Genomic DNA, 57,671 nt, shown 5'->3' with positions numbered 1-57,671 from the left:
GGTAGTGGTCGAGCGCGGGCCGCACGAGCCGGCTCGCGGACGCGCACTGCAGCAGGGCCAGGGCCACCAGCAGCCCGCCGAGCGCCAGCGGAACGGGCCGCCGTTCCAGCACGCCGACCAGCGGCAGCATCAGCCAGCCGAGCGGCATCACCCAGATGGTGGAGTGCCAGGTGAGCAGGCTCTGCAGTTCGACGCGCTCCGCCTTGCTGCGCTCCCGCCAGTGGGACTGGTGCCACCGCCGTATCCGCCCCACCATGTGCTCCCCCGTACTCAGCGCCGGGGTTCCCACCGGAACCACCGCCGTACAGCAAACACCGCCAGGGCGGTCCAGGCCAGCGCGCCGGCCACGGTGCCCAGCGTCTCGTATCCGCTCAGCCGGCCGGTCCAGCCGGCGGCGACCAGCCGGACCGCGGGGGAGAGCGGGAGCAGTTCGCAGATGCGGGCGATCCGGTCGGGCAGCACCTGGGCCGGGATCGCGATGCCCGAGCCGATCATCGACAGGAGAACCAGGGGCAGCGCGGTGATCTGCGCGCTCTCCGTGGTCCTGGTGACGGCCGAGGTGAGCGCGGCGAGCGCGGCGCACAGCACCAGGCCGGTCAGCAGTCCGAGCACGGTCAGATACGGCGCCTTGGGCGTCCCCGTGTCCAGGAGCACCGCGCAGCCAACGGAGAGGACCAGCGCCTGGGCGAGCCCGACGCACACGGCGGGCAGGCCGGTGCCGACGAGGATCTCCAGGTCGCCGAGTTCGCCGGTGCGCAGCCGCTTGAGGACGAGTTCCTCGCGGCGGGTCACGAAGGCGCTCACCAGGGAGGTGTAGACGGTGAAGAGGAAGGCGAAGCCGATCGCGGCGGTCAGCATGGCCGCGCCGACGGTCAGTCCCTCGGCCCTGAGGTCCAGCTGGTCGAGCGCGGGCCGGACGCTGAAGGGCAGCGAGAGCGGCACGAGCAGCGCGGTGACGACCGCGCCGCGGTTGCGGCCGAGCAGGGTGAGTTCGGCGCGGGCGAGCGCGCGCATCCGGGTCGCGGCGCTCATGCGGTGGCTCCTGCCGCGAGCTCCTGCTCCCGGGCGATCCCGAGGAACGCCTCCTCCAGTGTGGCCGACCGCACATCGAGGCCGCGCAGTTCGACCCCGGTCCGCTCCGCCCACACCAGCAGCCCGGTGGCCGTCCGCTGGAGTTCCCGGGTGCGCAGCCGTACGGTCCGGCCCGCCACCTCGTGTCCGCACACCCCGAGTTCCGCGAGCGGCGGCAGATCGCCGAGGAAGTGGCCATGGGGCAGCTCGAAGGAGATGCGGGAGGGCCGTCCCGCGGTCACCTCGGCGGGGGTCCCGTGGGCGGCGACGCGTCCCTGGTGCAGGATCGCGAGCCGGTCGGCGAGGTTCTCGGCCTCCTCCAGGTAGTGCGTGGTGAGCAGCACGGTGGTGCCGGTGTCGCGCAGCGTCCGTACCAACTGCCAGGTCTCCCGGCGGCCTTCGGCGTCGAGTCCGGTCGTCGGCTCGTCCAGGAACAGCACCTCGGGCTCGCCGAGCAGCGCGAGCGCGAGGTCCAGCCGCCGCCGCTCGCCCCCGGACAGCTGCTTGACGCGGACATCTGCCCTGCCGGTGAGCCCGACCCGGGCCAGCACCTCGCTCTCGGGCAGGGCTCCGCTGGTGCATCCCGCCCACATCCGGGCGGTCTCGGTCACGGTCAGCTCCGAGGGGAAGCCGCCCTCCTGGAGCATCACTCCGGTGCGCGGCCGTACGGCGGCCCGCTCCCGGTACGGGTCGTGGCCGAGGACCCGCACCCGGCCGCCGGCCGGGGCCGCGAGCCCCTCCAGGAGCTCGACCGTCGATGTCTTGCCGGCGCCGTTGGTGCCCAGCAGCGCGAAGATCTCGCCGCGGGCCACGGAGAAGCTGATCCCACGCACCGCCTCGAACCCGCCCCCGTAGACGCGCCGGAGGTCGGTGACCTCGATCACGTTCTCGTGTTCGTCGTTGTCCATGACTTCAGCGTCCCGGTGGCCGGGGCGGGAGGTCAGTGCGCGGTGTCATCACTCGGCATGACAAATGTCAGAAGCGCGGAGCACACGAAAAAACCCCGGTCACAGGGACCGGGGTTTCTCTGGAGCGGACGACGAGGCTCGAACTCGCGACCTCAACCTTGGCAAGGTTGCGCTCTACCAACTGAGCTACGTCCGCACTGCCCCCGACCGGCTCCCACCGATCGGTGCGGGCATCAGCCTACCGCAACCACAGCAGTGGTCGTGATGGCGATGCCAGAGCGGGTGACAGGAATTGCACACTGCGCCTTCCCCCTGGAAGGGGGACGTTCTACTACTGAACTACACCCGCGTGACTCCTTGGGCCTCGGCCTTCCGGCCTCGCCCCTCGGCGTGCTCCAGACATTAGCTGATCAGCAGGGGGGTAGCGCAAGTCGGTTGCCCTCAGGGTCCGGTGACGGACCCTGAAGGGGGGCGCCGCCGGGGTTCACTGGGCGGCGCTGAACGCCTCGTACACCTTCTTGGGGATGCGGCCCCGGGCCGGTACGTCCATCTTGTTCGCCTGGGCCCAGGCGCGGACGGCCGCCGGGTCGGGTGCGACCTCCGTCTGGCGGTAGGCCTTGCCCGACCTCGCCCGCTTGCGGCCGGCCGTGACGTACGGCTCCAGGGCCTTGCGCAGTTTCTTGGCGTTCGCTTTGTTCAGGTCGATCTCGTACGACTTGCCGTCGAGTCCGAAGGCGATCGTTTCCGCCGCTTCCGAGCCGTCGATGTCGTCAAAGAGAGTGACCACGACCTTCTGCGCCACGAATATCGGTCCCTTCGTGCGACACCTCCGTCGTATGACGTGCCTTGACGTCATGGAGATGTCGACTGTCCGCCTGATTATTGGGCAAAGTATCGGCTATTGCCAATTCATTTGTACAGTGCCCGCCAATGGAAAGTGAAGCCCGACTAAATCCGTCCGCGTGTCCCGGCGCAATAGCTGCCGCGGGTGGATCGCCGAACTTTCCCAGATTTTTTGGTGAAGGCACCCGTTCGGCACCGGATTCGACACCTGATCGTGACGGCCATCACGTAGGTTCCTACAACGCTACCCGCGTAGAAATTTTGTACGGGTAGTCTGAAGGAACCTGCTCAGCACCACACACCGGGAGTGCCAGTGGCACGCGTCGTAGTCGACGTCATGCTCAAGCCGGAGATCCTCGACCCCCAGGGCCAGGCGGTGCAGCGCGCACTGCCGCGGCTGGGTTTCGAGGGGATCTCGGACGTACGTCAGGGAAAGCGATTCGAACTGGAAGTTGACGGTCCGGTCGACGAGGCCGCGCTCGCCCGCATCCACGACCTCGCGGAATCCTTCCTCGCCAACACCGTGATCGAGGACTTCACCGTCAAGGTGGAGGAAGTCGCGGAGGCCGCGAAGTGACCGCTCGTATTGGCGTCGTCACTTTCCCGGGGAGTCTCGACGACCGCGACACACAGCGGGCGATCCGGCTCGCGGGCGCCGAACCGGTCGCGCTCTGGCACAAGGACAAGGACCTGAAGCAGGTCGACGCCGTGGTGCTGCCCGGCGGATTCTCCTACGGCGACTATCTGCGGGCCGGTGCCATCTCCCGCTTCTCGCCGGTGATGGAGACCGTCATCGAGCAGGCGAAGGCCGGGCTCCCGGTTCTCGGCATCTGCAACGGCTTCCAGATCCTCACCGAGGCCCATCTCCTCCCGGGCGGGATGCTCGGCAACAACCACCTCCACTTCATCTGCCGCGACCAGAAGCTGCGGGTGGAGAACGCGGGCACCGCCTGGACCGGCGACTACAGCCAGGGCCAGGAGATCCACATCCCGCTGAAGAACATGGACGGCCGGTACGTCGCCGACGAGTACACGCTCGACCAGCTCGAAGCCGAGGGCCGGGTCGTCTTCCGGTACCTGGACTTCAACCCGAACGGCTCGCTGCGCGACATCGCCGGCATCACCAACGAGGCGGGCAACGTCGTCGGCCTCATGCCGCACCCCGAGCACGCCGTCGAGCCGCTGATCGGCACCGGCCGCACCGACGGCCTCCCGTTCTTCACCTCGATCCTCAAGAAGCTGGTCAACGCATGAGCCGGACGCCTCTGGACACGGTCGAACACGCGGCCGCGACCCCCGACGTCGAGCTGCCCTGGGCCGAACTCGGCCTGAAGAAGGACGAGTACGAGCGGGTCGTGGAGATCCTCGGCCGCCGCCCGACCGGCGCCGAACTCGCCATGTACTCGGTCATGTGGTCCGAGCACTGCTCGTACAAGTCCTCCAAGGTCCATCTGCGTCAGTTCGGCGAGAAGGCCCCGCAGTCCGACGCCCTGCTCGTCGGCATCGGCGAGAACGCGGGCGTGGTGGACGTCGGCCAGGGCTACGCGGTCACCTTCAAGGTCGAGTCGCACAACCACCCCTCCTACGTCGAGCCCTACCAGGGCGCGGCCACCGGCGTCGGCGGCATCGTGCGCGACATCATCGCGATGGGCGCCCGGCCGGTGGCGGTGGTGGACCCGCTGCGCTTCGGCGCGGCCGACCACCCCGACACCAAGCGGGTGCTGCCCGGCGTGGTCGCGGGCATCGGCGGCTACGGCAACTGCCTGGGCCTGCCCAACATCGGCGGCGAGGTCGTCTTCGACGCCTGCTACCAGGGCAACCCGCTGGTCAACGCCGGTGCCATCGGCGTCATGCGGCACGAGGACATCCACCTCGCCAAGGCGTCCGGCGCGGGCAACCTGGTCGTCCTGTACGGCGCCCGCACCGGCGGCGACGGCATCGGCGGCGCCTCGATCCTCGCGTCCGAGACCTTCGACGACGCCAAGCCCTCCAAGCGGCCGGCCGTCCAGGTCGGCGACCCCTTCCAGGAGAAGCTCCTCATCGAGTGCACCCTGGAGGCGTTCCGGGAGAAGCTGGTCGTCGGCATCCAGGACCTCGGCGCGGCGGGTCTGTCCTGCGCCACCTCCGAGCTGGCCTCCAACGGCTCCGGCGGTATGCGCGTCACCCTGGACGACGTACCGCTGCGCGACTCCACGCTCTCGCCCGAGGAGATCCTCATGAGCGAGTCGCAGGAGCGCATGTGCGCGGTCGTGGAGCCGGAGAAGGTCGAGCGCTTCCTGGAGATCTGCGCCAAGTGGGACGTCATCGCCACGGTGATCGGTGAGGTGACCGACGGCGACCGACTGGAGATCTTCTGGCACGGCGGGAAGATCGTGGACGTCGACCCGCGCACGGTGGCCCACGACGGCCCAGTGTACGAGCGCCCGTACGCCCGCCCGCACTGGCAGGACGCCCTCCAGGCCGACGACGCCGGCAGGCTGCCGCGCCCGGCGACCTCCGAGGAGCTGAGGGACCAGGTCCTGAAGCTGGTCGCGTCGCCCAACCAGGCGTCGAAGAAGTGGATCACCTCGCAGTACGACCACTTCGTGCAGGGCAACACCGTCCTCGCCCAGCCCGAGGACTCCGGCATGATCCGGATCGACGAGGAGACCGGCCTCGGCGTGGCCATCGCCACGGACGGCAACGGCCGCTTCGCCAAGCTGGACCCCTACGCGGGCGCTCAGCTGGCACTCGCCGAGGCCTACCGCAACGTGGCGACGACCGGCGCCAAGCCCCTCGCCGTCTCCGACTGCCTGAACTTCGGCTCGCCCGAGGACCCGGCGGTGATGTGGCAGTTCGCGGAGGCCGTGCGCGGTCTCGCGGACGCCTGCCAGCAGCTCGGCACCCCCGTGACCGGCGGCAACGTCTCGCTCTACAACCAGACCGGCGAGGTGGCCATCCACCCGACTCCGGTGGTGGCCGTGCTCGGTGTCATCGACGACGTCGCGCGCCGCACGCCGGTCGCCTTCCAGGAGGAGGGCCAGCTGCTCTACCTCCTCGGCGACACGCGTGCGGAGTTCAGCGGCTCGGCCTGGTCGCAGGTCGTTCACGACCATCTCGGCGGACTGCCCCCCAAGGTCGACCTGGAGCGCGAGCGGCTGCTCGGCGAGATCCTGATCTCCGCCTCCCGCGACGGCATGATCGACTCCGCGCACGACCTGTCCGACGGCGGTCTCGTCCAGGCGGTCGTGGAATCGGCGCTGCTCGGCGGCAAGGGCGCGCGTCTGGTCGTACCGGACGGGCTCGACGCGTTCACCTTCCTGTTCTCCGAGTCGGCGGGACGCGCGGTCGTCGCCGTGCCGCGCTCGGAGGAACTCCGCTTCAACGACATGTGCGGAGCCCGGGGCCTCCCGGTCACCCGCATCGGTGTCGTGGACGGCGACGCGGTGGACGTCCAGGGCGAGTTCACGCTCCCGCTGGCGGAGCTGCGCGAGGCGCACGAGGGGACCATCCCGGCGCTGCTCGCGTAGGCGCTCGTACGGCGTGCTCCGACGAGCGCGTACGACGTGCTTGTACGACGTGAAGGCCCCGCCCGTTCCGACGGGCGGGGCTCGAACGCATAGGGTCTCCGTCATGCCCACGGCCAGGAAGCGCGCCCGCACCTACGACCCCGTAAAGACCCGCCGGGCGGTGCTCGCCCAGCTCGGCAACGTGCGGGAGGCCGTCCGCGCCCTCGAGCCCGGGCAACTCGCCCTTCCCACCCGGCTCGGCGAGTGGACCGTGGGGGACCTCGTCACGCACATCGGAACAACGGTCACCGCCGTGCACCGTGCCCTCGACCTGCCGCGGCCCGCGAAACAGGACACCCTGCTCGTGGACTGGCCCCTCGCGACCGCCGCCGTCTCCCCGGCCGCCGCGGACCTCACCGCCGGGCTCGCACCGGAACACCAGGACCTCGACGCCTACCTCACCGACGTCGACCGCGGCCTCCGTCTGCTCCTCGAAGAGCACCCCGGCACCCGGCTCCTGGCGACCGACGCGGGCGCCCTGCCGCTGGACGACTACCTGGTCACCCGGGCCGTCGTACTCGTCGTCCACACCGACGACCTGAACGCCGCCCTGCCGGGCATCGAGGTGCCGTACGACCGTCAGGCCCTCGCCGCCGCCACCCGCATCCTCGCCGACGCGCTCGCCGCCAAGGCCCCCGGTGGAGCCACCGAGGTGCGGATCCCGCCGTACGCCGTCGTGCAGTGCGTCGAAGGGCCCCGGCACACCCGGGGCACCCCGCCGAACGTGGTCGAGACCGACCCGCTCACCTGGCTCCGGCTCGCCACCGGACGGCTTGACTGGACGGAGGCGCTCGCGGCGGCGAAGGTCGGCGCGAGCGGGGAACGGGCGGACCTCGGGGACCTGCTGCCGCTGATGCCGTAGCGGGAATCAGGGGGAATCAGCGGGAAGGGGGGAACCGGTCGTGCCTGCCGTTCCGTCCAACCCGCATGGACAGGCAGCACAGGCACATTCAGCGACTGACCGTCGCCGCCGCCGTCGCGCTCGTCCCCCTCGCGACGGCCTGCGGCACCGAACCCGCGGACGGCGGATCCGCCGGAGCCCCGCCCGGCGTCCACCGCAGCGCCGGCGGTGTCACGGCGGACGGTGACGTCCCGCTCCGCGGCACCCGCTGGACCGTCACGGCACTCGGCGCCCACGGCACCGCCACCGCGCCACCGGCGAACGCCGACGCGCATCTCACCTTCGACCGGAGGACCGGCAAGGTCGTCGGCCGTCTCGGCTGCAACCATGTGTCCGCGCGGGCCACGGTGCGCGACGCCCGTATTACCCTGGGCTCCGCTCTCACGACCCGAATGATGTGCGACGCCTCACTCATGCACACCGAAAAGAGCCTGCTGCGCTTCTTCGGCGGCACCGTCAGCTATCGCATCGATCAACGCACCCTCACGCTGACCAGCCAAAACGGTGAGACCGTGACAGCCGAGGCGAAGATGTGAGCACAGCGGACCGCACGGTTTTGGACCATTGGCCAATTCGGACCAGTGGTCGATCTCGCCTACACTCGGTGCCGTGCCACGTGGTGACGGTCGACTCAATCACGATCTGCTCCCCGGTGAGAAAGGCCCCCAGGACGCTTGTGGCGTCTTCGGTGTCTGGGCTCCGGGCGAAGAGGTCGCAAAGCTCACGTACTTCGGGCTCTACGCCCTCCAGCACCGGGGCCAGGAATCCGCGGGAATCGCGGTCAGCAACGGCTCCCAGATCCTCGTCTTCAAGGACATGGGCCTTGTCTCCCAGGTCTTCGACGAAACCTCGCTCGGTTCGCTCCAGGGTCATATCGCGGTCGGTCACGCCCGCTACTCGACCACCGGCGCCTCCGTGTGGGAGAACGCCCAGCCGACGTTCCGGGCCACCGCGCACGGTTCCATCGCGCTGGGTCACAACGGCAACCTGGTCAACACGGCGCGACTCGCCGAGATGGTCGCCGACCTCCCCAAGGACACCAACGGCCGGTCCACCCGGGTCGCCGCCACCAACGACACCGACCTGCTCACCGCGCTGCTCGCGGCCCAGGTCGACGAGGACGGCAAGCCGCTGACCATCGAGGAGGCCGCGCACGCGATCCTCCCGCAGGTCAAGGGCGCCTTCTCGCTCGTCTTCATGGACGAGCACACCCTCTACGCGGCCCGCGACCCGCAGGGCATCCGCCCGCTGGTCCTCGGCCGGCTGGAGCGCGGCTGGGTGGTCGCCTCCGAGAGCGCCGCCCTCGACATCTGCGGTGCCAGTTTCGTCCGCGAGATCGAGCCGGGCGAGTTCGTCGCCGTCGACGAGAACGGCCTGCGTACTTCACGGTTCGCGGAAGCGAAGCCCAAGGGCTGTGTCTTCGAGTACGTGTACCTGGCCCGCCCCGACACCGACATCGCCGGGCGCAACGTCCACCTCTCCCGTGTCGAGATGGGCCGCCGCCTCGCCAAGGAGGCCCCCGTCGAGGCCGACCTGGTGATAGCGACCCCGGAATCGGGCACTCCGGCCGCCATCGGCTACGCCGAGGCCTCGGGCATCCCGTTCGGCGCCGGACTGGTCAAGAACGCGTATGTCGGCCGGACCTTCATCCAGCCCTCACAGACCATCCGTCAGCTCGGCATCAGGCTGAAGCTGAACCCGCTCAAGGAAGTCATCAAGGGCAAGCGCCTGGTCGTCGTGGACGACTCGATCGTGCGCGGCAACACCCAGCGCGCGCTGGTGCGCATGCTCCGCGAGGCGGGCGCGGCCGAGGTCCACATCCGGATCTCCTCGCCGCCCGTGAAGTGGCCGTGCTTCTTCGGCATCGACTTCGCCACCCGTGCCGAACTGATCGCCAACGGCATGAGCATCGAGGAGATCGGCACCTCGCTCGGCGCCGACTCGCTGGCCTACATCTCCATCGACGGCATGATCGAGGCGACTGCCATCGCCAAGCCGAACCTGTGCCGTGCCTGCTTCGACGGCGAGTACCCGATGGAACTCCCGGACCCCGAACTGCTCGGCAAGCAGCTTCTGGAGACCGAACTGGCCGCGGGTCCCGCCGCCACGGCTGCGGCCGACGCCATCCGTCGCCCGTAATACCTGTAGTACGACACGAAAGTTCTCACATCCCATGACTGAGACCACGGGTGCCAGCTACGCGGGCGCGGGCGTCGACATCGAGGCGGGCGACCGCGCGGTTGAGCTGATGAAGGAGTGGGTGAAGAAGACCCGGCGTCCCGAGGTCCTCGGCGGCCTCGGCGGATTCGCCGGTCTCTTCGACGCCTCCGCCCTCAAGCGGTACGAGCGCCCGCTGCTCGCCTCCGCCACGGACGGTGTCGGCACCAAGGTCGACATCGCCCGGCAGCTGGGCGTGTACGACACGATCGGCCACGACCTGGTCGCCATGGTCATGGACGACATCGTGGTGTGCGGCGCCGAGCCGCTGTTCATGACCGACTACATCTGCGTCGGCAAGGTCCACCCCGAGCGGGTCGCCGCCATCGTCAAGGGCATCGCCGAAGGCTGTGTGCTGGCCGGCTGCGCCCTGGTGGGCGGCGAGACGGCCGAGCACCCGGGTCTGCTGGGCGCGGACGACTTCGACGTCGCCGGCGCGGGTACGGGCGTCGTGGAGGCCGACCGGCTGCTCGGCGCGGATCGTATCCGTACGGGTGACGCGGTGATCGCCATGGCGTCCTCCGGGCTTCACTCGAACGGGTACTCCCTGGTTCGGCATGTCCTGCTGAACCGGGCGGGCATGTCGCTGGACGCGCGCGTGGAGGAACTCGGCCGCACCCTGGGCGAGGAGCTCCTGGAGCCGACCAAGATCTACTCGCTGGACTGCCTGGCCCTCATGCGCACCGCCGAGGTGCACGCCTTCAGCCATGTCACCGGGGGCGGGCTCGCCGCCAACCTGGCCCGGGTCGTCCCGGACGGGCTGCACGCGGTCGTCGACCGGTCCACCTGGACCCCGGGCGCGATCTTCGACCTTGTCGGCAGGACCGGTGACGTCGAGCGCCTGGAGCTGGAGAAGACCCTCAACATGGGCGTCGGCATGATCGCCGTCGTGCCGGGCGAGTCGGTGGACGTGGCCCTCGCCACGCTGGCCGACCGCGGGGTCGACGCGTGGGTCGCGGGCGAGATCACCGAGCGGGGCGATCACACGACCGGCGCCGAGCTGGTCGGCGACTACGCCTGACCGGTCGGCGACCACACCCGACTGGTCGGCGATCACAACCGACCGTCCCGGGCCTGCCCCTGTCCTTCCTGGGGCAGGCAGCCCCGGAAACGGCGGCGTCTTCTGCCTGCGCAGGCAGCACGAAACCCGGTCCGAGCTGAAGGCCCGGACCGGGTGAGTGCAGAGGTTACGGAGCTTTGATCACCGTCACCGAACCGCGAAGTGTGCCGCGTCAAGCACCGCGACGTTGCGACGCGGGACCGGACTCGCCGTCCTCGTCGTCCTCATCGTCGTTGTACAAATCCGCGTACTGGGCGTACGGGTCGTCTTCGTCGTCGTCGTCCTCGAACGGCTCGCCGTTCGGCGGCTGGTTCGAAGTCGAAGCGCCCAGCTCGTTGGCCAGACGCGACAGGTCAGTCCCGCCGCTGTTGTACTTCAGCTGGCGGGCGACCTTCGTCTGCTTGGCCTTGGCCCGGCCGCGCCCCATGGCTCGACCCCCTCGGTGACGGGGCTCGACGGCCCCAGAGTCTTGACACGCGTTCATGATCTGGAACGGGCTCTCCAGGGAGAGACCGGTCCGTAGGGCTTCCACGGTACCTGAGCCCGCGCCCATACGGTACGTCGCCCGCAGCACGTGCCTCGGCACACAACCCGCGAGGCGCCCTGTCCTCGCTGGTCAACCGCGATTTTAACCACTTATTGGCGTCCGACCCGCCGACGAACGTGAGAGTTCTCTCGAACCGCCCGCCGACGGGTACCGGAAGAGCCGCGCGCGGAAGGTCAGCGCCCGCGCGCGGCGGCGGCCTCGTACATCAGCTGCTCGGCGATGCGGTCGGCGGCCGCGGCCGGCGGAATCCCGTCCTCCTTCGCGCGTGCGAAGATCGAAAGCGTGGTGTCGAAGATCTTCGCCGCCTTGGCCTTGCACCGGTCGAAGTCGAACCCGTGCAGTTCGTCGGCGACCTGGATGACACCGCCGGCGTTCACCACGTAGTCCGGCGCGTAGAGGATCCCGCGGTCGGCGAGGTCCTTCTCCACCCCCGGGTGGGCCAGCTGGTTGTTGGCGGCGCCGCACACCACGCCGGCGGTGAGCACCGGCACGGAGTCGTCGTTCAGGGCCCCGCCGAGCGCACACGGCGCGTAGATGTCGAGCCCCTCGACCCGGATCAGGGCCTCGGTGTCGGCGACCGCCGTCACACCCTGCGTGTACTGGCCGAGGACCCGCCGCACGGCGTCCGCGCGCACGTCCGTGATCACGACCTCCGCGCCCTCGTCCCGCAGGTGCCGCACGAGGTGGTGGCCGACCTTGCCGACGCCCGCGATGCCGACCCTGCGGCCGCGCAGCGAGGGGTCGCCCCACAGGTGCTGCGCGCTGGCGCGCATGCCCTGGTAGACGCCGAAGGCGGTGAGGACGGAGGAGTCGCCCGCGCCGCCGTTCTCCGGGGAGCGTCCGGTGGTCCAGCGGCACTCACGGGCCACCACGTCCATGTCGGCGACGTACGTGCCGACGTCGCACGCGGTGACGTAGCGCCCGCCGAGCGAGGCGACCATGCGCCCGTAGGCGAGCAGGAGTTCCTCGGTCTTGTCCCGCTCGGGGTCGCCGATGATGACGGCCTTGCCGCCGCCGTGGCCGAGACCGGCCATGGCGTTCTTGTACGACATTCCGCGCGCGAGGTTGAGGGCGTCGGCGACGGCCTCCGCCTCGGTCGCGTACGGGTAGAAACGCGTACCGCCGAGCGCGGGGCCCAGGGCGGTGGAGTGGATGGCGATGACGGCCTTGAGTCCGCTGGCGCGGTCCTGACAGAGCACTACTTGCTCATGACCCCCCTGCTCCGACCGGAACAGGGTGTGCAGTACATCAGCAGGTGCGCCAATTACGTCGGTCACTGTGGTGACTCCCAGGTAAGTAGCGACGGTCGAGAGACCAGCTCCCGTGCGGGTGGCGGGTGCTGTGGCATGAGCGTAGAGCCTGTGCCCGCCCACCATCCCGGCAGTGTTCAGGATCACTCTCTCGCGGCTTACGCGCACGCGTGCGCGTGGCACGATCGGCAGTGTTTCCCGCGGGTTCCGGTGGGGAGGGAGCAGGCGTGCCCAAGGTGTCCTCCGTGATCGTCCCCTACGCGGCGTACCTGCGTGTGTACGAGCCGTTGGCCGCCTTCCCGGAGCCGGAGCGCGGACACTGGGCGCGCTACGCCCTCCGCACCGAGCGCCCCTCCTGTCAGGACGAATTGCGCCGCTCCCTTGCCGATCTGCTGCCCACCCCGCCGGTGGCGGTCCCGGTGCACGAGAGCGGCGACGCCTTCGTGCTGGACGTCGACGGGGTGGTCTGTGTCTGCCCCTGGCGCACCCGGCTGCGCGGCTGGCAGGCCCTCGACGAGCTGTCCGGGGAGTTCCCGCCCGCGGTCCTGGACGCGGTGCTCCCCGAGGTGGTGCGCCGGCAGGCCGCCCAGGACTACGAGCGCTGGCTGGCCCGCAACCCCGACGCCCGCCCCTGGATCCGCACCGCGACCTGGCAGGTGCCGCTGAACTGGTTCGTGCTGGTCTCGGACGAGGAGCGGGAGTACACGAAGGGGACCGCCGAGGAGGCCCCCGTGCTGCGCTACCGCACGCCGATGGTGCAGGCCAGGCGGCGGGTGGCGCGCGGGCTGCGCACCCTCAGGGACGCCATCGAGGAGGGGCCGCTGATCGACGGCCTGGTGGAGGTCGGGCGGTGGCTGGAGGAGTTCCACCCGCGCTCGCTGGTCGAGCTGGACTACGGCGGCCTGGTGCACCTGGTGCCCGCCGCCGAGTTGGAGGGCGACCACTCGGCGGCCGACGTGACCGAGGCCGTGGACGCCCTGCGCCGCGAGGACGGGGCGGCCGCGGGGGAGGCCTACGGGCGGCTGGTGGAACGGTGGCGGACGGTGCGCGACCGGCGCTCCGCGAACTAGCGCCGGGCCACCGGCGGACGTGAGTGACGCACCTCACGCAACCGAACGGCTCGGAAGCACGTACGGTTTACGGCACTTAGAACACCTGACGGGACGTTGGGGCTCTGATCCGGTCTTATACGTCAAGGGTGACGGACCGCACTTACACGGCTCTTGCGTCCCTTGCCACTCCTCGTGCCAAAATAGGACAAGGAGTCCGGGGAAGACTCCTTCCGCCCAACTATGCTCCGCTCTGGGTGGAATCCCTGCATTGCACGCTTTGGGGGGTCTGGTGCCTCCTGCATGCCAGTGTGACTGATCGTCACAGTGGCGTGACTGTCCGCTATGGCATGGTCCATCGGCTTCCGTCGCTGATGAACACCTGGAGGGGCAATTCCATCGGTTTGGCCGACGCGGCTGGACAGATGGTGTAGTTGTAGTGCCGAGGACAAGCCGTTCGTCCTATAACCGACTCGACTCGCGTCCGCCATTTCGGGCAACGCGGGTCAAGGTGCAGAATTTAGAGGAAAGAACCGAGAAGGTTCGGTTCTCCCGAGGAGGCCGCTCATGACCGCTCGCACCCCTGATGCCGAGCCGCTGCTGACCCCCGCCGAGGTCGCCACGATGTTCCGCGTCGACCCCAAGACCGTCACGCGGTGGGCGAAGGCCGGCAAGCTCACGTCGATCCGCACGCTCGGCGGCCACCGCCGCTACCGCGAGGCGGAGGTCCGTGCGCTGCTGGCGGGTATTCCGCAGCAGCGCAGCGAGGCCTGAACAACTCCATAGCCGGGCAGAACGGCTGGTCCCCCAGCCCGCCGAGATGCCCGGAACCCTAAGCTCCAAGCGACACGGGACCTGCCCCAACGGGCCCCGTCAGTCGTGGATCGCGCTGGACTCCGCCGGGTCCAGCGCGATCTTTTTTTGTGCGCCGTGACCCCGGTGAGCGGAAGTCCCGTGAGTGGGGCTGGGGATGGGGGCTGCCGAGTGGGCTTGTGGGTGGGCTTGTCGGAGTCTGAGGGGTGGTGTCCCGGGGGGTGGTGCAATTGCACATATTAAATTGACGTCTTGTAAGGCAGGGGTAAGTTCCGCAGTCCTGAAAACCTATGCGGTGACACCCGTCACATACCAAGCGGCTTGTTGACAATGCCTCGCGTGCGATAGTGGAGCCGCCTGTTCCAGCCGTCCTCGACGGCAAGGCTGTTGACACCGGGATCGCGCATCACGCGCCCGGCACGCTCTCGTCCTCCACGGCGCCCTCCGGAACCTCCGCCCCGCCCGGCCCCGAAGCCATCGCCAGCCGCAGCAGGCGGTGGCAGATCGGGCAGTGCCGGGTCGCATGCCCGTAGGAGGAAGCGGCGGACAGGTGTGCGCGGAGCAACGCCCGCGTCTCGTGCCTGACGGATGCCGCCATACGCCACCTCCAAGGCCGCACAAGGGAACGGGCCCTGTCTTCTGGGTACCGACGGAATGTGACGCCGTCAAGAGTGCGGAGGCCCGGCGGGGCTGCCGCGCGGGGGAGCCGGCCGGACGGCGACGGAAACGACCGAGGCCCGCACCCTGATCGGATGCGGGCCTCAGCCACTGTGCGGTGGAAACGACCGAGGCCCGCACCCTGATCGGATGCGGGCCCCACTCAACATGCGGTCCTGACGGGATTTGCTGTGCCCGATTGCGGCTCCGCCGCGGGCGCGGCGTTCGGGTGTGGTTCGGGAAACGACTGAGGCCCGCACCTTGATCGGATGCGGGCCCCACTCAATATGCGGTCCTGACGGGATTTGAACCCGCGGCCTCCACCTTGACAGGGTGGCGAGCACTCCAAACTGCTCCACAGGACCAGGTTTCGCGGCGCTTTCCTTTCGGCGTTGCGCTGCGAAAAGAGACTGTACAGGAGGGTGGGCCCACGGTCGAACTCACTCTGCGCGCACGCTCGACTACGGGCCGGGGGCCTACGGGACGGCCGCGTCGATCGCCTTGACGATCCGCTTGTCCGACACCGGGTACGCCGTGCCGAGCGCGTGGGCGAAGTAGCTGACCCGCAGTTCCTCGATCATCCACCGGATGTCCAGCACCGCGGCCGGCACCGGCCGCCCCTGCGGCAACTGCTCCAGCAGCCAGGCGTACTCGTCGCGCATCTCGTGGACCTTCTCCATGCGCGTGGTGTCCCGCTGGACCCCCGTCGGCATCTGCTGCAGGCGCCGGTCCACGGCGACCAGATAACGCATCAGGTCTCCCAGCCGACCCACCCCCGCCCACGTCACGAAGCCGGGCTTCACGAGGTCATCCAGCTGCGTCCGAACGTCCGTCAGATTCGCCAGCAGCACGGGGCTCCGTACCGTCTTCAGGCGACGCTCACAGGCCTGCCAGGCAGCCAGTACCTGCTGCACCTGGGCGACCGTACGGACCGTCGTGTCGACGATCTCCGCACGCACCCTCTCGTACAGCTTCCGGAACGACTCCTCGTCCCACACCGGCCCCCCGAACTCCCTGATCAGCTTGTCCGCCGCCGCCATCGCGCAGTCGTCGAACAGTGCCTGTATCGAACCGTGCGGATTGGCGGACAGCGCCAGTTTCTGCGCGTTCGACAGATGCTCGCTCGCGAACTTCGCCGGATTCACCGGAATGTTCCGCAGGATCAGCCGCCGGGTGCCCTTCCACATCGCCTCGGCCTGCTCGGCCTCCGTGTCGAACAGCCGCACCGAGACCGTGTCCCCGTCGTCGACCAGCGCCGGATACGCCTTCACCGGCTGCCCCGCCCGCCGGGTCTCGAAGACCTGTGTGAGGGTTCCGATGCTCCAGTCCGTCAGCCCGGCCCGCTCCAGCGACTCCCCGCCCCGCCGCTCGGCCGTCGCCGCCGCGGCCTGCGAGAGCGCCTGGCGCGCCTTCGGCTTCAGCCGCAGCTTCAGCGCCTCCAGGTCCTTGTCCTCGGCCAGCTTGCGCCGCCGCTCGTCCACGATTCGGAACGTGACCCGCAGATGGTCGGGAATCCTCGCCAGGTCGAAGTCCTCGGCCGTGAACGGCACCCCCACCATGCGCTTCAGCTCACGCGCCATGACCGCCGTGAGCGGCTCCTCACGCGCGGAGCCCGCCTTCTCCAGGAACGCCTTCGCGTAGTTCGGAGCGGGCACGTAGTGACGGCGGATCGGCTTCGGCAGGGACCGGATCAGCTCCGTCACCAACTCCTCCCGAAGCCCCGGGATCTGCCAGTCGAAGCCCTCGTCCGTCACCTGGTTGAGGACCTGGAGCGGAATGTGGACGGTCACACCGTCCGCGTCCGCCCCGGGCTCGAACTGGTACGTCACCCGGAACTTGAGCTGCCCCTGACGCCACGAGTCGGGATAGTCCGACTTCGTGACCGCCTCCGCCGACTCCCGGATGAGCATCTCCCGCTCGAAGTCCAGGAACTCCGGCTGCTCCTGCCGCTTCCGCTTCCACCAGGAGTCGAAGTGCGCGCCGGAGACCACATGCTCCGGAACCCGCTGGTCGTAGAAGTCGAACAGCGTCTCGTCGTCCACCACGATGTTCCGGCGCCGGGCACGGTGCTCCAGCTCCTCGACCTCGCTCAGCAGCCGACGGTTGTCGGCGAAGAACTTGTGATGCGTGCGCCAGTCGCCTTCGACCAGGGCGTTGCGGACGAAAAGCTCGCGGGAGACCTCCGGATCGATACGGCCGTAGTTGACCTTCCGCTGGGCGACGATCGGCACGCCGTACAGCGTGACCTTCTCGTACGCCATCACCGCCGCCTGGTCCTTCTCCCAGTGCGGTTCGCTGTACGTCCGCTTCAGCAGGTGCCCGGCGAGCGGCTCGATCCACTCCGGCTCGATCTTCGCGTTGACCCGCGCCCACAGCCGCGACGTCTCCACCAGCTCCGCCGACATCAGGAAACGCGGCGCCTTCTTGAAGAGCGCCGAGCCCGGGAAGATCGCGAACTTGGCGTTCCGCGCGCCCAGGTACTCGTTCCTGGCGGTGCTCTTGCCGCCGTCCCCCGCGGCGTTCTTCACGTCCTTCATGCCGATGTGCGACAGCAGACCGGCCAGCAGGGACACATGGACGCGCTCGTCGGGCGCGTCCTGCTCGCTCAGGTGGATGCCCATCTGCTTCGCGACCGTGCGCAGCTGGCTGTAGATGTCCTGCCATTCGCGGATGCGCAGGAAGTTCAGGTACTCCTGCTTGCACATGCGCCGGAACGCGGACGAGCCCCGCTCCTTCTGCTGTTCGCGGATGTAACGCCACAGGTTCAGATAGGCGAGGAAGTCACTCGTCTCGTCCTTGAACCGGGCGTGCTGCTGATCGGCCTGCGCCTGCTTGTCGGCCGGGCGTTCGCGCGGGTCCTGGATGGACAGGGCGGCGGCGATGACCATGACCTCGCGGACACAGTCGTTCCTGTCGGCCTCCAGCACCATCCGGGCCAGCCGGGGGTCGACGGGCAGCTGGGCGAGTTTGCGCCCGGTGTCCGTGAGCCGCTTGCGGGCGTCCTTCTGCGCCGGGTCCAGAGCCCCCAGCTCCTGCAACAGCTGCACACCGTCACGGATGTTGCGGTGGTCCGGCGGGTCGATGAACGGGAACTTCTCGATGTCCCCGAGCCCGGCCGCCGTCATCTGGAGGATGACGGACGCCAGATTCGTACGGAGGATCTCCGCGTCCGTGAACTCGGGCCGCGCGTTGAAGTCCTCCTCGCTGTACAGCCGTACGCAGATACCGTCCGACGTACGGCCACAGCGGCCCTTGCGCTGGTTGGCGCTGGCCTGGGAGACCGCCTCGATGGGCAGCCGCTGCACCTTGGTCCGGTGGCTGTAGCGGGAGATGCGGGCGAAACCCGGGTCGATGACGTACTTGATGCCCGGGACGGTCAGCGAGGTCTCGGCGACGTTGGTGGCGAGCACGATCCGGCGGCCGGTGTGCTGCTGGAAGACCCGGTGCTGCTCGGCGTGCGAGAGCCGCGCGTACAACGGCAGCACCTCGGTGAACCGGTAGCGCTTCTTCTCCAGGGCGTCGGCCGTGTCCCGGATCTCCCGCTCACCGGAGAGGAAGACGAGGATGTCGCCCTTGCCCTCCGCCATCAGCTCCTCGACGGCGTCGGTGATCGCGGTGATCTGGTCCCGGTCGGCGTCCTCGGAGTCCTCCTCCAGGAGCGGCCGGTACCGCACCTCCACCGGATACGTCCGTCCGCTGACCTCCACGATCGGCGCGTCGCCGAAGTGCCGGGAGAACCGCTCGGGATCGATGGTCGCCGAGGTGATGACGACCTTCAGATCCGGGCGCTTCGGCAGCAGCTGGGCCAGATAGCCGAGCAGGAAGTCGATGTTCAGGGACCGCTCGTGGGCCTCGTCGATGATGATCGTGTCGTAGGCGCGCAGCTCGCGGTCGGTCTGGACCTCCGCGAGCAGAATGCCGTCCGTCATCAGTTTGATGAAGGTGGCGTCCGGGTTGACCTGGTCCGTGAACCGCACCTTCCAGCCGACCGCCTCGCCCAGCGGGGTGTCCAGCTCCTCGGCCACCCGCTCGGCGACGGTCCGGGCCGCGATACGGCGCGGCTGGGTGTGCCCGATCATGCCCCGGACACCGCGCCCCAGCTCCAGACAGATCTTCGGGATCTGGGTGGTCTTGCCGGAGCCGGTCTCACCGGCGACGATGACGACCTGGTGATCGCGGATGGCCGCCGCGATCTCGTCCTTCTTCTGGCTGACCGGCAGCTGCTCGGGATAGCCGACCGCCGGCACCAGGGCACGCCGCTCGCCCATCCGTGCCTCGGCCCGGCCGACCTCGGTCTCGATCTCGGCGAGAACGGCGGCACGGGCCTCGGGCTTACGGATCTTGCGCGCACCCTCCAGCCTGCGCCCGAGCCGCTGCGCATCGCGCAGCGACAATTCGGTCAGACGGGAGGCGAGGGCGCCGAGGGCGGGGGCAGGATGCGTAGACATACGCGGTCCAGGATCTCACCTCGGAGAAATCCGTGGCGAACGCTTTTGCCCCCGGCCGGGTCACTGCCCCCGCTGTGCGGGCGGCGCCGCCGACGGCTCACGCCCGCGCGACACGTCCCCGAGGGCTATCGCCCGGGCCGTGTTGGACACCGCCTTGATGCCGAGATAGGCCGTGGTCATTCCGCTGACCGCCGTGAACGCGGCCGTCAGCACACCGACGATCACCGACCTGTCACCGTCGAGCCGCCACACCCCGAAGATCGCGACCCCCGCGATCGCCAGATTGCTGACCACCACCGCGAGCAGCCCGTACCGCGCCCGGTCCTTCTCCAGTTCGCTGTCCTGAACGGCCCTCGACTCGTCCCGACCCATCGTCCCCCGCCCCCTGAACTCGTGACCGACCAGGCAGAACGTAGCGCCGGACGACAGTCGTGCCAAGCCACGTGCACAGCCACGAAAAAGGCCCCGATCCGGAGATCGGGGCCTTTTTCGTGGCTGTGGCTGGGGCCGGGGTCGAACCGGCGACCTATCGCTTTTCAGGCGATCGCTCGTACCAACTGAGCTACCCAGCCGCCAAGACCTGTTGAAAGGTCTTAGCGGTCCTGACGGGATTTGAACCCGCGGCCTCCACCTTGACAGGGTGGCGAGCACTCCAAACTGCTCCACAGGACCAGGCTTTGTGTACGACAGTGTCGCACACGATCTTGCGTGCCCCCAACGGGATTCGAACCCGTGCTACCGCCTTGAAAGGGCGGCGTCCTAGGCCGCTAGACGATGAGGGCTATCGGCCCGCCTGGGCGCTTCTCAGCGCGTCGGGGACGTGAGAAGCATATGGGATGGCGGGGAGGATCGCCAAAACGGTTTACGAGCCGGTGGGCGACGGTCCTCCCCGTGGGGTGCGAGAGGGCGTCGGGGGCGGCGTCGCGCCTGGCTTGTTCTCCTCCGCCAGGTGACGGCTGACCTCGGCGGTCGTGAGGCCCAGACCGCCCAGCCTGATCTCGTCCCAGGCCTGGAGGCGCCGGGTGTCCCGGTCGAAGTACAGGATGGACGCCTCGACGGGGTCGGGGTAGCGGCCCTCCACCGCGCGCAGCCCGCTGCCGCCGGTGGAGCCTTCCACGCGCAGCCGGGTGCCGTGCTTCATGACCTCGGTCTGTTCACGGTGCAGGTGCCCGGCCAGCACGAGCGGCACCTCGCCGTCCGTCTCGCGGGCGGCGGCGGGTTCGTGGGCCACGGCCACGTCGACGGGGGTACCCGCGGCCCGCTGGTCGCGCAGCGCGGCCGCCAGCCGTCGGCCGGCCGGGAGTTCCGCCGTGTCGCCGCCGGGCCGGGCGGAGCGGTCGGGGGTGTACTGGGGGTCGCCGATGCCCGCGAACCGCAGGCCCGCGACGGTCCGGGCCCGGCCGTCGTCCAGTACGCGCACGTTCTTCATGCGCCCCAGGTAGCGCTGGGTCAGCGCCGAGTCGTGGTTGCCGCGCACCCAGACGTACGGCACGCCGAGGTCCGCGACCGGGTCGAGGAAGCCGTTCTCCGCCGCGGTGCCGTGGTCCATGGTGTCGCCGGAGTCGACGATCACGTTCACCCTGTACTCGGTCACCAGCGAGGTGATGATCTTCCAGCTCGCCGGGTTGAGGTGGATGTCGGAGACGTGCAGGACCCGGATGGTGGTCGGGTCGGGCCGGTAGGCGGGGAGCGTGGACGTGACGTCGTACAGCCGGGTCACGTTGGTCACCAGACGCGCCAACTCCTTCTGGTAGACGTCGAATTCCGTGACGATGCTGCGCGCGTTGCCGACCAGGGCGGGTGCGGAGGACAGCAGGCCCGAGTACTTCGGTTCCAGGACGGACTTCGGGTTCCAGGTGGCGTACGCGCTCGCCCCGGAGGCGGCCAGCAGGGTGAGGGCGAGGCCGCCGGCGGCGAGGGCGGGGCGGGGGCGGCGGTAGACGGCGAGGCCGAGGGCGGTGGCGCCGGTGACCACGGCGACGCAGGAGCGGACGGCGAGGTCGAGCGTGCCGTTCTGGATGTCCCGGGCGACCTCGTCCTGAAGACCGGCGAGGCGTTCGGGGTGGTCGACCAGGGCCTGGGCGCGGACGGGGTCGAGTTGGTCGACGTTGACGTCGAGGCGGGCGGGTGCGACATGACTGTCGAGGGTGAGCGCGCCCAGCGGCGAGACGTTGATCTTCGTGCCGCCGCTGAGGGAGGGGCGCAGGGCCATGGTGGTGTTCATCGGCCCGATCTGGGTGCGTACGTCGCCCACGACGAGCAGGCCGAGCCAGGCGCCGACGAGGACGATGCCGGCCATGCCGAGAGCGCGGGTCCAGGGGTGCGGTCGGGAGGCGGTGAGGGCGCGGACCATTGGTGCCGTATGCCCGGCCGCGGGGGCGCGTATGCGGGGCGCGTGTGCGGCGGGCGGCGGGGCTCGACGTGGCCGGTGTCGCACGGAGGCCGTACGGCGGTCCGGTGCCGGACAATGGGTCTGTGCTGGAGATGACGCGCGAGGCGTTCGAGGAGCTGGTGGCCGAGGCGTTGGACCGGATCCCGCCGGAGCTGACGCGGCTGATGGACAACGTGGCGGTGTTCGTCGAGGACGAGCCGTCCGCCGAGGATCCCGAACTGCTCGGCCTCTACGAGGGGACGCCGCTGACGGACCGCGGCGAGTGGTACGCGGGTGTGCTGCCGGACCGGATCACGATCTACCGGGGGCCGACGCTGCGGATGTGCGAGACGCGGGAGGACGTGGTCGCGGAGACCGAGGTGACCGTGGTGCACGAAATCGCCCACCATTTCGGGATCGATGACGAACGGCTGCACGCACTCGGCTACGGGTGAGCGTTGGGGCGCGTGTCCTTGTGCGGGGGACGGGAGTTGGGCACGGCGACTCCTTCACCCTCCACCGGAGGTGGCTGCCGTGCGCCCCTTGTACGTACCTGTCCGTCTGGCCGCCTCGATGCTGGCCGTGGCGGCCGCCGCCGGCTGTGTGAACGTGGGTGAGGACGGCGGCCGGGCCACCCCCACGCATTCGACGGGACGGCATGGCGGTGCGGCACCCGACGCCGGGTCGGGGGGCTCGCAGGGCGGTGTCGGCCACCGGGGGAAGCCGGGTGACGGCAAGCACGGTCACGGCGGGAAGAAGAAACCGAGCCGGTCCGCGTCGGCATCGGCCGAGCCGTCCAGGGCGGGCAGCACCGCCACGGCCCCGGCCGGGCCGGGGAACAGCCAGAAACCGGTGGACCCGGCGCCGCCCCAGGAGGATCCGGCTCCGACCTCGGCGCCGCCGGTGCCGGACCCGCCCGTGACGTCCGCACCGCCGCCCGTGACGGACCCGCCACCGGCCGAGCCCTCGTCGTCGGCGCACGAGGAGACCGGGCCGCAGCTGGTGCAGCGGGAACCGGCCCCGGAGGCGGGGCTGCCGGTGTAGGCACGGAGACCGTGACGGCGAGAGACGACGAACGTGACGGGCGAACGTGACGGGCGTCTCCCGGGCCGAGTTTGCGCTGGGGGCCGGTGGGTGCGTATGGTGGTAGATCGTTTGATCCCATTTGCCCGGCGCCAACGCAGAGCGCGCCGTGTGGCGCGTTCTCTCCCTTGCCGTGGCTGACCGCATAGAGGCGGTCGTATTGCGAAACACGGAGTTGACGGGCGCGTGCCGAACAGACTCCGGAAGGTTTCGCATTCGCATGTCCGTTTCCAGCACTGATCACATCGTCGTGTCCGAGGACGAGTTCCCGGACCGCGAGTCGGCCCACGACACGTCGGCCGAGATCACCGAGTCGGCCGACACCGCCGACGCCGCTGACATCGACACCCCTGAAATCACGTTCGCCGACCTCGGGCTGCCCGAGGGCGTGGTGCGCAAGCTCGCGCAGAACGGCGTGACCGTCCCGTTCCCGATCCAGGCCGCGACCATCCCGGACGCCCTGCTCGGCAAGGACATCCTCGGCCGTGGCCGCACCGGCTCCGGCAAGACCCTCTCCTTCGGCCTGCCGACCCTGGCCATGCTGGCCGGCGGCCGCACCGAGAAGAAGCGCCCGCGCGCCGTCATCCTCACGCCGACCCGTGAGCTGGCCATGCAGGTGGCGGACGCCCTCCAGCCCTACGGCGACGTCCTCGGCCTGAAGATGAAGGTCGTCTGCGGCGGTACGTCGATGGGCAACCAGATCTACGCCCTGGAGCGCGGCGTCGACATCCTCGTCGCGACCCCGGGCCGACTGCGCGACATCATCAACCGCGGCGCCTGCTCCCTGGAGGACGTGCGGATCGCCGTCCTGGACGAGGCCGACCAGATGTCCGACCTGGGCTTCATGCCCGAGGTCACCGAGCTGCTCGACCAGGTTCCGTCGGGCGGCCAGCGGATGCTGTTCTCCGCGACCATGGAGAACGAGATCAAGACCCTCGTCGACCGCTACCTCACCTCGCCGGTCTCGCACGAGGTGGACGCGGCGCAGGGCGCGGTCACGACGATGTCCCACCACATCCTGATCGTGAAGCCCAAGGACAAGGCGCCGGTCACTGCCGCGATCGCCTCCCGCAAGGGCCGCACCATCATCTTCGTCCGCACCCAGCTGGGCGCCGACCGTGTCGCCGAGCAGCTGCGCGACGCGGGCGTGAAGGCCGACGCGCTGCACGGCGGCATGACCCAGGGCGCGCGCACCCGCACCCTGGCCGACTTCAAGGACGGCTACGTCAACGTCCTGGTCGCCACCGACGTCGCCGCGCGCGGTATCCACGTCGACGGCATCGACCTGGTCCTGAACGTGGACCCGGCGGGCGACCACAAGGACTACCTGCACCGCGCCGGCCGTACGGCCCGCGCCGGCCGCACCGGCACGGTCGTCTCGCTCTCCCTCCCGCACCAGCGCCGCCAGATCTTCCGGCTGATGGAGGACGCGGGCGTCGACGCCGGGCGTCACATCATCCAGGGCGGCGCCGCCTTCGACCCGGAGGTCGCCGAGATCACCGGTGCCCGGTCGATGACCGAGGTCCAGGCGGAGTCCGCCGGGAACGCGGCTCAGCAGGCCGAGCGTGAGGTCTCCCACCTCACCAAGGAGCTGGAGCGTGCGCAGCGCCGTGCGTCCGAGCTGCGCGAGGAGGCCGACCGGCTGGTGGCCCGCGTCGCGCGTGAGCGTGGCGAGGACCCGGAGGCCGCGGTGGCCGAGGCCCAGGCGGCGGCCGTACTTGAGGCCTCCGTGCCCGAGCAGCCGGCCGCCCAGGACGTGGACCGCGCCGAGCGCCCGGCGGCGCAGGCACCGTACGAGCGGCGCGAGCGCCGTGACGACCGCAACTTCGAGCGTCGTGACGACCGTGGCGGGCGGGGCTTCGAGCGCCGTGACGACCGTGGTGGCCGTGGCTTCGAGCGTCGTGACGACCGTCGCGACGACCGCCGCCCCTTCGACCGCGACCGTGACCGCGACCGCGGTGGCCGCAACTTCGAGCGTCGTGACGACCGTGGCGGGCGGGGCTTCGAGCGTCGTGACGACCGTGGTGGCCGTGGCTTCGAGCGTCGTGACGACCGTCGCGACGACCGCCGCCCCTTCGACCGCGACCGTGACCGCGACCGCGGTGGCCGCAACTTCGAGGACCGTGACCGCGGCAGCCGTAACTTCGAGCGTCGTGACGACCGCCCCGGCTTCCGCCGTGACGACCGCGCCGCCGGACACCGTGGCAGCGACCGCCCGTTCAACCGCGACCGTCGCGACGACCGCCCCGGCTTCCGCTCCGGCGGCCACGACCGCCCGCACGCCCGCCGCGACGACCACCGTGGCACCGGCTCGTTCGGCCGCCGTGACGACAAGCCGCGCTGGAAGCGCAACGGCTGACACCATGTGATCTGACGCCCGACTCGGCCGTGTCCCGGATACCCGATCGGAGACACGGCCCGGTCGGGCTATGCTCGGGTAGGCAACATCGCCTGGGCCCTTAGCTCAATTGGCAGAGCAGTGGACTTTTAATCCATTGGTTGTGGGTTCGAGTCCCACAGGGCCTACGGCTGCGGGGGAGGGGCTGTCCCCTCTGACCTGCTACGCGGCGCCCGGGTCGGCTTCGGCTGACCCGGGCGCCGCCTTGTTTTCGGAGCCGGAGCAGGCCGAAGCAGGCCGCCTCAGACGAACGGCGCCCGCGCCGGCAGCTCGCCGACCGCGATGCGGTCGTACATGTACTGCCGGCGCGGGCGCCGTCCGGAGAATCAGTGGGTCACTCAGGCACTGTGCCGGCCGGGGAAGTTGGTGATGAGCCGGCCGCGGCCCCGGGGCCGCCGCGTCCACTTCCTGCGGGCGCGGCGGCGGAACGGGGGAGGTCAGGGCAGCAGGACGGCCTTGCCCCGGTTGCGGTGGGCTTCCAGGTCGGCGTGCGCGGTGGCGGCCTGTTCGAGCGGGTAGGTCCGCCAGACGGGCAGGGTGAGCATGCCGGCGGCGGCCAACCGGACCAGCTGCGGCAGGGAGTCCTCGGCCTGGTCGTCACCACCGGCACTGAAACGGACGCCGTGCTGCGCGGCCGACATGTCGGCGATGGTGATGACGTGCGCGCTCTCGCCGGTCAGGGCGACGGAGTCGGCGAGTACACCGGCGCCGGAGGCGTCGAAGACGGAGTCGACCCCCTGCGGCGCCGCGCTCTTCACCCGCTGCACCCAGCCGTCGCCGTAGCGGACGGTGGTGGCTCCGAGCGCGGTGATCCGCTCGTCGTCGTGCTCGCCGGCCGTCGCGACGACGGTGATGCCGCGGGCGACGGCCAGCTGCACCGCGACGGTGCCCACGCTGCCGCCGGCCCCGTGGACGAGCAGGGTCTGCCCCTCGCGCACACCCAGCTGTCCGAGGACGCGGAACGCGGTCCGGGCCACCGTCACCAGCGATGCGGCGACCTCCCACGACAGCGCCGCGGGCTTGTCGACCGGCCGCTCCAGCAGCGCGTACTCGCTGTAGCCGCCGCCCACGGTGGCGCCGAGGACCTCGTCGCCCACGGCCGCGTCGGCTCCCTCGCCGACGGCGTCGACGACACCGGCCGCGTCCAGGCCGGGGATCACGGGGAAGCGGGCGGGGACGGCGGCGGCCATCAGGCCGGAGCGGATCTTCATGTCGAGGGGATTCACGGAGGCGGCTCGGACCCGGATCCGGACCTGGCCCGGTCCGGGCTCCGGCGGGGTGACCTCCGACAGCCGGAGCACCTCGGGCGTGCCGTATTCGGAGAAGGTGATCGCTTTGGACATCAGGAACTCCCAGGTAGGGGCCGCGTCGACGGGGTTGCCGCTCAGGCGGTGAGGGTGGGGTAGTCGGTGTAGCCGCGGTGGTCGCCGCCGTAGAAGGTGGACTGGTCCGGGGCGTTGAACGGGCCGCCGACCGCCAGACGCCGGGGCAGGTCGGGGTTGGCGAGGAACAGCGCCCCGTAGGCCACCATGTCCGCGCTTCCGTCCTCGATCAGCCCGAGCGCGTCCGGGCCGGTGACCTCGGGGTGGGTGAACGGGTTGAGGACGAACGTGCCGGGCCACTCCTTGCGCAGCTGCGAGGTCAGCGCGGAGTCAGGGCCCTCCATGAGGTGCAGATAGGCGAGATCGAGAACGGCGAGCCGCTCCAGCAGTGCCCCGTAGACCTCGCCCGGGTTGTCCTCGACGATGTCGTTGAACCGGTTCCCGGGCGAGATCCGCAGACCGACCCGCTGGGCGCCGATCGCCTCGGTCACGGCCGTGACGACCTCGACGGCGAAGCGGATCCGGCCCTCGGTGGTGCCGCCCCAGGCGTCGGTGCGGTGGTTGGTGTTGTCCGCGAGGAACTGGTGGACCAGATAGCCGTTGGCGCCGTGGATCTCCACCCCGTCGAACCCGGCCTCGACGGCGTTGCGTGCCGCGGTCGTGAAGTCGGCGACGGTCTGCCGGATCTCCGCCTCGCTCAGCTCCTTCGGCGTGACGAATCCGAGCGGCCCCTGGTGGGTGTAGACCCGGCCCTGGGCGGCCACGGCCGACGGGCCCACCGGCGTCAGGCCGTCGGGCAGCAGGCTCGGGTGACCGATCCGGCCGGTGTGCATCAGCTGCGCGAAGATCACCCCTCCCTCGCGGTGCACGGCGTCGGTCACGGTCCGCCAGGCCCGCACCTGACCCGGCGTGTGCAGGCCGGGGGTGTCGGGGTAGCCCTGGCCGACGGCCGAGGGCTGGATGCCCTCGGTGACGACCAGACCGGCGCCGGCTCGCTGCGCGTAGTACGTCGCCATCAGCTCCGTCGGCTCCGCGCCCGGGCCGTAGGCACGGCTGCGGGTCATCGGTGCCATCACGACGCGGTTCGCGAGGCGGGTGCCGCCGAGGACGATCGGATCGAATGCGGTGGTCATGGAGGTCCTCCTTCTTTACTGTCTGAACAAGTAAATCACTTGTCCGGACAGTAAACGCCATCGATCCGCTCGCCGAGCTCAAAAGTGAAGCAAGTAACACGGGCGCAGCTGGCCCTGCGCGCCACTGGACAGGTGGGGCGACCACGGGGGACCTCGGCGGAAGGTAGAGTCCTCCTGCTCAAACAGGAAAGTGGGGAAGAGATGGCCGAGTCCATGCCTGAAGCCGGGCCGGGTCCCGAGCTGACGGAACAGGAAGCCACCGTGCCGGTCCCCGGCGCGGCCGGCAGCGGACCGATCAGTCACGCGATCTTCCGGCTGGCCCGCCTGCATCGCATGTTCGCGGGGCAGCTACTACGCCGCATCGGCCTGCACCCGGGCCAGGAGCTGGTCATGATGCACCTCTGGGAACTCGGCCCCCAGCGCCAGATCGACCTGGTGCGCCTGCTGGACTCCGACGCCGCCACGATGACCCGCACCGTCCGCCGCCTCGAACAGGCCGGTTTCGTCCGCCGCCGCCCCTCGCCCACCGACCGGCGCGCCTCGCTCATCGAACCGACGGCGGCCAGCCACGCCCTGCGCCGGGAGGTGGAGCGGGTCTGGAGCCAACTCGAGGACATCTCGACCACCGGCCTCTCGGACGGCGAGTGCGCCGACGCTCTCGCCACCCTGGAACGCCTGGAGCAGAACCTCGTACGAGCCGCCGCCCGGTCCGCGGAGCCGGACGCCCAGTAGCGGGGCATTCCGTCGAACGTGCAGGTCCCCCCGCTGGACAATCACACGAACAGCTGGAAAGCGGGGCCCTTCGACGTGGGTGATCGCGGTCCTGGGCAGGCATATGTCGCACAACGAAAGCGTGACGGCCGCCGCGAGAGGCGACACGCAGGCGCATACTGGTGCTAATGACGAAGCCAGCCGCGCCGAAGCGCTATTTGCCCACCAGCCCCTTCAAGGCCCCGGTCGCGCCGCCCCGCAAGCATTTCGCGGTGGGCGACCAGGTCACCCACGACATGTACGGCCTGGGCCGAGTGATCGGCATCGAGGATGGAATCGCAGCGCTTGTCGATTTCGGTTCGGTGCGAGAGCGGATCCTGAGCCCGTACTCCAAGATGAGCAAGCTGTAGAACCACGGTGCCCGGTTACGGCACGACGGCTCTCCTCATGGCCCTGTAACGAATGGAAGACCTCTCATCGACCTGACCTCACCGTTCTCCGCTCCGGAAGGGATGCCGCGCCACGCCGCCGCGGTATCGCCGCCTCCGACGACGAACCCCTTCCAGGCCCCCGACTTCGGGGAGAACGCGACCTTCCCGATCGAGGATGCGCAGTCATCCGCCCCGGACCCGGGCACCGATCGCCGCAAGGCAAGCTAGCTCCGAGCAGCACACCGCTTCGGCAGCCGCTTCGAAGGACCCCAGCTCACCGCAGACCGAGCCGGGGTCCTTTTGCGTGCGCGTGATGTCCCGCTGAAGAGTGAATGGGGTCGACTCCCCAGTGGCCGGATCGAGTCTGCCGACTTTCCGTGGAGAGTCGGTTCGCGTGGCGGCCCAACGTTCCGCCACCTGTCGCCGGTGTGCCCGTCGGCTGTGCGTGCGTCGGATTTCGGCCACTCGCCGGAATTACCCTGACATGCGGTGTCTGACACCTTGTCGCCAGCGGCGAGCTGTGGACGCGCGCCATGAACACGGGGAAAGAGCGAGTGAAGAGGACTCTGCTGACCAGCGGGCTTGTCGTGGTTCTGCTGACCGGGACGGCTGCTCCGGCGACGGCCCTGTCCGACACCGGATCGACGCCGCTGCCCGGCACGGGCGCGACGGTCCAGGTCAACGCCTGGCAGTGCAACGCCTACGCCGACAAGTGCTCCTTCAAGACGTCCACCAAGGCCATGAAGGGTGGCGCGAAATACAAGGTCAGCAAGATCACCAATGTGGCGACCGTGAAGGCCAGCGGCTGGCAGGCCACGCTCTCCCTGAGCCCGAGCGGTACGTACGTGAGTGAGAACACCCGCCAGGTCAGCTGGACCAACGAGAACACCTGGATCGCCGACATCAGCGGAATCGCCGATCCCGGCGGCTCGCTCAACACGAGCATCATCACCTGTTCCGACGGCGGTGCCTTCAAGTCCGGTGTCAAGGCGTTCGCTTCTGCCTGCGCGAACGACTGACGATCCGCATGAGGAACAGCTTCCTCCAGGAGGGCGCGGGGCGGCGCGGCCGTATGCTCGCCCTCGCCGCGGCGGCCGTCGCCACAGCGGCCCTGGGCGTCTCGATGGTCGGCGGCGGGACGGTGGACCGGCCAGCCCCGCCCGGTGGTGGCCTGGCCGAGCAGCTCGGAGCCCTACGCGGGGCGAATGATCTCGTACGGGCGGGGCGGGCGGATGTGGGGCGGGATCCCGCGCTGTATCCGACCGCGTACGGGCGCCGGGAGGCCGCACTGCCCACAGGCCACCGGCCCGGCGAGCCGGTACCCGGGATCCGTCCGGATGCCCTGGCGGATCTCGTCCGTTCCGAGATCCTGGATACCCCAGCCTGGCGGGCGCACTACGTGTGCCTGGCGCTGGCGGGACCCGAGGAGCCAGAGGGACCCGATGCGGCCGGCGCGGCCGGTGCGGCCACGATCCTGGAACGGGCCGGTATCCGCCGCGAGGCGGAGAGCGAGGCGCTCGCGTATCTGCGCGCACCGGACAAAGAGGATGACGCCCTCACCTCGCTCGCCACGCGAGCCGCCTTTTTGCAGGTCTTGACGTGCCTGGGCCACGCCGACGAGATGCCCCGCACCGCCTTGGCCCGTCTCGTGGCCGACACCGCGCGCACAGCCGAACCCCTCCCGGTCCTCTACGCCGTCGAGGCGTTGCGAGCGGTCGGGGTGCGGGCCCCTGCCACGCGGGCCCTGAGGGGCTCCGATGAGCTCATGACGGCCGGCTGCGGTGGGTCCGACCCGATCCAGCGGGCGGCGTCGGCCCTGCTGCGCGGGCAGTTGACGCGGCAGACGCGGGCCTGTCTGCTGCCCTCCCTGCGGGACTCCGACACCCAGACGCGCTGGGTGGTCCGGCGTGCGCTCACCATCGGCGCCGCCCGGTCGTCGGAGGCGCTGCCCGCCCCGGTGGGGAGCATCCGGCCCGACGGTCTGGTCGCCAAGTCCCCGGCCCAGCTGGGCACGCTCACCGCCACCTACAACGCCGCGCGGGCCCTTACCGCCGCTGCCCAGCAGAAGCACGCGCCGGACTGGCTGAAGAAGCGCCTGAAGCAGCTCGGTTCGGATCCGGGACTCGATCCCTCCGACCGGGCCCTGCTCGCCATGACGTGCCACCGGCTGACTCTGGCCTGCGGACCGCAGGCCGACAAGAGCGCCAAGGAGGCGGCCGGGCTGAAGGTACCGGGCCGCCTCACGACGGAGAACCAGCATGGCTGGTACGGCGCCATGGCAGCGCGTGCCGAGTTCGGCCTGGGCTGTCCGCGCACCTCCGTCGAGCTACCCGAAGGGAAAGGGGAGGTCGACAGGCTCTCTTCCCGCTCTCTGCGTATCGCGGTGGTCCTCGCCGACGCGGGGTGTGAGGCGCAGGCGAAACAGCTCACCAGGGGAGTCGATCTCGTGGCACGGGCCCGCCAGGCGCTGCGGACAGGGGACCTGCTGACCGCCTCCGATCTCGTGCAGGCCGCCCTCGCCTGTGACCGGGACGTTCCGCAGTCGTTGTGGGACGAGATTCCCGGCCTGCTGAAGCGCTATCGCGACGCGAGCCACCCGGACCTGTACGCCCCCTCACCGGGCGGTGCCGCCTCCGCGGATGCCACCAGAGCCGCCTACTACCTGCTCGCCTGAATCGCTCCGGCCCTTACCGCGGAAGGACCCCCGCCCCATGAACACCGCCTCCCCGCCCGCCGTCGTGGCCGAGGGCCTGGCCTTCGGTTACGCCTCCGGCGATGGCCTGACCTGCGCGGACCTCACCCTCGAAGCGGGTGAGACGGCCGCCGTCGAGGGACCTTCGGGCTCGGGCAAGAGCACGCTGCTGGCCGTACTCGGGCTGATCCTTTCGCCGACCGCCGGTTCCCTGAGCATCGTGGGCGTGGACACCCGCTCCCTGTCCCAGGCCGAGCGGGACCAGCTGCGCCGACGCTCCATCGGCATCGTCCTGCAGGACCTGGGCCTGCTGGCCTTCCTCAACGCCTGGGAGAACGTCGCCGCCGCCTTCGGCCCCCGTCTCGCCCGCCACCGCACCGCGGCCCGTGACCTGCTCGGGGCCCTCGGCATGGGCGACCTTGCCGACCGCCCGGTGACCGAACTCTCCGGAGGTCAGCGGCAACGGATCGCCGTGGCCCGCGCTGCGGTGAAGCAGCCGGTGCTCGTCCTGGCCGACGAGCCGACCTCCGGCCTCGACCCGAGGACCGCGGACTCCGTGCTGAAATCCCTGCGCGCCTGTGCCGAACAGGGCGCGGCCGTACTGCTCGTCACCCACGACCCCACGGTCGCCGGGGCCTGCGACCGGCGCCATGTGCTCGACGGGGGAGTGCTGTCCGCCACCGCCAGGGAGAACGCCGGTGGGCCAGGTAACGCGGGCAACCCCGGTAAGGAGAAGCTGGGATGAGCCGCTGGAGCCTCTACACCTGGCGGCGCGACGGACGTTCCTTGCGCAGGGCCCTGCCCACCCTCACCGTTCTGGCCGCGCTGCTGACCACCTCCGCCGGTGCGGCGGCCGGTGCCGCCGGGGCCGTCGAGCGGGACGTCCTGGGCTCGGGCGGGCTCACCCAGATCGAGCTCTCCTCGTTCGAGGGCGACGCGTCGGTCCGTCCGCTGACCACCTCGGCGCTGCGGGACGCGGCGCATGTGCCGGGTGTCCGGCGGGTGGTCGCCGACTACTCCTCGGTGCTGTACGCCGAGGAGGACGGGACGTACGACCTGACCAGCCGCACTCTGACACCGGGCGACGAACTGCCCGTCACCGGGGGCGGGATCCCCGCGCGGCTCGGGCCGGGCGAGGTCGTGGTCCCCGCGGCCGCGCAGGGCACCGACTTCGCCCCGCTGCTCGGCCGGACCGTCGCCTTCGGGTACACCAGGGCGACCGGGGGCGCGTCCGGTACCACCGCCGTGATCAAGTTGAAGATCGTCGCCCTGTACGACCCGGCGTGGCAGGTCGACGGACCGGGGGTCGCCTATCTCTCGGAGGACACCGCCGCGTTGCTCGCCGCGGCACGTGCCGGCCAGGACCCCGGGGTCTTCCGGGACAGAGAGGGCGCGCAGTCCGCTGTCGTAGTGGTCGGGCACCAGCGGCAGGTGGCCGCCGTCACCAGGTCACTGCAGGCCGCCGGGTTCTCGGCGTCTCCGGTCTCCGACCGGGTCCGCAACCTTCCCGGTCTGTTCGGTGTGGCGGATCTCGCCATGCGCGCGGGGGTTCTCGTTCTGGCCCTGGCCGCCATCGGGCTCGGTGCCGTCCGGGCCGCGGACAGCGCGCGTGCACGGCTCGGTCAGTTCGCCGTCCTGCGGATTCTGGGGTCCGGCCGTCCCGAGCTGCGCCGGATCCTGCTCGGTGAGGCCGTTCTCTCCGGTGGTGTGGCGGGTGTGGTCGGTGCGGTCGTCGGCACCGGTCTCTCGGTGCTTCTGGCCGGTCCGCTCAGCGCCGTGCTCGGGCTGCCGATCGGCCTCACGGACGCCCTGCCCGGGCCTGCCTGGGCGGCTGCGGCGGTTGTGCTGCCCGCGCTCGGTCTGGCGGTCGGCACCCTGCTCGGCAGCCGTGAAGTCCTGCGCAGCGACCCCTACCTCACGGCACGGGCGCACGGCTGAGCCGCGGCTGCCGGCCGGCTCAGCCCGCGTTCCGCTCCGTCAGTTCCGCCATTTCCGTGAGCTCGCCCAGTGGCAGCGTGTGCTGTGTCTGGAGGACCTTTGCGCGGAGGTAGCGGACGTTGTGGGGGGTGGTGAAGACGCCGGTCGGGACGCGGTCGCGTACGGAGACGCCGAGGGTGCGGAGTTGTTCCGCCTTGTCGGGGTTGTTGGAGAGGAGGTCCAGTTCCGCGATGCCGAGGGCGTGGAGCATCTGGGCGGCGGCGGTGTAGTCGCGGGCGTCCTCGGGGAGGCCGAGGGCGGCGTTGGCCTCGTAGGTGTCCAGGCCCTGGTCCTGGAGGGCGTAGGCGTCCAGCTTGTTGTAGAGGCCGATGCCGCGGCCCTCCTGGCGGAGGTAGAGCAGGACGCCGCCGTGCTCGGCGATGCGTTCCACGGCTTCGCGGAGCTGGGGGCCGCAGTCGCAGCGGGCCGAGCCGAGGACGTCTCCGGTCAGGCACTCGGAGTGCAGCCGGACCAGTGGGACGGGCCCGGGGTCGCCGAGGACGATGGCGAGGTGTTCCTGGCCGTCCGTCAGTCCGTGGAAGGTGACGAGGTCGGCGTCGACGCGGTAACCGTCGTGGAAGCGCAGCGGTACCCGGACGCGGGCGCGCGGCGTGGCGGCGGGGGTGTCGGGCATGCGGGGTCTCCGGGGTCCAGGAGTTTCAGATTTGAAGCAGTTCCAGTGGATGCCGGGAACCCTACCTCTGCTTTAAATTTGAAGCAACGGAGATCAGGGCTTCGGTGAGCGCCGCCGCCACGGCACGTCGTCCTGGGCGCTCCGCGCGTCGTCCGCCTGGAGGGCGTCGGCGATCCCGCCGAAGATCTCCTCCAGCTGCCGTACCTGCTCGGGGGTGAGGCGGTCGAACAGGGCGGCGCGTACGGTCGCCACATGGCCCGGTGCCGCGCGCTCCAGGACGGCCATCCCCTGCTCGGTGAGGACCGCGATGCTGCCCCGCTTGTCCGACGGGCATCCCTCGCGCCGCACGAGGCCGTCCTTCTCCAGCCGGCCCACGGCGTATGTCAGCCGGCTCCGGGTGATCTTCGACTGCTCGGCGAGTTCGGTCATGCGCAGTCCGCCCTCCGGTGCCTCGGAGAGGTTGGCCAGGATGGAGTAGTACAGGTGTGGCATGCCGGTGTCCTGCTGGAGGTTCCGGTCGATGGTGTCCTCCAGCAGCAGACTGCCGGCGATGTACGCGCGCCAGGCGCGTTGTTCCTCGGGGGTGAGCCAGCGGGTCGTCATGTCGCCAGTGTAAGTTTGTTTCAAACTTGAACCAAGGAGGGTGCTCGATGTCGTACCCGTACGTCCTGCTGTCCGCCGCCGTCTCCCTCGACGGCTACCTGGACGACACCGGCCCCGAGCGGCTCCTGCTGTCCTCCCCGGCCGACTTCGACCGGGTCGACGAGGTACGGGCGTCGGTCGACGCCATCCTGATCGGCGCCGGCACCGTTCGCGCCGACAACCCGCGGCTCCTCGTCTACTCGCCCGAGCGGCGCTCCGCCCGGGTGGCCGCGGGCCGGGCCGAGTACCCGCTCAAGGTCACCGTCAGCGCCTCCGGCGAACTCGACCCGAACGCGAAGTTCTGGCACACCGGCGGCGAGAAGGTCCTCTACACGACGGACAAGGGTGCCGACCGGGCACGGGAACTCGCTCTCGCCACCGACGTCGTTCCGCTCGGAGCCGATCTCGACTGGCGGGCGCTGCTCACCCACCTGTCCGAGGAGCGCGGGGTGCGGCGGCTGATGGTCGAGGGCGGCGGCACCATTCACACCCAGCTGCTCCGTGCGGGCCTCGCCGACGAACTCCAGCTGGTGCTCGCCCCGCTGCTCGTGGGGGAACCGGCGGCGCCCCGGCTGTTCGGGCCCGGCGGCTACCAGGGCGGCCGGCTCCGGCTCGTGGAGACCCGCCGTATCGAGGACGTCGTCCTCATGCGGTACGAGCCGACCGCGCCCGGCGCCGGGCGGTCCGTCACCGCGGCCGACCGGCACTGGACGCGGATCGCCTGCGAGCTGGCCGCACTGTGCCCGCCCTCGGACACGGCGTTCAGTGTGGGCGCGGTCGTGGTGGCCGCGGACGGGACCGAACTGGCCCGGGGCCACTCGCGGGAGGGCGGAGACCCGCACGCGCACGCCGAGGAGGCGGCGCTCGCCAAGATCGACCCCGCCGATCCGAGGCTGGCGGCCGCCACCGTGTACTCCAGCCTGGAGCCCTGCGCCCGGCGGTCGTCCCGGCCCGCTCCCTGCGCGCGGCTGATCCTCGCGGCGGGAGTACGGCGCGTGGTCACGGCCTGGCGCGAGCCGGACACGTTCGTGACGGATGCCGACGGGAGCGGGCTGCTGGCGGGCGAGGGCGTGGACGTGGTCGTGCTGCCCGAGTACGCGGAGGCGGCCCAGGAGCCGAACCGGCACCTGCTCGGATAAGCCCTGGATAAACCCGTGTGCTCGGCACTCCGAACATGGCGTATGCTTGAGGAACAACGACGCGGGGTGGAGCAGCTCGGTAGCTCGCTGGGCTCATAACCCAGAGGTCGCAGGTTCAAATCCTGTCCCCGCTACTGAAGGCTCAGGGCCGGAATCCATTGAATGGGTTCCGGCCCTGAGTGTTTCCCGGGGTCCGACAGTTTCCGGCTTCCGGGGTGGGATAGCTCGCCCGGTTTTAACCGGTCCTGACCCCTAACTTCCGTCAGGGAAACGGTAATGATCAAGCCGAACGGCTTGGAATCCAGCCTCGGGGTCTATTAACGTTCGATAACGCAGCGCGGTCGTCCCAGCCGTCAGCCAAGGCGGCTCCGTGCGCACGCGCCGAATCCCGCAAGGGAACCGGGGAACCACCACTTTGGGGTGAATCACGCGGATGTCGCCGTATTCGTACGGCCGGTATACGCGCGTAGGAGACCTTCCTGCTCCGAACCCGTCAGCTAACCCGGTAGGCGGCGGAAGGAAAGGAGTGCGCCCGCGTGGCGTCCAACCGGCCTGCCCCTGAAGCCCCGTACGAGCCGAGTCGGCATCCCGAGACCTTCGGCTACGGCGACTTCCGCGCCGACGAGGGCCCCTGGGAGGAGTGGAATCCCACCGAGGATTCCCTTCAGCAGGTACGCGGCCGGCACCGCGTCGCCAAGCAGCGCGGCGGCGGACTCGCCCGCAGCTCCACGGTTCTCGGCGTCGGCGTCATAGCCGCCGTCGGCGCGGGTGGCATGGCCAGCGCCAACACCGGGAAGCCGCCGGTGTCCATCGCCATGCCCGACCTGCCCTCCGTGGATTCCCTGCTCGGCAACGGCTCCCAGGAGACCCCCGCGGGCTCCGGCACCGCGCTCAGCGCTCTCGGTGTGTCCTCCGACGACAGCGCCCAGGGCGCCGACGACGCCGGTGAGGCGCTGCGCAACCGCATCATGGCGCAGGCCGAACGGCAGCAGGGTCAGGCCGAGAACAAGGCCACCGCCGCCGCCGACCAGCGCATCCTCGCCGCGGCCGCCCAGGCGGAGAAGGTGGCGGCGACCCAGGCGGCCGACGCCAAGGAGAAGGCGGCCGCCGAGGTCAAGAAGCAGGCCGAGGCCGAGCGTCTCGCCAAGCTGGCCAAGCAGTACACGCTGCCGACCTCCTCGTACACGATCACCTCGACGTTCGGCCAGGCCGGCGCCATGTGGTCGTCCGGCTATCACACCGGCCTCGACTTCGCCGCCCCCACGGGCACCCTCATCAAGGCCATCCACAGCGGCACGATCACCGAGGCGGGCTGGGCCGGCTCCTACGGCTACCGCACGATCCTCACCCTCAACGACGGCACCGAGCTGTGGTTCTGCCACCAGTCCTCGATCAGCGTCAAGACCGGCCAGAAGGTCGCCACGGGCGAGATCATCGGCCGCGTCGGCGCCACCGGCAACGTCACCGGCCCGCATCTCCACCTGGAGGTCCACCCCGGCGGCCAGGCCACCGGCATCGACCCCATGACCTGGCTGCGGGGCAAGGGCCTCAACCCCTGAGTCCCCAGGCCTGAAGGCCCGAGGCCCGAGACGTCAGGGGTGGTACGGGTGGTGGACGGGGTGCGGCGACTGCTGCTGCGCCGGATGCGGCGGCCCCGCCTGGCCGTACACGCCCTGGCCGCCGTACCCGCCCGGTGCGCCGTACATCCCTTGAACCCCCTGCGTCCCGTACGACGGCCAGGGCACCGCCACCGGCATCCGCACCGGTGCCGAGGCCCGCGCCGCGTACTCCATCGCGGGCCGGGCGACATGCCGCAGCTTCCACAGTTCCGCGAGCAGTTCGCGCTCCCGCACGGCGAAGTCGGGGTTGGCCTGCCCGCGCCGTCCCCGGCGCCGCAGAAGAGCCAGTGACGTCGCGTTCTTCTCGTAGTGTCCGACGGCCCGCGCGGCCGGCTTGCCCAGGTGGTGGCCGGCGTAGTCGCGGGCCAGCTGCCGGGCCCGCATCGAGCCCAGGGCGAACGGCTCCGCGAGCCCCAGCCAGCCGGCCAGGACGTACACCGGGAGTTCCTCGCGCACGGTCCGCAACTCGTTCTGCCGGGTCCAGATCGCCAGCCAGATCAGCAGCCCGAACACGGGCACCATGAACCCCGCGTACACGGCGAGGAAGCCGTACGGGCCGAAGGTCGAGGAGCCGTTCCAGAACGCGTGCATGCCCATCGCGAGCAGCAGTCCGCCGATCGGCACCAGTACGCGCCGGGCGCGCCGGTGCTGGGCGGTGAGCGCGGAGAGGCCGAAGCCGATGCCGGTGAGCACGGTGAACAGGGGGTGCGCGAACGGGGACATGATGATGCGCACGAAGAAGGTGCCGACGGTGACGGAGGCGGCGCCGTGGCCGCCGGTGATCTGGTCGGTGCCGAACGCGGTGCCGAGATAGAGGATGTTCTCGGTGAAGGCGAAGCCGGTGGCGGTGACCCCCGCCACCACCATGCCGTCCACGATCCCGGTGAAGTCCCGCCTGCGGAAGAGGAAGATGAGGAGGACGGCCGCGGCCTTGGCGGACTCCTCGACGACGGGCGCTATGACGATGGCGCCCAGGGTGTCCGCGCCCGCCGGGTCGGCGGTGGTGGTGGCTATCCACTTGGTCGCGAAACTGTTGGCCACGATGGCTATCAGGGCGGCCGCGCAGGCGCCCCACGCGAACGCGAAGACCAGGTTCCGCCAGGGTCCGGGTTCCACCCGGTCCAGCCAGCGGAAGGCGGTGACGAGCATCGGCACGGGCAGTACGGCGAGACAGATCCCGACCAGGAACCCTTGCGTGCCGGTCTGTTCACGGACGAGCGCGAGGATGACCAGCCCGGAGAGCGCGAGCAGCGTGATCAGCGCGCCGTACCGCACCCCCGTGCGCTGCCACCAGCGTGGATGCCGGAGTACGACGTGGGCCGGACCGGTGGGCGGTATCGGATAGGCGTCTATCGGATACGCGGGGAAGGTGGGCACGGCACCGACCCTAACGCCGCCGCGGTTCGGGGTGCCGCGCCCGGCGGAACAGCAGGTCGCTCACCGTGTGCCCCTTGTCCAGGCCCTGTCCTTCGAAGCGGGTCAGCGGCCGGAAGGCGGGACGCGGGGCGAAGCCGCCGTCGGGCTGGGTGTTCTCGAAGTCCGGGTGCGCGGTCAGCACCTCCAGCATCTGCTCCGCGTACGGCTGCCAGTCCGTCGCGCAGTGCACGAGCGCGTCCGGCCCCAGGCGGGTGGCGGCGAGGTCGAGGAACTCGGGCTGGATCAGTCGCCGCTTGTGGTGCCGCTTCTTCGGCCAGGGGTCGGGGAAGTAGACGCGCAGCCCGTCGAGCGAGTCGGGCGTGAGCATCTCGCGCAGCAGGATGATGGCGTCCCCGTTGCCCACCCGCACATTGGACAGGCCGCCGCGGTCGGCGAGGTTGAGCAGGTTGCCCTGGCCCGGGGTGTGTACGTCGACGGCGAGGATGTTGAGGCCCGGGTCCTGGGCGGCCATCTGCGCCGTGGCCTCGCCCATGCCGAACCCGATCTCCAGCACCACGGGGTTGTCGTTCCCGAACAGCTCGCCGAGATCGATGGTCTGCTGCCCGTCGATGTCGAGCCCCCACTTGGGCCACAGCCGCTGCAACGCGTCCGCCTGTCCCGTGGTCACCCGGCTGCGGCGCGGCTGGAAGCTGCGGATCCGCCGCTCGAAGTGCGAGCCGGCCGGATCGGCCTGCGGGCCGTCGGGGAACCGCGGCTCCCCCTTGGTGCGGGAGTGCCGGACGGGGACGCCGGGGGCGTGCCGGTGGGGTTCGGGGGTGTTCAGCGAGTCAGCCACAGTGGGGACGATTTTACTGGCCGCTTCAACGGTCACGCGGACCCCAGTACGGCCAGCGCCCGACGCGCCACCTCCCGTCCGATGGGCAGGGACGCCGTGGCCGCCGGTGACGGGGCGTTCAGCACGTGCACGGCCCGTGGCCCCTCGCGGATCAGGAAGTCGTCGACGAGTGTGCCGTCCCGCAGGACGGCCTGCGCCCGCACCCCTGGCGTCGCCCGCACCAGGTCCGACGCCGTGACGGCCGGGAGCAGTCTTCGCACCGCGCGCGTGAACGCGGGCTTCGACACCGAGCGGTGCAGCTCTCCGGCCCCGTATCTCCAGTGCCGCCGGGCCAGCGTCCATGAGCCGGGCCAGGCGAGGGTGCCTGCCAGCTCGCGCGGCCGCACCACTCCCCAGCCGTATCCCTCGCGGGCCAGGGCGGGGACCGCGTTGGGGCCGACGTGCACACCGCCGTCGATCCCGCGGGTGAGATGTACGCCGAGGAACGGGAACGCCGGGTCCGGGACCGGGTACACCAGTCCCCGCACGAGGTCGGGGCGGGCCAGCTCCCAGTACTCCCCGCGGAACGGCACGATCCGCATCTCGGGCTCGTCCCCGGTGAGCCGGGCGACCTCGTCGCAGTACAGTCCGGCGCAGTTCACCAGGACCCGGGCGCGCACGACGTCCCCCGTCGCGGTGCGCACGGCGACACCGAGCCGGGGGCGGCGGTCCACCTGGACGACTCGCGCGCCGTACCGGATCTCCGCTCCCGACACCTCGGCGAGCCGCTGTGCGACCCCGGCGAAATCGGCCACGCCGGTCGTGCCGACGTGGATCGCGGCCAGACCGGTCACCTCCGGCTCGTACTCGGCTATCTGTGCGGCGCCCAGCTCCCGCACCGGGATTCCGTTCTCCCGGCCGCGCTGCACGAGGGCGTGCAGGCGGGGCAGCTCGGACCGGTCGGTGGCGACGATCAGCTTGCCGGTGACGGCGTGCGCGATGCCGTACTCGGCGCAGAACTTCAGCATCTCGGTGGCGCCCCGCACCGCGTACTTCGCCTTGAGCGAGTCCGGCCGGTAGTAGATCCCGCTGTGGATGACGCCGCTGTTGCGGCCCGTCTGGTGCCGGGCGGGGCCCGGCTCCTTCTCCAGCACCGTCACCCGGGTGCCCGGCGCGGTACGCGTGATCGCATACGCCGTCGACAGGCCGACGATCCCTCCGCCGATCACCAGCACGTCGCAGTCGTATGCGGCCTCCCGCACCTGCACCACCTCCTGGGTTGATAGTGCACCGCCCCACTGACAATGCCTTCCCGTGCCGCCTTCGGGCCAGGTGGTGCCGGTCACGCTCAGGCCGGGGCCATCAGCAGCGGGCGCGCGCGCTCCCGCAGCTCGACCACGCGTGGCTCGTCGCCGTACGGCTCCAGCCGGTGCAGGAGGTCCTTCACGTACTCGGTGGTGCGTGCCGACGATATGCGCCCGGCGACCTCCACCGCCCGCACTCCCTGTTCGCAGGCCGCGTCCAGGTTGCCGGACTCCAGCTCGGCGACCGCGGAGACGACCAGCCGCAGCCCGTGCGAGCGCACGAACTCCTCGGTCGGCTTCGACAGGGCCTGCTCGGTGAAGCGGCGGACCTGGCGGGGTGCCTTCAGATCGCGGTAGCACTCGGCGGCGTCGGCGCAGAAGCGGTCGTAGCCGTAGAAACCGAGCCAGGACGGATCGCTGTCCCCGTCGCGGCTGCGCTCCAGCCAGCCCTCGGCCGCCTTCAGTGCCGTACCCGCCGCCTGGGCGTCACTGGCGCGGGCGTGCGCGCGTGCCTCGACCAGCCGGAAGAAGCTCATGGTGCGGGCGGTGGCCAGGCCCCGGTTGCGCTCCACCGCGGCCTGCGCGAGGTCGACGCCCTCGTCGCCGAAGCCCCGGTAGGTCGCCTGGAGCGACATCGACGCGAGGACGTATCCCCCGAGGGGGACGTCCGCGGCCGCGCGCGCGAGGCGCAGCGCCTGGATGTAGTAGCGCTGGGCGGCCTCCTGCTGGCCGGTGTCGAAGGCCATCCAGCCGGCGAGCCGGGTGAGTTCGGCGGTGGCCCCGAACAGGGCGCGGCCCACCCCGTCGGAGTAGGAGCCGAGCAGCAGCGGCGCGGCCTCCACCCGCAGGCACTCCGGCACCATGGAGGAACGCCAGTCGCCGCCGCCGTACTTGGAGTCCCAGCGGCGCGCGTCCTCGGCGGCCTCCCGGAGTTTGCGCACATCGCTGTGGCCGACTTTGATCGGTGAGCCGGATCCCTCGGCGGGGCCCGCCTCGCGTGCGACCGAGCTGTCGGCGGGGGTTATCAGCCACCGTGAGGCGGGCGTCGCGTAGGCGCTCACCGCGAACGATCCGGCGAGCGACTGCCAGATGCCGCCGGAGCCCGCCCGGCGCCCGGCGAGGTCGAGCCGGTACAGATCGGTCGCCGACCGCACCGCCTGTCCGACGTCTCTGGGGAAGGCGAGGCCCACTTCGGGGGCGGGATCCGCGTCCGCCAGACCGATCTCGTGGAGCGGCACCGGGCGGCCGAGCTTCTGGCCTATCGCCGCGGCGATCAGGTGCGGGGCGGCACCCTGCGGCACCATGCCCTTGGACACCCAGCGCGCCACCGAGGTCTTGTCGTAGCGAAGTGTCAGCCCACGCTGGGCGCCAAGATCGTTGACGCGCCGCGCGAGGCCCGCGTTGCTGATTCCCGCGAGGGCGAGAACGGCGCCGAGTTTTTCGTTCGGCCCGCGTTGCTCCCTGGACATGAGCCACCCCTCGACACAGCCGGCTGCCGCGCTGGCATAACCATGCGGCATTCGTAAACCCAGCGTAGTTCGCCGCATCCCAAGCGTTAAGGGGCATTGTTCCGGATGGCGGGATTGTGGCCCGCACGGAAGTGCGGTCCCTGTACGCACCGTGCACGGCCCCTCGCGACGTGCCCCTGTCGTGTGGCCGTGCGCCCGTCCGTGCGCTCTTCTCCGGCCACGGCCGGAACGGTTCCATGGGTGGTGCGTGGGTCGGCCCGCTGTACTGGATCCAGCGGGCTGGGGGACACCGCCACCTACATCCCCGCGGGTGGCGGACCGGTCCGGGAGGCGATGCCCGCCTCCCGGACTGTGCGCCGCCATGGGGCATGCCGGGGCCTGTACGGAGCGTGTGCACGCCCGTTCCCGCGTCGCCGATTTGGCTGAACTTGGCTGAAAACAACCCTCGCCTCCAGCGGGCTACTACCGCTCCCACCATGGAACTTGAGGGCGCGAAGGGTGCTCTTGGGGAGCGTTCCGGGGGCGCATTCGAGTCGCAGTTCGCCTGGGCCGTACGGGGGTTCGCAGCCGCGTCGCGCGGGCGTCCGTTTCCGTGTCGCGCGAGGGTCTGTTTCCGCGTCCTGTGAAGGCTCGCCTCCGCTTCGCCTCGGCGCGGGCACGCGCGCGTGGGCGCACTCCATCGGTGGAAGGCGGCGCCAGCGGCCCTCGGGGGCGCGTTCTTCGTGGCAGCATGGTGAACCGGTTCATGCGGTGCGGTAGTTGTCCACGGTCTGTGGAGGCGTCGATGCGGTGGTTGGTGGGATGGAGCAGCGCCGCCGCCGGTGCCTTCGGGACCGGCGGCGCGGGCGCCACGGGATACGACGGCGAGACCGTGCATCCGGTCGGCTCCCAACTCCTCTGGGGCGACCCCGATCCGCTGTGGGCGGTCGGTGACTGGCGTCCCGACGAGGTGCGCGTGGTCCGGGCCGACGCGCAGACCCGGATCGCCGTCCTCGGTATCTGCGGCGCCTCCGACGAGGAACTGCGGCTCGGTCTGCTCACCGCGCGCGGAGGCGCGCTGCGCCATCTGACCGCCTGGCCGGGCAGCTACACGGCCGTCGTCCAGGCCGGCCGCCGCGTCACCGTCTGCGGCGACCTGGCGGGCGCCCGACCGGTCTTCCACACCCCCTGGGCGGGCGGCACGGCCTACGCGACCGCCGCGCTGCCGCTCGCCGACCTCATCGAGGCCAACCTCGACTTCGGCCACCTCGCGGCGCTCCTCGCCGCCCCCGACGTACCGGCCGCGCTGCTCGACTCGACGCCGTACGACGGCGTACGGCGGGTGCCGCCGGGACACGCGCTTGTCCTGCGCACCGGGGCACGCGAGATCGCCGCGTACGAGCAGGCCGCCTCCCTCGTGATGGCGGCGCCCCCGGCCGACCCCGCCGGTGCCGTGGACGCCGTGCGGGACGCCCTCGTGGAGGCGGTGCGCGTCCGGCTGTCCGCACCCCGGCACGTCCCCGACATCGACCCCGGCCCGGTGCCCGGCATGGGCCCGGCCGAACGGCGCGCCGCGCGCGGGATGCCCGTCCCGGGGATCGGCGCCGACCTGTCCGGCGGCCCCGCCTCGGGAACGCTGGCGCTGCTCGCGGCCGGCCTGCCGGGCATGCCGGGCACGGTCCTCGGCCATGGCACCGGCGCCGGGGAGCGGTTGCTCGCCGTCACCTTCAACGACCTGGCCGTCGGGGGCCGCGAGGCCGAACTGGAGCGCGCCGGGACGCTCGCGGCCAACCCGCGCCTGCACCACATCGTGGTGACCGGCGGCGCCGAACTGCTCCCCTACGCCGACCTGGACGGCCCGCTGACCGACGAGCCGGCCCCCTCCCTGGTGACGGCGGGCCGCCACCGCGCCCGTCTGGCGTCGGGCAGCGCGGACCACTTCACCGGCTACGGCGCCCGCCAGGTCCTGGACGCCCACCCGGCCCGCCTCGCCGACCTCCTGATGGACCGCAAACGACGCCATCTGGTGCGCCCGGTCGCCGCCCTGACCAAGGCGGACGGCTCGGTGATGGTCCCCGCGCGGGTGTACGGCGCGGCACGCCGGCTGGCCCGGACGCCGTACCGGGCCGGTGTGGAGGCGCTTGCCGAACGTCTGCTGCGCCGCCGGTTCGACGAAGACGAACCGGCGGGCGCGGTCGGGGCGTCCCTCGCGGCGCTGACCTGGGCCAGACCGGGGCCGGCCGCGCGCTGGCTGACCGGTGAGGCGCTCGCCGAAGTATCGGTTCTCCTCCAGGGCTCCGCGAACCGCTCCGCGATGGGCCCCGGCCAACGCCCCGGCGACCACCGCGCGCGGGCGGCCCTCGCCCGGCACGCGGCCGGCATCCGGGTGCTGGAACAGGCCGCCGAGATCCGTTCCCAGCGCCTGCACGCCCCCTTCCTCGACAACCAGGTGGTCCGCGCCTGCCGCGAACTCCCCGAGTCCCTGCGGGTCCAGCCCGGTGCCCGCGCCGCCATCCTCCGCACGGTCCTCGAAGGCGCCGGCGTCACCGGCCTCCCGCCCGGCTGGGGCGCCCCCTCCCACGCCACCACGACCGCCGCCCGCGCGGGACTGCGCATGGCCGCCGACTCCCTCGACGCGCTCTTCACCACCCCGCTGCTCGCCGAGGCCGGGCTGATCGAGGCCCGCGTGGTCCGCGCGGCACTGCGCGGAGCGGCGGCGGGCGAGCCACTCCCGCTGGACGGCCTGGCCGAGCTGGTCTCCGCCGAACTGTGGCTGCGCCGCCTGCTGGCCCGCAGGGGAACCTGCTGGACCGGCACGCCCGGACGGGCACGTGCGGTTCCCGCGGGGATCGCACCGCGACGGGGGGCGCTGGCCTCCGGCGGTTGAGCGGGCCGTTGCCCACCCCGGTGCCTAATCCCGGTGCCCCGCCCGCGCTGTCCGGCGACAATGATCCGGTGCGGTACAGAATCCTTGGTCTGGCTCGAGCTACGGACGACCAGGGCACCCCCATACCCGTCGGCGGCCCCCGCCTGCGCGCCCTGCTCACCGCCCTCGCGCTGCGCCCCGGCCGTACCACGGCCCCCGAGACGCTGATCGACGAGGTATGGGCGGACGACCCGCCCCAGGACGCCCCCGCCGCCCTTCAGGCACTGGTGGGCCGACTGCGCCGTACCGCCGGACGGGACACCGTCACCTCCGCCCCGGGCGGCTACCGCCTGGAGGCCACCCGGGACGACGTCGATCTGTACGTCTTCGAACGGCTCACGCGAGACGGCATCGCCGCCCTCGACCGCGGCGACCCGGCCACCGCCCACACCGCCCTCACCGACGCCCTCGCCCTCTGGTACGGCCCCGCGCTCGCCGATCTCCCCGACCGCGCCGCCGCGGCCCGCCCGGAGGCCCTGCGGCTGGAGGCGGCCCGCGCCCGCGCGGCCGCCACGCTCGGACTCGGCCGCGCCCAGGACGCCGTACCCGAACTGAGGGAACTGACCACGGCCCACCCCTACGACGAGCCGCTGCACGCCCTCCTCATCCGCGCCCTGCGCGACACCGGCCGCGCCGCCGACGCCCTCGCCGCCTACGACACCGCGCGCCGTACCCTCGCCGACGGCCTGGGCGCCGACCCCGGTGCCGAACTCAGGAACCTGCACACCGAGTTGCTCGCTCCGTCGGCCTCCCCCGCCGCGCCGCCCGCGCAACCGCCCCAGCCGCCCACCTCGCCACCGCACCGGACGGGCAACATCCGCCCCCGGCTGACCTCCTTCGTCGGCCGGGAACCCGAGCTCGCGGCCGTTCGTTCCGAATTGCGCAGGGCCCGCCTGGTCACTCTCACCGGACCGGGCGGTTCGGGAAAGACCCGCCTCGCCGAGGAAGCCGCCGCCGGGCTCCCGCAGGCCTGGCTGGTCGAACTCGCCCCGCTCGACCGGCCGGAGGCGGTCGCGGGCGCGGTGGTCAGCGCGCTCGGTCTGCGCGAGACCGTGCTCATGACCAGCGAGCTCACGGCGCCCCAGAGCGACCCGGTCGCCCTGCTCGTAGAGCACTGCGCCCAGCGCAGCGAGCTCCTGATCCTCGACAACTGCGAACATGTCATCGACGCGGCCGCCGACCTCGCCGAGACACTGCTCACCCGCTGCCCCGGGCTCACGATCCTCGCCACCAGCCGTGAACCCCTGGGTGTCCCCGGTGAGTCGGTGCGCCCGGTCGAGCCGCTCGTCCTCGACCAGGCGCGCCGACTCTTCCGGGAGCGTGCCGCGGCCGGCCGTCCCGACGCCGGGGCCACGCTCCGGGACGAGGAGGCGCTGGACGAGATCTGCCGGCGCCTCGACGGCCTGCCCCTGGCCATCGAGCTGGCCGCCGCCCGGCTGCGTCTGCTGACGCCCCGGCAGATCGCCGACCGCCTCGACGACCGCTTCCGCCTCCTCACCTCCGGAAGCCGCACGGTGCTGCCCCGCCAGCAGACCCTGCGCGCCGTCGTGGACTGGTCCTGGGACCTGCTCGACGAGCGGGAGCGGACGGTGCTGCGCGAGGTGTCGGTGTTCGCGGGCGGCTGGGACCTCGCGGCCGCCGAGGCCGTGTGCACCGGCCCGGCGGCGGAGCTGATCGGCGCGCTCGTCGACAAGTCCCTCGTCGTCGCCGCGCCGGGCGGCCCGGACGGCACCGACGGCATGCGGTACCGCATGCTGGAGACCATCCACGAGTACGCCACGGAGCGAGCGGCCGAGGTCCCGGCACTGCGCGCGGCGGCCATGCTGCGGCACCGCGCGTGGGTGCGTGACCTGGTCGAGCGGGCGGAGCCGCTGCTCCGGTCCGAGGCGCAACTGCCCTGGATCGCGCGCCTGGAGAGCGACCTCGACAACATCCGCGCGGCCCTCGACCGGGCACTGCGGGACGGCGACGAGGAGACGGCCGCCGCGATCACCCTCGCCGCCTGCTGGTTCTGGTGGCTGCGCGACTACCGCCAGGAGGCGGCCGACTGGGTGCGTGCGGTGCTGCGGCTGGGCGTTGCCCTGGACGCCCTGCCGCAGGACACCCCGGCGGACGTCCGGGACCGGTTCGCCGCCTCGGCCGACCCGGTGGCCGCCTTCCTGGCCGCCCCCGGCGCGCAGTCGGACCGTCCGCTGCACGAGGTCCGTATGGACCTGCGGATGTACGACCTTTTCCTGCTGTTCGAGTCCGGTGCCCCGGAGCCGCTGACGGACGAGCGGATCCCGGAGTACGCCGCACGGGTGCGGGCGGCCTACCAGGACGGCGGCCCGCGGGCCGCCCGGCTGCCGGGCCTCGTCTGGCCGATGGCCTTCAACCACCTGGGCGACGCGATGGAGGCGGGCGACATGGATGCGGCGGTCGCCAACTGCCGTGCTCACGGCGAGGACTGGGCGCTCGGGGTGAGCCTGATGTACCGCACCCACGTGGTGGTCGACTCGCCCGGCAACCTGCGGGGCGTCGACGAGGACCTGGCGGAGCTGAGGGTGCTCAGCCGACGCGTGGGAGACCGCTGGATGCGGGCCCAGGTGTGCAGCGCGGCCGGTGAGGCGGCCATGGCACGCGGCCGGTTCGCCGACGCCCGTGCGGAGTACGAGGAGGCGCTGAGGCTTGCCTACGAGGTGGGCGCGTACGCCGAATCGCCGTTCCTCATGGCGCGGCTCGCCGAGATCCTTTACCGCTCGGGCGACCGGGCGGGGGCGCTGGCCGCGCTGGACGAGGCGGCCGACGCCGCCGACCAGTACGGGGCGATGGAGTCCCGGGCGTTCGTGCTGTTGCTGCGGATGAACATCGCCCTGGACGGCGGCGACTGGGCCCGTGCACGGGAACTGTTCGAGACGACGCGCGCGTTGGTGGCCCGGGGCAACACCCCGCCGCCCCAGTTCGCGGCGGCCCTGGGCGCGGTCGAGGCACAGCTCACGGCGGCCGAGTCCGGTCCCGCGCGCGGGCTGCCCGTCGTCGCCGGGGCGCTGCGCGAGGCCGTGGAGCGGCGGTGCGCCGAGTCGATCACCGCGGCGCTGGTGGACGTCGGGGCGGACCTGCTGGCCCGGCTCGGTGACCTGGCCGGCGCGGTCCGGCTGTTCAGCGCCGCCGACCGGTGGCGGGACGGCCATCCGCGCCCCGAGCCGGAGCGCACCCGCGCCGCCCGCGCCGACGCCGACGCCCGTGCGGCGCTGAGCCCCGGGGACTACGCGGCCGCGTGCGGCGGGGGAGCGGGGTTCACCGTGGACGACGTGCTGCGGGAGCTTCACCGGTCTGCCGACAGGTGAACCGTGCCTCGGCCCAGTCGGCGAGCGTCACGGAGCCGAGGACGCTCCCGCGCGGTTCGACCACCAGCCGCACGGTCCGGTGCCCGGTCAGGTCCACATGTACGGGGACGCCCGGGTCGCCGCCCCTGACCGTCCCGGACCGCCACAGCAGGGCGCCGTCCGCGTAGACGGCGAAGCGGACCTCGCCGAGTCCGAGGGTGAGATCGTCGACGCCGACCGTCGCGTCGTACGCGGAGCACTCGCGGTTGAGGCCGACGGTGACGGAGGAGTCGCCGTGGACGGTCATACCGCGCGCGTACCGCTCGCCCGCAACGGACAGGCCGTGCCGCCGCCACACCCAACTGCTCCCGGCCAGCCGGATCTCGGGCCGGGTGCCGTCGCCGACGACGTCGTACCGCAGGTCGCTCCACCGGTACACGACCGGCGTCGGCCCGGGAGCGGGCGTCGGTGTCCGCGTCGGTGCGGGTTCGGGGGCCGGGTCGGGGCTCGGCGTGGACTCCGGTGTGCGGGTGGGGGCCGGAGCCGTGCTCGGGCTGTGCGCGGGTTCGGGGGTGGGCGCGGGTGAGGAGCCGCGGACCGGTGCGGGGGCGGACACGGCCGGGGCGGCGGCCGGTTTCCTCGGGGCGGGCTGCTCCTTCTGCTCCTTCGAGGGCCCGGGGTGCGGCGACTGCGCCCGGACGGCCGGTGGCGTCGGAGAGGGTGCGGCGGTGTCCTTGGGGTGGCCGTCGTTCATCAACCCCAGCGCGACCACCGCGATCCCGACAGCCACCACCCCGGCCGCGACCCCGGCCTTCACCGGCCCGGCGAACCCTTCCGCCCCCGCCGTACCACCACCCGCCCCCGCGCCGCCGCCGGTTCCACCTCCCACCGCGCCACTCGCGCCACCCGCACCGGACGCGCCGCCGCCCGCCGCCCCCGCGCCGCCCCCGGTTCCACCACCCACCGTGGCGCCCGCACCACCCGCACCACCCGTGCCCGCCGCACCGGACGCGCTGCCGCCAGTCGCGGCCGCGCCGCCGGTCGACCCTCCGCCCAGCGCGGCGCCCGCGCCCGCCCCCACTCCGGCGCCGGTGGCGATGAGCCCGAGTGCCTTGGCGTACCCCGCGGCGCCGAACCAGCCGATGACCGCGACCGGGACGACGGCCGGGATGCCGCCGGCCACCTCCTCGATCTGCGCGGCCGCCAGCCGGCACCTGACGCACTCCGCGAGATGCCCGCGCAGACCGCGCTCGGCGCGGATGCGCAGCTTGCGGCGGGCGTAGCCGCCGAGTTGGTCGGCGTAGCGCGCGCACTCCCCGTCGTCGGCGAGCGCGGCGCTGACATGGGCCTGGAGGTAGGCCTGCCGCAGGCCTTCGCGGGCGCGGCTGGCGAGTACGCGGGTGCCGTTGGCGTCCAGCCCGAAGAGGTCGGCCACCTGGCTCGGCGACTCGTCCTCCACCTCGGTGTGCCACAGCACGGCCTGCCAGCGCTCGGGCAGCGAGCGGAAGGCCTGCATGGCCATGGACTGTTCGGCCGCGTGCATGGCCCGGACGTCGGCGCCCGGATCGAGTCCGCCACCGTCCGCCGCCGAGGCGCGGGTGGCCTGCGCGGCGAACACCGCGAAGTCGTCGACGAGCTGCTCACGCCGGGCGGACCGCGTCCAGCGGGCGGCCACGCGCCGGACGGAGGTGAGCAGATAGGCGCGTACGGCGTGCTCGGGGCCGGAGCCGCCGCGCACCGCCTGGAGCATGCCGGCGAACACCTCGGCGGTCAGGTCGTCCGCGGTGTGGGTGTCGTGGCAGCAGGTGCGGGCGTACCGGCGCACCGCCTCCGCGTGCCTTCGGTACAGCTCCTCGTAGGCGCGGTCGTCGCCCGCGCGCATCAGCTCGATGAGCCGGCTGTCGGCCGGTGCCCGGGTGCCGCCGCCCTCGCGCTGGACGGGTACCTGGGGGGAGGCCGGTCCGTGCGCCCCGGCATCGCCGTCACCGAGGGACTCGTCCCACCCGTCAACGCTCATCGCGGATAGCCCCCGCCGCCTGCCAGCCCGACCCCGACCGATACGCGGGCCAGACTGCCACAGCGGCCACCGGTCGGAACCCCCGCGAGCGGCCCTTCCACTCATCCGAGGGGACGCGCCGCAAGTCAGTACTAGCCATCACCCGGTTGGGGAAGACTCGACGAGCCTTCCCCAACCGGAAGACCTCTCCGGTCACACGGGACGTGAGCGCAGCCCCTCCAGCAGGATGTCCAGCAGCCGCCCCGAGGCCGCCGCCTGCTGGGCCGGGTCCGGCAGCGACGGCGCCGCCGTCGCGATGACCAGCAGGACGTCCGAGACCGACACGTCCGGCCGCAGCGTGCCCGCCGTACGGGCCCGGTCCACGAGGCGGCCCACCACGTCGAGCAGTTCCGCCGCCCCCGTGTCGTCGTCCGCGGCCGCCGGGTTGCCGGACACCAGCCGCAGTTCACCCGTGCCCGGCTGGGTCCGCTGCTGGGGCACCCGGGCCTCCTCGGCCGCCGCCCGGGCGCCTTCGGCCTCGTCCTCCTGGACGCCGACCCGCAGTACCTGCGGCGGCAGCAGCCGCCCGGCGCCCGAGGCCACCGAGGTGCGCAGGAAGCGGGACAGCGCCGACCACGGCTCGTCCTCCTGCCCGAGCGCCGCGCGCGCCTGGTCCGTCAGCCGCGAGGTCTCCTCCTCGGCTATCCGCCGGACCAGCACGTCCTTGCTCGGGAAGCGCCGGTACACGGTGCCGACACCGACCCGCGCGCGCCGCGCCACGTCCTCCATCGGCGCGCCGTAACCCGACTCGCCGAAGACCTCACGCGCCGCGCGCAGCACGTGCTCCAGGTTGCGCTGTGCGTCCACCCGCAGCGGCGTGGTGCGCGAGCTGTCCGCGCGTCCGTTGCCCGCAGCCGCGGTCATCGCACCGCCACCGGCCGCGATGGCCGATGCGGTGGACCAAGTGTCCTGAATATGCATATGTATTCCCCCGGTACGTGACGTCTCCCCCCGGAGACGCGCCCCGCCATGACATGTGGAGTGTGCGGAACTTGGTCCGGTTCCTTGACCGGGACCGCCCGTCGCGGACCCGTTCGACCACATCCCCTGCACCCCGTCGCCACACGAACATAGTTGAGAGGCTGTCAATTCAGAAGGGGCAGGTTCCGCACGGAGCGCCCCCCGATCGGAGTACGGAGCATATACGTCCCGTTTGCGCACCCTCGCGCCCACCCGTCCGCCCCCGCTGACCTGCCGGATTCCTCTGCGCTCCGGCGCTCTCGGCGAAGCCCCGCGCGCCCCGTTCGGTCACACAACCTGCCGGGGCTGTGGACAAACAACAGCGCCGGGTGCGTCATGGGGTGGTGAAGGAACGTGCGCGCATTCTCGTCGTCGGCGGCGGCTACGTCGGTACGTACACGGCCCTGCGCCTCCAGCGGAAGCTGAAACACGAGCTCAGACGGGGCGACGTGGAGATCACCATGGTCACCCCGGACCCGTACATGACGTATCAGCCGTTCCTGCCCGAAGCGGCCGCCGGTTCGATCTCGCCCCGCCATGTCGTCGTACCGCTGCGCCGCGTCCTGCCCCGGTGCCACGTCGTCATCGGCGAGGTGCTCGCCGTCGACCACACGGAACGGACCGCGACCCTCACCACGCTCGCCACCGAGGAGGAGGGCCGGGGCGCCGAACACCGCACCTACGACGAGCTGGTCCTCGCCCCCGGCTCGGTCTCCCGGGTCCTTCCGGTACCCGGCCTCGCCGAACACGCCATCGGCTTCAGGACCGTCGAGGAGGCCATCGGGCTGCGCAACCACGTCCTCGAACAGCTGGACATCGCCTCCTCCACCCGCGACCCCGCGATCCGCGACGCCGCCCTCACGTTCGTCTTCGTGGGCGGCGGCTACGCCGGAGTCGAGGCCCTGGCCGAACTGGAGGACATGGCCCGCCACGCCACCCGCTACTACCACAACGTCCGTCCCGAGGACATGAGGTGGATCCTCGTCGAGGCCGCCGACCGCATCCTCCCCGAGGTCGGCGCGGAGCTGGGCCGCTACACCCTCACCGAACTGCGCCGCCGCAACATCCAGGTGCTGCTGGAGATCCGCCTCGAATCCTGCGCCGACCGCGTCGCCGTACTCAGCGACGGCCAGCGCTTCCCGACCCGTACGGTCGTGTGGACCGCCGGAGTCAAACCCCACCCGGTCCTCGCCGCCACCGACCTGCCGCTGGACAGCCGCGGCCGCCTCAGATGCACCGCGCAGCTGACCGTCGAGGGCGTCGGGCACGCGTGGGCCGCGGGTGACGCCGCCGCCGTCCCCGACCTCACCGCCGCCGAGCCCGGCACCCCGACCGCGCCCAACGCCCAGCACGCGGTGCGCCAGGCCAGGGTGCTCGGCGACAACATCGCGCACGCGCTGCGCGGCGAGCCCCTCGACACCTACGCGCACCGGTACGTCGGTTCCGTCGCCTCGCTCGGACTGCACAAGGGCGTCGCGGACGTCTACGGGCGCAAGCTGAAGGGCTACCCTGCCTGGTTCATGCACCGCGTCTACCACCTCAGCAGGGTGCCCACCGTCAACCGGAAGGCCCGGGTACTGGCCGAATGGACCCTGTCCGGGCTCTTCAAACGGGAGGTCGTCTCCCTCGGGTCACTCGAACATCCCCGCGCGGAGTTCGAACTCGCGGCCGGTGGAAAACCTCATCACGACCCCTCGGACGACCCGAAGGGGTCGTCCTGACCGCACCGAGGAACTCCACGGGCCGCCCCGGCGTCTGACCAATGTCGCCGCGGTCGGCCACCCTGTCAGACTGCCCCACGACCTCGGACGGACCCCCGTCCACCCGCAGCACCCACGAGGCTTTTCCCGAGTACCGCAATTCGTACCGCGACTCCCGGGGCACCCCGCCCCCCGGACCTGGGCCGGATCCGGTGCCGGCCGACGACGACACGAGGCAAGGATTCGTGAACTTCACGCGCTGGAGCGCCCGGCTCCCCGGAACGCAGCGCCGCGCCGCAGCGCGGACCGAGCACGCGGTCTCCCCGGACCGCCGGGGTGACGGCTCCGTGCCCGCGGCCCGCGTCGAACGACTGACCGGCGACTCGCCGCCCGTCCCCGCCGTCGACGGACTCCCCGCGCGCGAGGTGCTCGACCGTGTCCCGGCCCTCGTCGCCCTGGTCCACGGTCCCGACCACCGCATCGCCTACGTCAACGACGCCTATGCCACGGCCTTCGGCGCCCGGCCACTGGGCGAACCGGCCCGCGAAGCCCTCCCGGAACTCGCCGAACTGGGGCTGCTCCCCCTGCTCGACCAGGTCCTGCGCAGCGGCAGACCCCGCACCCTCAAGTCCCGCAAGGCCCCCGACGGCCGCTCCTACACCTTCACCTGCACGCCCGCGGCCGAACAGCGCGACCGGGACGGCGCCGAGGGCGCGGTGCTCGTCTTCGCCACCGACGTCACCGACCACGCCGAGGCCGCCGAGCGGCTGCGCGCCAGTGAACGCCGCCAGCGCGAGACCGCCGTCACCCTCCAGCGCAGCCTCCTCCCGCAGGAGCTGGAGGAGCCCGACGACCTGCGGATCGCGGCGACCTACCAGCCCGGCGGCACCGAGGCCGCGGTCGGCGGCGACTGGTACGACGTGATCACCCTCGGCGGCGGCCGCACCGCCCTCGTCATCGGCGACGTGATGGGCAGGGGCGTACGGGCGGCGGCCGTCATGGGCCAGCTCCGCACCGCCGTTCGCGCGTACGCCCGACTCGACCTGCCACCCCACGAGGTGCTCCAGCTCCTCGACGGCCTCGCCGCCGAGATCGACGCCAACCAGATCGCCACCTGCGCGTACGCCATCCACGACCCCAACGAGGGCCGGCTGGTGTACGCCTCCGCGGGGCACCTGCCCATCCTGGTCCGCGACGAGAACGGCACCGTGCTGCGCGCCGACGAGCCGACCGGCCCGCCGCTGGGCACCGGCGGCTGGATGCACGCGTCGGGCTCGGTCCCGCTCGGCCCCGGCTCGACGGCGGTCCTCTACACCGACGGCCTGGTCGAGCGCCGCGACGAGGACCTGGACGAGGGAATCGCCGCGCTGGAACGGGCGCTGGCGGGTGCGACGGGGTCACCCCAGGTGATCTGCGACCGGCTCGTCCGCTCGGCCGGCGTCACCGCCGACCACGACGACGACGTGGCCGTCCTGGTCCTCCAGCACCCGGCCCGTACGGGCGCCGACGGCGAGCTGTTCCGCAACGCGGCCCTGGAACTCCTCGGCGGTGTCGAAGCGGCTCCCCGCGCGCGGGCGTTCGCCTCCGGCGTGCTGACCAGCTGGCGCTTCCCCGCCGAACTGCACGACCTGGGCGTCCTCGCCGCCAGCGAACTCGTCGCCAACTCCCTCCAGCACGGCACCCCGCCCATGCGCCTCAGACTCCGCCGCACCGACCGCCGCCTCATCATCGAGGTCACCGACGGCGACGACCACCTTCCGCGCCGACGCCGCGCGGAACCCGCCGACGAGTCCGGCCGGGGCATCGCCATCGTCGCGACGATCGCCTCGAACTGGGGCTCCCGACGCACCCCGGGCGGCGGCAAGGCGGTCTGGTGCGAGTTCGCACTACCGCGTACGCCCTGACCGGGCCCGGCAACCGGATACGCCGAGGGGCGGCCGCCACCCGTAGGTGCCGACCGCCCCTCGCCCGGTTCACGCCTCGGCGGCCACCGGCTCCGCGGGCGCACCGCCCCGCGCGACAACCCGGCTCCGCCCCTGCCACGGCTGATCCTGCGCAGCCGTGAGCTGCCGTCCCAGCCGCAGCGCGAGCACGGTGATGCCCAGCGAGAACAGCAGGAACGTCGCGATGTACGGCGCGTGCAGCGAGGCCGCCATCGGGCCGCCCACCGCCGGGCCGACGGCCAGCGCGAGCTGCTTCACCAGGGCGAACGCGGAGTTGTACTGGCCCGCCATGCCCTCCGGAGCCAGATCGGCGACCAGCGGCGCGACCGTCGGCGACAGCATCGCCTCGCCGAGCCCGAACAGCGCGTACGTCGACACGAACGCGGCCGTGGCCATCTCCTGGCTGCCGTGACCCAGCCCCGCGTAGCCGGCCACGACCCACGCCACGGCCCAGATCAGCCCCACGAAGGCGATCACCCGGGTGCGGCGGCGCCGCTCCACGAACCGCAGCACGGCGAACTGCGCGACCACGATCATCAGGGTGTTCGCGGCCAGCGCCGTACCCAGCGCGGAGGTGGAGATCCCCGCGGCCTCGACGCCGTACGCGCTCAGCCCGGACTCGAACTGCCCGTAGCAGGCGAAGAACAGCACGAAGCCCAGCACGGACAGCTGCACCATGGCCCGGTTGCCGAGCAGCTGCTTCCAGCCGCCCTTCGCCGACGCCGTCGGCGCGTCCTCGATCCGCGGCGAGCGCGGCATCCGCACCGTCGTCATGGTCACGGCCAGCAGCAGGAAGATCGCCGCCTCGAGCGCGAACAGCAGGGTGAACGACGAGACACGTGTGGTGTCGACGAGGTGGCCGCCGATCAGGCCGCCGACGCCGAGACCGAGGTTCTGGAGGAAGAACTGGGTCGCGAAGGCCCGCGACCGCGTCTCCGCCGACGAGCAGTCCACGATCATCGTCGCCAGCGCCGGCTGCATCACGGCCTGCCCGGCTCCCAGCGCCGCGGCCGACAGCAGCACCGCCACCGCGCTGCCCGCGAGCCCCAGGCTCAGCGCACCCAGCGCGGCCACGACCAGGGCGGCGAGCAGGACCGGCAGCGGGCCGCGTCGCACGATCGCCCGGCCGGCGAACGGCAGCACGACGAGCGCGGCCACGGCGAAGACCGCGAGGACGAGTCCCGCCGTCATGGCACCGAGCCCCCGCACCTGCGCCACATAGACGTACAGGTAGGGGACGGTGAAGCCGAGCCCGAACGCGCTGAGTGCGTTGCCCACGTGGATCCGGCGCATCGCAGCGCCCATCGCCCTGGTCACGTTCACCTCTCTCAGGTAGTTGGAGTGCCTCAGCACTTAGAACCGAAGACTTCGAAGCTAAAGTTCGAAGCTAAAGAGTACACATCAAAGGACTTTAACGCCAGCCGGGGCGTGCCATACTGACGCCCATGGGCGACACCCCCGGCAGTACCGGCATCGGCGGCGAGCCGACCCTCGAAGAGCAGATCGCCGCCTACCAGCGCGAGTTCCAGGACCTCGACCCCCAGGTCGAGAAGATCGTCTCGGCGCTGTCCCGGCTGAACCGCCGGATGAACGTCGCCTACGGCCGTCAGACCGCAGCCCTCGGCATCAGCAACGCGGAGTGGGAGGTCCTCAAGGCCCTCGTGCTCTCCGGCGCCCCCTACCGGCTGGGCCCCAGCGACCTCGCCAAGCGCCTCGGCCTCACACCGGCCGCGATGACCCACCGCATCGACCGGATGGTCACGGAGGGTCTGGTCACCCGGGAGAGGGATGAGTCCAACCGCGTCCGGGTGATCGTGGAGCTGACTCCCGAGGGCCGTGCGAAGTGGCTGGAGGCCATGCGCCTCGCCTCTGTCTTCGAGGAGGAGCTCCTCCAGGACCTCTCCCCGGAGGAGCGCACCGTCCTCGGCGAGGTCCTCACCCGCCTGCTGCGCCGGGTGGAACACGCCCAGCCGGACGCCGGCGGCCGCCTCACCGACCTGGACTAGGACAGTCGGGCAGGTCGGGAAAAAAGATCTTGACAGAGAGTCCTTGACACCACCCTGCTGGATCCGTAAAGTTCTTCGAGTTGCCACGGAGCCGTAACGTCTCTCTGGCAGCACCTCCCGCCGCGACAGCGGCAAACCAAACCACCAGCACGATCTCCCAACGGGATTGATTTCGGCGTGCCCGAATTCAATCCGATATTGGGACTCGGTGGCGCCCGGTCGAGTCGGAAGGCCCGATTGGGAATCACCGAAGGAATCCGCTAGGGTTTGGGACGTCGGAACGGCCCAACAGCCGCGAAGACAAACCCCGCTGACTGGGAATCAGGCCCGAAAGGATCTGGTAGAGTCGGAACCGCTGGAAAGGGAAA

46 protein-coding genes, 8 tRNA genes and 1 riboswitch (1 of these 55 running past the window's edge) are annotated in these 57,671 nt (G+C 71.5%); of the genes, 27 read left to right on the top strand and 27 right to left on the bottom strand.

The genetic code is table 11. The features are described 5' to 3' along the window. The 6 genes from ACIPK3_RS29295 to ACIPK3_RS29270 form a co-directional block, all read right to left on the bottom strand. Window positions 1-256 carry the beginning of a sensor histidine kinase gene (locus ACIPK3_RS29295; protein WP_402574455.1) on the bottom strand. Its footprint begins 995 nt before the window's first position, so the window shows 256 of its 1,251 coding nt (coding positions 1-256); it begins with the start codon at window positions 254-256; its stop codon lies off the left edge, out of view. A gap of 14 nt (window positions 257-270) precedes the next feature. Continuing rightward, window positions 271-1,032, bottom strand: coding sequence for an ABC transporter permease (locus ACIPK3_RS29290; RefSeq protein WP_402574453.1), 762 nt, complete (start codon window positions 1,030-1,032; stop codon window positions 271-273). Then, window positions 1,029-1,979, bottom strand: a complete 951-nt coding sequence (locus ACIPK3_RS29285) for an ABC transporter ATP-binding protein (protein WP_402574451.1) — start codon at window positions 1,977-1,979, stop codon at window positions 1,029-1,031. Before ACIPK3_RS29285 ends, ACIPK3_RS29290 begins: the two co-directional genes overlap by 4 nt. A 120-nt stretch (window positions 1,980-2,099) precedes the next feature. Then, window positions 2,100-2,175 (bottom strand) — tRNA-Gly (locus ACIPK3_RS29280). Between the two features lie 81 nt (window positions 2,176-2,256). Further along, window positions 2,257-2,328 (bottom strand) — tRNA-Gly (locus ACIPK3_RS29275). 135 nt (window positions 2,329-2,463) lie between these two features. Then, the gene (locus tag ACIPK3_RS29270) at window positions 2,464-2,781 is read right to left on the bottom strand and encodes an Lsr2 family protein (RefSeq protein ID WP_402574449.1); all 318 of its coding nucleotides are present in this window, start codon (window positions 2,779-2,781) and stop codon (window positions 2,464-2,466) included. Window positions 2,782-3,135: 354 nt separating this feature from the next. Here ACIPK3_RS29270 and purS point away from each other — a divergent pair, with 354 nt between their 5' ends. The 7 genes from purS (at window position 3,136) to purM (ending at window position 10,509) form a co-directional block, all read left to right on the top strand. Further along, window positions 3,136-3,399, top strand: a complete 264-nt coding sequence (gene purS, locus ACIPK3_RS29265; RefSeq protein WP_015659417.1) for a phosphoribosylformylglycinamidine synthase subunit PurS — start codon at window positions 3,136-3,138, stop codon at window positions 3,397-3,399. Then, window positions 3,396-4,076, top strand: a complete 681-nt coding sequence (gene purQ, locus ACIPK3_RS29260) for a phosphoribosylformylglycinamidine synthase subunit PurQ (protein ID WP_402574447.1) — start codon at window positions 3,396-3,398, stop codon at window positions 4,074-4,076. Before purS ends, purQ begins: the two co-directional genes overlap by 4 nt. After that, window positions 4,073-6,331: a phosphoribosylformylglycinamidine synthase subunit PurL gene (gene purL, locus ACIPK3_RS29255; RefSeq protein ID WP_402574445.1), complete on the top strand. Its 2,259-nt coding sequence runs from the start codon at window positions 4,073-4,075 to the stop codon at window positions 6,329-6,331. Before purQ ends, purL begins: the two co-directional genes overlap by 4 nt. Window positions 6,332-6,434: 103 nt before the next feature. Beyond that, window positions 6,435-7,232, top strand: a complete 798-nt coding sequence (locus ACIPK3_RS29250; RefSeq protein WP_402574443.1) for a sterol carrier family protein — start codon at window positions 6,435-6,437, stop codon at window positions 7,230-7,232. Window positions 7,233-7,297: 65 nt separating this feature from the next. Next, complete coding sequence (locus ACIPK3_RS29245; RefSeq protein ID WP_402574441.1) at window positions 7,298-7,807, top strand: META domain-containing protein; 510 nt, start codon at window positions 7,298-7,300, stop codon at window positions 7,805-7,807. Window positions 7,808-7,880: 73 nt separating this feature from the next. After that, window positions 7,881-9,410 carry an amidophosphoribosyltransferase gene (purF, locus tag ACIPK3_RS29240; RefSeq protein ID WP_402574439.1) on the top strand — a complete coding sequence of 510 codons (1,530 nt, stop codon included), beginning with the start codon at window positions 7,881-7,883 and terminating at the stop codon, window positions 9,408-9,410. Window positions 9,411-9,444: 34 nt separating this feature from the next. Next, the gene (gene purM, locus ACIPK3_RS29235) at window positions 9,445-10,509 is read left to right on the top strand and encodes a phosphoribosylformylglycinamidine cyclo-ligase (RefSeq protein WP_402574437.1); all 1,065 of its coding nucleotides are present in this window, start codon (window positions 9,445-9,447) and stop codon (window positions 10,507-10,509) included. Between the two features lie 211 nt (window positions 10,510-10,720). Here the strand turns inward: purM and ACIPK3_RS29230 are convergent, their stop codons facing one another. Continuing rightward, window positions 10,721-10,975, bottom strand: coding sequence for a DUF3073 domain-containing protein (locus ACIPK3_RS29230; protein WP_402574435.1), 255 nt, complete (start codon window positions 10,973-10,975; stop codon window positions 10,721-10,723). Between the two features lie 293 nt (window positions 10,976-11,268). Then, complete coding sequence (locus ACIPK3_RS29225) at window positions 11,269-12,372, bottom strand: Leu/Phe/Val dehydrogenase (protein WP_402574433.1); 1,104 nt, start codon at window positions 12,370-12,372, stop codon at window positions 11,269-11,271. Window positions 12,373-12,572: 200 nt separating this feature from the next. On the opposite strand from ACIPK3_RS29225, the gene ACIPK3_RS29220 reads away from it, so the two are divergent. Further along, complete coding sequence (locus ACIPK3_RS29220) at window positions 12,573-13,415, top strand: hypothetical protein (protein WP_402574431.1); 843 nt, start codon at window positions 12,573-12,575, stop codon at window positions 13,413-13,415. A gap of 546 nt (window positions 13,416-13,961) precedes the next feature. Beyond that, window positions 13,962-14,168 (top strand): developmental transcriptional regulator BldC, encoded by a 207-nt coding sequence (gene bldC / locus ACIPK3_RS29215; protein WP_003949541.1) that lies wholly within the window; start codon window positions 13,962-13,964, stop codon window positions 14,166-14,168. Window positions 14,169-14,613: 445 nt separating this feature from the next. Here the strand turns inward: bldC and ACIPK3_RS29210 are convergent, their stop codons facing one another. The 8 genes from ACIPK3_RS29210 to ACIPK3_RS29175 form a co-directional block, all read right to left on the bottom strand. Beyond that, the gene (locus ACIPK3_RS29210; protein WP_402574429.1) at window positions 14,614-14,805 is read right to left on the bottom strand and encodes a DUF6274 family protein; all 192 of its coding nucleotides are present in this window, start codon (window positions 14,803-14,805) and stop codon (window positions 14,614-14,616) included. 349 nt (window positions 14,806-15,154) lie between these two features. Further along, window positions 15,155-15,229 (bottom strand) — tRNA-Asp (locus ACIPK3_RS29205). 111 nt (window positions 15,230-15,340) lie between these two features. Next, window positions 15,341-19,312 carry an ATP-dependent RNA helicase HrpA gene (hrpA, locus tag ACIPK3_RS29200; protein WP_402574428.1) on the bottom strand — a complete coding sequence of 1,324 codons (3,972 nt, stop codon included), beginning with the start codon at window positions 19,310-19,312 and terminating at the stop codon, window positions 15,341-15,343. A gap of 60 nt (window positions 19,313-19,372) precedes the next feature. Further along, window positions 19,373-19,684, bottom strand: a complete 312-nt coding sequence (locus tag ACIPK3_RS29195; protein ID WP_402574427.1) for a hypothetical protein — start codon at window positions 19,682-19,684, stop codon at window positions 19,373-19,375. Between the two features lie 126 nt (window positions 19,685-19,810). Next, window positions 19,811-19,884, bottom strand: a tRNA-Phe gene (locus tag ACIPK3_RS29190). Window positions 19,885-19,909: 25 nt separating this feature from the next. Next, window positions 19,910-19,984 (bottom strand) — tRNA-Asp (locus ACIPK3_RS29185). A gap of 37 nt (window positions 19,985-20,021) precedes the next feature. Beyond that, window positions 20,022-20,094 (bottom strand) — tRNA-Glu (locus tag ACIPK3_RS29180). A gap of 80 nt (window positions 20,095-20,174) precedes the next feature. Then, window positions 20,175-21,665 carry a metallophosphoesterase gene (locus ACIPK3_RS29175; RefSeq protein WP_402574425.1) on the bottom strand — a complete coding sequence of 497 codons (1,491 nt, stop codon included), beginning with the start codon at window positions 21,663-21,665 and terminating at the stop codon, window positions 20,175-20,177. 122 nt (window positions 21,666-21,787) lie between these two features. On the opposite strand from ACIPK3_RS29175, the gene ACIPK3_RS29170 reads away from it, so the two are divergent. From ACIPK3_RS29170 to ACIPK3_RS29155, 4 genes are all read left to right on the top strand, one after another. Beyond that, window positions 21,788-22,138: a metallopeptidase family protein gene (locus tag ACIPK3_RS29170; RefSeq protein ID WP_402574423.1), complete on the top strand. Its 351-nt coding sequence runs from the start codon at window positions 21,788-21,790 to the stop codon at window positions 22,136-22,138. A 79-nt stretch (window positions 22,139-22,217) separates the two neighbouring features. Then, window positions 22,218-22,727, top strand: coding sequence for a hypothetical protein (locus ACIPK3_RS29165; RefSeq protein ID WP_402574421.1), 510 nt, complete (start codon window positions 22,218-22,220; stop codon window positions 22,725-22,727). A gap of 259 nt (window positions 22,728-22,986) precedes the next feature. Continuing rightward, window positions 22,987-25,125: a DEAD/DEAH box helicase gene (locus ACIPK3_RS29160; protein WP_402574419.1), complete on the top strand. Its 2,139-nt coding sequence runs from the start codon at window positions 22,987-22,989 to the stop codon at window positions 25,123-25,125. Between the two features lie 94 nt (window positions 25,126-25,219). Further along, window positions 25,220-25,292: transfer RNA gene (locus ACIPK3_RS29155), tRNA-Lys, on the top strand. Window positions 25,293-25,601: 309 nt separating this feature from the next. Here the strand turns inward: ACIPK3_RS29155 and ACIPK3_RS29150 are convergent. Together ACIPK3_RS29150 and ACIPK3_RS29145 are read right to left on the bottom strand one after the other, a co-directional pair. Continuing rightward, window positions 25,602-26,507 (bottom strand): NADP-dependent oxidoreductase, encoded by a 906-nt coding sequence (locus tag ACIPK3_RS29150; protein ID WP_402574417.1) that lies wholly within the window; start codon window positions 26,505-26,507, stop codon window positions 25,602-25,604. A 41-nt stretch (window positions 26,508-26,548) separates the two neighbouring features. Continuing rightward, window positions 26,549-27,619: an alkene reductase gene (locus ACIPK3_RS29145; protein ID WP_402574416.1), complete on the bottom strand. Its 1,071-nt coding sequence runs from the start codon at window positions 27,617-27,619 to the stop codon at window positions 26,549-26,551. A gap of 201 nt (window positions 27,620-27,820) precedes the next feature. On the opposite strand from ACIPK3_RS29145, the gene ACIPK3_RS29140 reads away from it, so the two are divergent. From ACIPK3_RS29140 to ACIPK3_RS29115, 6 genes are all read left to right on the top strand, one after another. Then, the gene (locus ACIPK3_RS29140) at window positions 27,821-28,351 is read left to right on the top strand and encodes a MarR family winged helix-turn-helix transcriptional regulator (protein WP_402574414.1); all 531 of its coding nucleotides are present in this window, start codon (window positions 27,821-27,823) and stop codon (window positions 28,349-28,351) included. A 167-nt stretch (window positions 28,352-28,518) separates the two neighbouring features. Continuing rightward, window positions 28,519-28,740 (top strand): hypothetical protein, encoded by a 222-nt coding sequence (locus ACIPK3_RS29135; RefSeq protein ID WP_402574412.1) that lies wholly within the window; start codon window positions 28,519-28,521, stop codon window positions 28,738-28,740. A gap of 575 nt (window positions 28,741-29,315) precedes the next feature. Further along, window positions 29,316-29,780 carry a hypothetical protein gene (locus ACIPK3_RS29130; RefSeq protein ID WP_402574411.1) on the top strand — a complete coding sequence of 155 codons (465 nt, stop codon included), beginning with the start codon at window positions 29,316-29,318 and terminating at the stop codon, window positions 29,778-29,780. An 8-nt stretch (window positions 29,781-29,788) separates the two neighbouring features. Then, window positions 29,789-31,435, top strand: a complete 1,647-nt coding sequence (locus tag ACIPK3_RS29125; RefSeq protein ID WP_402574409.1) for a hypothetical protein — start codon at window positions 29,789-29,791, stop codon at window positions 31,433-31,435. A 37-nt stretch (window positions 31,436-31,472) separates the two neighbouring features. Beyond that, on the top strand, window positions 31,473-32,198 hold the full coding sequence (locus ACIPK3_RS29120; RefSeq protein WP_402574408.1) for an ABC transporter ATP-binding protein: 726 nt from the start codon (window positions 31,473-31,475) through the stop codon (window positions 32,196-32,198). Continuing rightward, window positions 32,195-33,391 (top strand): FtsX-like permease family protein, encoded by a 1,197-nt coding sequence (locus ACIPK3_RS29115; RefSeq protein ID WP_402574407.1) that lies wholly within the window; start codon window positions 32,195-32,197, stop codon window positions 33,389-33,391. The genes ACIPK3_RS29120 and ACIPK3_RS29115 overlap by 4 nt, the downstream gene beginning before the upstream one ends. A gap of 19 nt (window positions 33,392-33,410) precedes the next feature. Here the strand turns inward: ACIPK3_RS29115 and ribA are convergent, their stop codons facing one another. Both ribA and ACIPK3_RS29105 read right to left on the bottom strand, forming a co-directional pair. After that, complete coding sequence (gene ribA / locus ACIPK3_RS29110) at window positions 33,411-34,064, bottom strand: GTP cyclohydrolase II (protein WP_402574405.1); 654 nt, start codon at window positions 34,062-34,064, stop codon at window positions 33,411-33,413. 93 nt (window positions 34,065-34,157) lie between these two features. Further along, complete coding sequence (locus tag ACIPK3_RS29105; protein ID WP_402574403.1) at window positions 34,158-34,667, bottom strand: MarR family winged helix-turn-helix transcriptional regulator; 510 nt, start codon at window positions 34,665-34,667, stop codon at window positions 34,158-34,160. Between the two features lie 47 nt (window positions 34,668-34,714). Here ACIPK3_RS29105 and ACIPK3_RS29100 point away from each other — a divergent pair, with 47 nt between their 5' ends. The 3 genes from ACIPK3_RS29100 (at window position 34,715) to ACIPK3_RS29090 (ending at window position 37,404) form a co-directional block, all read left to right on the top strand. After that, window positions 34,715-35,845, top strand: coding sequence for a dihydrofolate reductase family protein (locus tag ACIPK3_RS29100; RefSeq protein ID WP_402574402.1), 1,131 nt, complete (start codon window positions 34,715-34,717; stop codon window positions 35,843-35,845). Between the two features lie 60 nt (window positions 35,846-35,905). Beyond that, window positions 35,906-35,979 (top strand) — tRNA-Met (locus ACIPK3_RS29095). A 235-nt stretch (window positions 35,980-36,214) separates the two neighbouring features. Beyond that, window positions 36,215-36,374: riboswitch (cyclic di-AMP (ydaO/yuaA leader) on the top strand. Window positions 36,375-36,381: 7 nt separating this feature from the next. After that, window positions 36,382-37,404, top strand: a complete 1,023-nt coding sequence (locus tag ACIPK3_RS29090) for a M23 family metallopeptidase (RefSeq protein WP_402574400.1) — start codon at window positions 36,382-36,384, stop codon at window positions 37,402-37,404. Window positions 37,405-37,437: 33 nt separating this feature from the next. On the opposite strand, the gene ACIPK3_RS29085 is transcribed toward ACIPK3_RS29090, so the two are convergent. The 4 genes from ACIPK3_RS29085 to ACIPK3_RS29070 all read right to left on the bottom strand — a co-directional run bounded on the left by ACIPK3_RS29085 (window position 37,438) and on the right by ACIPK3_RS29070 (window position 42,428). After that, window positions 37,438-38,841, bottom strand: a complete 1,404-nt coding sequence (locus ACIPK3_RS29085) for a PrsW family intramembrane metalloprotease (protein WP_402574398.1) — start codon at window positions 38,839-38,841, stop codon at window positions 37,438-37,440. 10 nt (window positions 38,842-38,851) lie between these two features. After that, entirely contained in the window at window positions 38,852-39,676 is an 825-nt protein-coding gene (gene trmB, locus ACIPK3_RS29080; RefSeq protein WP_402574396.1) for a tRNA (guanosine(46)-N7)-methyltransferase TrmB, read from the bottom strand. Window positions 39,677-39,708: 32 nt separating this feature from the next. Continuing rightward, complete coding sequence (gene lhgO / locus ACIPK3_RS29075; protein ID WP_402574394.1) at window positions 39,709-40,926, bottom strand: L-2-hydroxyglutarate oxidase; 1,218 nt, start codon at window positions 40,924-40,926, stop codon at window positions 39,709-39,711. A 77-nt stretch (window positions 40,927-41,003) separates the two neighbouring features. Continuing rightward, a complete protein-coding gene (locus ACIPK3_RS29070; RefSeq protein ID WP_402574393.1) occupies window positions 41,004-42,428 on the bottom strand; it encodes an MFS transporter in 1,425 nt (474 codons plus the stop codon). Between the two features lie 784 nt (window positions 42,429-43,212). Between ACIPK3_RS29070 and ACIPK3_RS29065 the strand changes: the two genes are divergently transcribed. Next, window positions 43,213-45,294, top strand: coding sequence for an asparagine synthase-related protein (locus ACIPK3_RS29065; RefSeq protein WP_402574391.1), 2,082 nt, complete (start codon window positions 43,213-43,215; stop codon window positions 45,292-45,294). Window positions 45,295-45,362: 68 nt separating this feature from the next. Further along, window positions 45,363-48,659, top strand: a complete 3,297-nt coding sequence (locus ACIPK3_RS29060; protein ID WP_402574389.1) for an ATP-binding protein — start codon at window positions 45,363-45,365, stop codon at window positions 48,657-48,659. On the opposite strand, the gene ACIPK3_RS29055 is transcribed toward ACIPK3_RS29060, so the two are convergent. Both ACIPK3_RS29055 and ACIPK3_RS29050 read right to left on the bottom strand, forming a co-directional pair. Further along, window positions 48,610-50,655 (bottom strand): sigma-70 family RNA polymerase sigma factor, encoded by a 2,046-nt coding sequence (locus tag ACIPK3_RS29055; protein WP_402574388.1) that lies wholly within the window; start codon window positions 50,653-50,655, stop codon window positions 48,610-48,612. The two genes, ACIPK3_RS29060 and ACIPK3_RS29055, sit on opposite strands and share 50 nt — an antisense overlap. A gap of 192 nt (window positions 50,656-50,847) precedes the next feature. After that, window positions 50,848-51,615 (bottom strand): TetR/AcrR family transcriptional regulator, encoded by a 768-nt coding sequence (locus ACIPK3_RS29050; RefSeq protein WP_402574386.1) that lies wholly within the window; start codon window positions 51,613-51,615, stop codon window positions 50,848-50,850. A 380-nt stretch (window positions 51,616-51,995) separates the two neighbouring features. Between ACIPK3_RS29050 and ACIPK3_RS29045 the strand changes: the two genes are divergently transcribed. Then, on the top strand, window positions 51,996-53,375 hold the full coding sequence (locus ACIPK3_RS29045) for an NAD(P)/FAD-dependent oxidoreductase (protein ID WP_402574385.1): 1,380 nt from the start codon (window positions 51,996-51,998) through the stop codon (window positions 53,373-53,375). 224 nt (window positions 53,376-53,599) lie between these two features. Beyond that, window positions 53,600-55,258: a SpoIIE family protein phosphatase gene (locus ACIPK3_RS29040; protein WP_402574383.1), complete on the top strand. Its 1,659-nt coding sequence runs from the start codon at window positions 53,600-53,602 to the stop codon at window positions 55,256-55,258. Window positions 55,259-55,327: 69 nt separating this feature from the next. Here ACIPK3_RS29040 and ACIPK3_RS29035 read toward each other — a convergent pair whose 3' ends face one another. Then, a complete protein-coding gene (locus tag ACIPK3_RS29035) occupies window positions 55,328-56,590 on the bottom strand; it encodes an MFS transporter (RefSeq protein ID WP_402574565.1) in 1,263 nt (420 codons plus the stop codon). Window positions 56,591-56,742: 152 nt separating this feature from the next. Here ACIPK3_RS29035 and ACIPK3_RS29030 point away from each other — a divergent pair, with 152 nt between their 5' ends. Continuing rightward, complete coding sequence (locus tag ACIPK3_RS29030) at window positions 56,743-57,303, top strand: MarR family winged helix-turn-helix transcriptional regulator (protein WP_402574381.1); 561 nt, start codon at window positions 56,743-56,745, stop codon at window positions 57,301-57,303. Window positions 57,304-57,671: the final 368 nt, after the last annotated feature.

It is taken from the genome of Streptomyces sp. NPDC086787, assembly GCF_044745865.1.
GTDB lineage: Bacteria > Actinomycetota > Actinomycetes > Streptomycetales > Streptomycetaceae > Streptomyces.
Note: the sequence above shows the minus strand (reverse complement) of the source record. Positions and strands in the feature narration are given on the sequence as shown.

Coding starts and splice junctions, on each gene's coding strand:
- ACIPK3_RS29290 (WP_402574453.1), bottom strand. CDS start 1,032: ATGAGCGCCGCGACCCGGATGCGCGCGCTCGCCCGCGCCGAACTCACC.
- ACIPK3_RS29285 (WP_402574451.1), bottom strand. CDS start 1,979: ATGGACAACGACGAACACGAGAACGTGATCGAGGTCACCGACCTCCGG.
- purL (WP_402574445.1), top strand. CDS start 4,073: ATGAGCCGGACGCCTCTGGACACGGTCGAACACGCGGCCGCGACCCCC.
- ACIPK3_RS29250 (WP_402574443.1), top strand. CDS start 6,435: ATGCCCACGGCCAGGAAGCGCGCCCGCACCTACGACCCCGTAAAGACC.
- ACIPK3_RS29245 (WP_402574441.1), top strand. CDS start 7,298: ATGGACAGGCAGCACAGGCACATTCAGCGACTGACCGTCGCCGCCGCC.
- purM (WP_402574437.1), top strand. CDS start 9,445: ATGACTGAGACCACGGGTGCCAGCTACGCGGGCGCGGGCGTCGACATC.
- ACIPK3_RS29230 (WP_402574435.1), bottom strand. CDS start 10,975: ATGGGGCGCGGCCGGGCCAAGGCCAAGCAGACGAAGGTCGCCCGCCAG.
- bldC (WP_003949541.1), top strand. CDS start 13,962: ATGACCGCTCGCACCCCTGATGCCGAGCCGCTGCTGACCCCCGCCGAG.
- ACIPK3_RS29210 (WP_402574429.1), bottom strand. CDS start 14,805: ATGGCGGCATCCGTCAGGCACGAGACGCGGGCGTTGCTCCGCGCACAC.
- hrpA (WP_402574428.1), bottom strand. CDS start 19,312: ATGTCTACGCATCCTGCCCCCGCCCTCGGCGCCCTCGCCTCCCGTCTG.
- ACIPK3_RS29195 (WP_402574427.1), bottom strand. CDS start 19,684: ATGGGTCGGGACGAGTCGAGGGCCGTTCAGGACAGCGAACTGGAGAAG.
- ACIPK3_RS29175 (WP_402574425.1), bottom strand. CDS start 21,665: ATGGTCCGCGCCCTCACCGCCTCCCGACCGCACCCCTGGACCCGCGCT.
- ACIPK3_RS29160 (WP_402574419.1), top strand. CDS start 22,987: ATGTCCGTTTCCAGCACTGATCACATCGTCGTGTCCGAGGACGAGTTC.
- ACIPK3_RS29150 (WP_402574417.1), bottom strand. CDS start 26,507: ATGTCCAAAGCGATCACCTTCTCCGAATACGGCACGCCCGAGGTGCTC.
- ACIPK3_RS29145 (WP_402574416.1), bottom strand. CDS start 27,619: ATGACCACCGCATTCGATCCGATCGTCCTCGGCGGCACCCGCCTCGCG.
- ACIPK3_RS29140 (WP_402574414.1), top strand. CDS start 27,821: ATGGCCGAGTCCATGCCTGAAGCCGGGCCGGGTCCCGAGCTGACGGAA.
- ACIPK3_RS29135 (WP_402574412.1), top strand. CDS start 28,519: ATGACGAAGCCAGCCGCGCCGAAGCGCTATTTGCCCACCAGCCCCTTC.
- ACIPK3_RS29125 (WP_402574409.1), top strand. CDS start 29,789: ATGAGGAACAGCTTCCTCCAGGAGGGCGCGGGGCGGCGCGGCCGTATG.
- ACIPK3_RS29120 (WP_402574408.1), top strand. CDS start 31,473: ATGAACACCGCCTCCCCGCCCGCCGTCGTGGCCGAGGGCCTGGCCTTC.
- ACIPK3_RS29115 (WP_402574407.1), top strand. CDS start 32,195: ATGAGCCGCTGGAGCCTCTACACCTGGCGGCGCGACGGACGTTCCTTG.
- ribA (WP_402574405.1), bottom strand. CDS start 34,064: ATGCCCGACACCCCCGCCGCCACGCCGCGCGCCCGCGTCCGGGTACCG.
- ACIPK3_RS29105 (WP_402574403.1), bottom strand. CDS start 34,667: ATGACGACCCGCTGGCTCACCCCCGAGGAACAACGCGCCTGGCGCGCG.
- ACIPK3_RS29100 (WP_402574402.1), top strand. CDS start 34,715: ATGTCGTACCCGTACGTCCTGCTGTCCGCCGCCGTCTCCCTCGACGGC.
- ACIPK3_RS29070 (WP_402574393.1), bottom strand. CDS start 42,428: ATGTCCAGGGAGCAACGCGGGCCGAACGAAAAACTCGGCGCCGTTCTC.
- ACIPK3_RS29065 (WP_402574391.1), top strand. CDS start 43,213: ATGCGGTGGTTGGTGGGATGGAGCAGCGCCGCCGCCGGTGCCTTCGGG.
- ACIPK3_RS29055 (WP_402574388.1), bottom strand. CDS start 50,655: ATGAGCGTTGACGGGTGGGACGAGTCCCTCGGTGACGGCGATGCCGGG.
- ACIPK3_RS29050 (WP_402574386.1), bottom strand. CDS start 51,615: ATGCATATTCAGGACACTTGGTCCACCGCATCGGCCATCGCGGCCGGT.
- ACIPK3_RS29035 (WP_402574565.1), bottom strand. CDS start 56,590: ATGCGCCGGATCCACGTGGGCAACGCACTCAGCGCGTTCGGGCTCGGC.
- ACIPK3_RS29030 (WP_402574381.1), top strand. CDS start 56,743: ATGGGCGACACCCCCGGCAGTACCGGCATCGGCGGCGAGCCGACCCTC.